The following is a 57,671-nucleotide window of genomic DNA, read 5'->3' on the forward strand; positions in this document are numbered from 1 at the left end:
TCCAGCTAGCTTCATCCCACTCGATGTTACGATGTTTCTGTTTGCATCAAAGTAGAAGTTTCCTGATCTAGTGTAGAAGTTAGAGCCAGCAGCATCTTGGACAACAAAATAGCCGTCTCCTGAAATTGCTAAGTCAAGCGTTCTTCCAGTTGTTTGCATGCTTCCTTGTGTATGAATAGTATCAACAGAAGCAACCTGAGATCCAAGACCAACTTGCTTTGCGTTAATTCCTCCTGCAGTTGCTGTTGGAGCTGTAGCACCAGCAGATGTCTGGCTTATAAGATCACTGAAAGTTGTTCTTCCTTTTTTAAAGCCATAAGTGTTAACGTTGGAAATATTGTTTCCGATAACATCAAGCTTAGTCTGGAAGTTTTTCATACCGCTGATTCCTGAATATAGTGAACGTAACATTTATAATTTTCCCCTTTCGTATTGAGCTGCTTCTATCTATCCACAGCTAGGCTTCCTTTACGGTCCAGCCTTTTCTCCCTAGTAATTGTATTTTTTTTATTCATTCATAATTATTGTGCCATTTATATTAGTAAATATTTGTTCCGTTGCTTCTTTACGATCCATTGCCGTAATCACTGTATTATTTTTTGCACTGACAATTAGAGCCGCATCTTGGAGCAAGACGAGTGATTCTTTAACTCCCATTTTTTTTGCTTGGTTTACTTTTTGTTCTATCTGCTTCCACTTCTCTTCATCAATCACAATGCCTCGCTGCTCAAGTCGTTGCGATGCGTGCTTTGAGATTGACAGTTTATCAAGTGTCTGGATTGAACTTTGTAAGTGCGATGAAAATGAAGCGTTACTGCTGTTAGATTTGATATTCCTTATGCCATTATTGATTACGGCTTGTGATTTTAAAGAAGGATATATAGGTCTATCCATCCAATCACTTCCTATTCGATTTTCGTAATTTTCCCTGCAGTTATTTGACTTTGCTGCTCATCGTCCAATGTTAACTGGATTTGACCATTTTTTAATGATACTGACTTAACGATACTGCTAACTTCTTCATTGTCTGCATTCAGATAGGAGACTGTTTTGCCAATTAAGCGGCTAGCAGAAACCAAACTATTGTCATCAGATTCACTGTATACATTTGAAATGTTACCAGGGTTGACAACAGTGCCATCCTCAAGCGTAAATTCAACATCTGTTCCTTTATATGCAATAGAGGCAACTTTTCCTGTTCCAGTTGTAATGGTTGATTCACCATTCTCACCTGTATCTGCTTTTGTCCACGCAACTTCCTTGCCGACAAACTGTCCGTAAGAAATTAAATTCGATTGTGTTTGCAAGGAGATGAAATTACTCATCGTCGTGTTCATGTTTGTCATTTGCTCCAAGCTCGAAAAAGTCGCCATTTGAGCAATAAAATCTTTATCTTCCATCGGGTTAGATGGGTCCTGGTTTTGCAATTGTGTGATAAGGATTTTTAAGAACTCATCTTTGCCAAGGCTTGAATTGCCCGTTTTTGTTGTTTGGTTTTGGTATGTCGATAAATATAAGGAAGAATCATCGATAGTATTTGCCAAAGTCTAACTCCCCTTTCTTACTGTTCTGCTTGCAGAAGCTCTTCTAAGAAGCTTTTATCATCCTGCTCCTGTTCGTTTCTGTTTTCCTCTTTTTCAGCAGGCCTGTGTTGCTGATGGTTTTCCTGCTGTTGCTGGTCTTTCGTTTCTTTTTCCTGAGAAGTTGGCACAAAGTTAATTTCAATCTTATCAACATTAATATTTTGTGAGCTTAAGCCCTGCTTTAAACTGTTCAAATGCGCATCAAGAGCATCCTTTGCCTGGGCGGTTGTAGTCATGATCTTGGCAACTAGATTTCCATCGGTTTGCAGTATCTCAATTCGTAGCGAGCCAAGATTTTCTGGTGCAAGCCTTAAAATCATCTTTTGGGTGTTCCCTATTTTCGTGAAAGAACTGCTTTTCAGGATATTCTCAAGCTGGTCCTCCAACTCACTTCCAGAAACGGATTTTCCTGAGGACTGCATTAACGTTAATGCTTCTGGTTTCCCAAAGGAACTGTTGGTTTGAAGCTGGCCTAGATAGGAAGGCATCTTCCATTCTGATTTACTAGTCGTGTCTTTTTCCTTTGTTTCTGTGTTTGTATCTTGTGAACTGGTGATCGCTTTACTTTCAGTCTTCTGCAATGATCCAACAAGCAACGGGTTCAACAACCTTTTAGGCAATGTATCCGGATTATCTTGCTTCTTAGAAAGTGCTTCGACCTTTTGAGCAATGGAATCAATCAATGTTTTTAAGCTGCCTGTTTGTCCATCCTCTTCAATTACAGAAGCTTTTTCACCTTGTGCTCCCGCCATATCAGTAGCTGCCTCTTTTTGTAACATAGCTGCAGCTTGTAGTGACGCAGAGGTACTTTGAGACTGACCATCTACCGCTTGCATGATGGTTGTTAATAGCTTGGACAAGCTTTGCATAACATCAGTAAGCTGCTTACTGGATTTAAAATCCGGATTTTGGCCTGCAACCTGCTCAATTGCTTTCAGCTGATTTAAAAGCTCTGGAAGATTCGTTTTGGAAAACATTTCATCTGAGACATTTGAAAAATCCATCTTATTCATTAATTCCATCAGCTGGTTTACTACAAGACTGAAGGCAGTTTCCAAAGAATCAGAATCGTCTTTTCCTTCTTCTCCATTAGCAGCTAATAGCTGCTGAATTGCTGTCAAGCTTTCTGCAAGCTTATCTGAAGCTATCGTTTCACCTGTCAACAGATCTGCCAAGCCTTGCAAACTAGCATCTTCTTTTTGCGTGGTTTCAGAAGTTTCTTGCTGTGATTTGCCGTTCATTATCCCGTTGATCATCGATAAAAACTTGCTTTTATCTGCCGCTTTGAAAGAAAGCTGATTTGATGTAGTTCCTGTTGTACTAACTCCCACACTATTAAGCAGCATGTACCCACCTCCTTTAATATGAAGAATTACTCACTTGATGCTGTATCTGTGCTGGTATCATTTGTGCTTTCGCTTGCTGAATTAGTTGCAGCAAGCAGCTCTGTATATTTACTTGCAACAGAAGGCTCCATCTTTTCTAATATCGTCGCAAGTATGGCAGGTTTTAGTGATGCCAATATTTTCAATGCTTCATCCTGTGACATTGCAGAGAGAATTGCCGCAGATTTTTTTGCAGACATAGTCTCATATGTTTTGACAATGTCATCAAAAGCCTTTTGTGTTTTTTCTTGTGTATTTTTGAGTTCATCAAGCTGATTTTGAAGTTTAATCTTATCAAGCTTCAATGATTTGCTTTCCGCTTCACTTGCTTTAAGCTGTGACTCTAATGATTCTATATTCGCGGTTTGTTCCTTGAGCTGTTTTTCTAAATCCGCGATATTTTCTTTGTTGTCTGCAATTTCCTGGTCAGTAGACGCCTTTTCAGAGCTAAGGAATGGAATTTGGTTCATCAATTCCTTTCCTTTTGATACGACGTCCGCACCAGAGTAAATCATCAGGATTAATGCAACGACAACAGCAAACATCAATGGTATAACTATTACCAGCAAAAACCGCTGAAAAAAATTGAATGGTTTCTTTTTGTCATCGACCATATTATCCATTAGCTACCTAACCTTCCTGGCTGCATATATTGCTGAATGGAGATATCATCCATTTGCTTTGCTTCTAGTGCCTTTTCTGTATTGATAAAATGCAGGATATCTTTTTCTTTAATTTTGACGAACTTTTTCACTTCCAAGTTTTTATCAACAAGCTTTTGCTGATAAAAGTTCATGGAATTCCGTGCATTTACGACCATCTGCTGACTGTGCTCAATCATCTTTGCCAGGTTGTTGATAAAATGCTGATGGTGTCGGATTGCTTGAACAGAAAGACCGCCTACTAGCTTGTTAGATTGGTACTCTTCCAATTCTTCCTTGCGTTTCAGCAGCTCATACAATTTCTCTGCTGCCTCTTCAAAGCGCTTGACAGCCAAATTGTAGTCAGCGCTGGCCTCATCCTTTTCTCTCTCTTTAATTGTCAGGATTTTTTCAAACTTAAACTTGTAGCTCATCGGTTATCTCCAACTCCAGATAATGATATTAATGCGTTGACACTTTCTTCTAAGGAGATTTTCTCGTCTGTTGATTGCTTTATATACGATAATATTTCAGGATATAAACGGATCGCTGTATCAATTTCTATCGATGAACCTTTTTTATATGCTCCGATGTTGATCAAATCTTCTGAATTAATATAAGTGCTGAGTAAACCACGTAATTTCTCCGCTGCATGGACATGACCTTTAGGTACAATATGGTTCATAACACGACTCACACTTTTCAATACATTTACAGCTGGATATTGTCCCTTATTAGCAAGATCCCTGTCTAGCACAAAGTGACCATCCAAAATCCCTCGAACAGTATCGGCAATCGGCTCATTCATGTCATCTCCGTCAACTAGGACTGTATAAAATGCCGTGATACTTCCATGTTCATTTGTACCTGTTCTTTCTAACAGCTTTGGTAAGATAGCGAAAACAGAAGGAGTGTACCCTTTTGTTGTCGGCGGCTCACCGATGGCAAGTCCAACTTCCCTTTGTGCCATCGCTACCCTTGTTACAGAGTCCATCATCAGCATGACGTTTAATCCTTTGTCACGGAAGTATTCAGCAATTGCTGTTGCTGTGTATGCTCCCTTTATCCTCATAAGCGCAGGCTGATCACTTGTTGCGACAACAACGATCGACCGCTTTAAGCCCTCGGGACCCAAATCCCGTTCAATGAATTCTCTTACCTCTCTACCACGCTCTCCAATTAAGGCAATAACATTGAGATCGGCCTTTGTGTTTCTTGCAATCATACCAAGCAGTGTACTTTTTCCGACACCACTTCCGGCGAAAATCCCAAGGCGCTGTCCTGTACCGACTGTAAGAAGGCCGTCAATCAGACGCACCCCAACTTCCATCGATTCTGAAATCGGCGGTCTTTTTAATGGGTTCGGCGGGTCTTGATCAATTGGAACACTCTTTAATCCTTTTGGTAATGATGTGCCATCAAGCGGCATTCCAAGTGCATCGACGACTGTGCCAATCATGGCAGCTCCAGCTTTAACTTCTAGAGGTTCTGATGTACCTTCTACTAAGCAGCCTGGTGATATATCGTTCACCGTCGTATATGGCATAAGAATGATGCCATCTTCTTTAAAGCCAACAACCTCTGCCTTAATAACACGCTTATTTTTTGTACCAATATATATGTTGCACACATCACCTATGGAGCTTTCAGGACCTTGCGACTCTATCATAAGACCAACTACTTTTTTAACCCTGCCATAACGTTTGTAAGGATCGATGGAATCGATCGATGATAGAAGTTCTGCCGCTCTCATCCTCATTCACTCTCCAATAGGTCTAATAGTTTTTGTTTAATCATGTGCAGCTGTGTGTCAACACTTGCTTCAATGCGTCCATTAGCTGTCTCGATTATACAGCCGTTTTCTGCTGCTGCTTCATCAGGAAAAATAAACAAATTCGGCTTGATTGGAAATAACGATAATAGTTCTTCTTTTTCGGAAAGAAGGTATTGATAATGGACCGGATTAACATGCAATTGAATTTCCTTTTGGTCTCTTGTTTCCTTCAAAACCTTTTTAACAAGCTGCATGAAATATTCTTCTTTTTCTGAAATACTTGTCTGAACAATCTTTTCAGCTACCTTCATGCTTAGTTCCAGAATTTCTGTCTCAGCACTATTCAAGTATTTTTCATAATCTATTCTGCTTGCTTGAACAATTGCTTTCGCTTCATCAATATGCTCTGCATACTCAGTAAATCCTGCCGTTCGTCCTTCTTCAACACCAGCTTGGTAACCTTCTCGATTTGCTTCTTCCATCAAAAGTTTTTTTTCTGATTGCCAATTGTTTTTTTCCTGCTGCAGCAGTTCTCTTAATGCTGCTGCTTCTTTTTCTGCTTTCTCGCGGATGGCAGCTGCGTCTGCAGTCGCCTGTTCCACTATTTTTGCATATTCAGGATCAGCATGAAAATCTGTTCCTTGAAAGTTATTTACATATTTAATGGAGATAATCTTTTCATTTGCTTGTTCATTTGCCCAACTTGATTTAATAAGCCTAGACAATAATATCATCTCCTCCACCGCGTGCAACGACAATCTCACCAGAGTCTTCTAAACGTCTGATAATAGCAACAATTCTTGATTGTGCTTCTTCAACATCTTTCAGGCGGACAGGTCCCATGAACTCCATTTCATCCTTGAAGGATTCAACCATTCTTGCAGACATGTTACTGAATACAATTTCCTTCACTTCGTCACCAGAAACCTTCAATGAAAGCATAAGATCTTCATTTTCACAGTCACGGATAATACGTTGAATTGCTCTGTTATCCAATGTAACGATATCTTCGAATACGAACATTCTTTTCTTGATTTCTTCTGCCAACTCAGGATCCTGTATTTCAAGGGCGTCAAGGATTGTTCTTTCTGTTGAGCGGTCAACACCGTTCAACACTTCAACAACTGCCTCAATACCACCTGTTTGTGTATAATCCTGTGTGACAGTGCTAGATAGCTTTCTTTCTAAAATTTGTTCCACTTCATTAATAATTTCAGGAGACGTACTGTCCATAACAGCAATTCTCTTCGCAATATCTGCCTGCATTTCCTGTGGCAGCTCAGACAATATCTGGCCTGCCTGGGTTGGGTCTAAATAAGAAAGTATTAATGAGATTGTTTGTGGATGTTCATTTTGGATAAAGTTAAGGATTTGGCTCGGGTCAGCCTTTCTTGCAAAATCAAACGGTCTAACTTGCAAGGAAGAAGTTAATCGATTCAAGATGACAGATGCTTGATCTGTTCCTAACGCTTTTTCCAAAACTGTTTTAGCATATCCGATACCGCCTTGAGAAATATAATCCTGTGCTAATGCTATGTTATGGAACTCTTCTAGTACTTCTTCTTTAGAAGAGTTCTCCACCTTTTTAACACCAGATATCTCTAAGGAAAGTTTCTCTATTTCTTCTTCACTTAAATGCTTATAAACAGAAGCTGCTACATCTGGTCCTAATGATATAAGCAGAACAGCAGCTTTTTGTTTTCCTGTAAGCTCCGTAGCTTCTTTTCGTGCCATCGGTATCCTCCTTGCCTTATTCCTCTGTTATCCAAGTACGAAGAAGTTTCGCAAAGTCTTCTGGCTTATCTTTTGCCATTTTCTCTAATTGTTTTCTGCGAAGTGTTCCCTCTGATTCCACTTCATCATTTACGTCAGGAATGGATACAGGTGAAATGATTTCTTCTTCCGGCTCTGCTGCTTTCTTCTTACGTCCTCTTACAAACAAGAAGATTAATAGTCCAATTACAGCAAGTAATACTCCACCAACTGCATATACCCACCAAGGAATAGCTGTGCTAATTGTTTCTGATGAAGCAGTTGTTTTTCCGTTAAATTGTTGAACAGATACGGCGATTTTACTTTGTAAGTCTGCATCTGAAAGAGTTCCTGTTTCTGTCTTATCAATAGAAGTTCTTACAATCGTTCCTAGCATATTTGTTATATCGTCAACACTATCCTGTGAAAGTGAAGATGGATCATCTGCTGTAGGAGGCTCTACCATAACTTGAATGCCAAGGTCACGGATTTTATATGGGCTCTCTACAATTTGCTTTTTAATTCTATTAACCTCGTAATTGATCGTGTTATCAATTTTTTCAGAATCACCAGAACCTGATGTAGTTGTTTCAGTGTTTGTAGTAGTTGTATCTGCCTGATCTTCTGCTTCTGGCGTACCTTCTGCTGCCGCACTACCTCCTGTATATGTTTCCGAGATATTTTGTGCGCTCACTTCGATACCCTTCATATTTTCTTCATCAACTGGCGTAACCAGGTTTTCTTCTCTGTTTTCTTGGGTAAAGTCAATATCTGCAGTTACTGAAACCATGACTTTATTTTGTCCCATTAATGTGCCAAGCATTTGCTGAACTTGTCTTTGAATGTCTTTTTCAACTTGTTTTTTCACGTTATTTTGAGCAGTAAACGTATCACCTGCGTTATTAGTTGTAGAATTTAGGTCAAAATACTCAAAGTTTTGGTTTGTAATGACGATATTATCAGTAGGAAGGTTTGGAACACTTTTTGCGACAAGTGTATATAATCCTTTTATTTGACTCTCGGAGAAGTTATAGCCTGGTTTTGTGTTGAGAACAATTGAGGCTGAAGCTTCTCCGGCTTCATCTGATACAAACACACCTTCACTTGGTAATGTGATCATAACATTTGCATCGTTAATACCGTCGATGCCTTTAATCAAGTTAGAAATCTCTGTTTGCATTGCATCAAGCTTCATAACATTGAACTCATTATCTGTCATTCCGAAGCTCGCATTTTGACTGAAAAACGAATAATCGATACTGCCTGTATTCGGAATTCCTTCCGCTGCTAATTCCACTTTCAATGAGTCCACATTATTTTCCGGCACGCTTATTGTTTTTCCGCCATCTGAAATCTCTGATGTAATTCCTTTGCTATCAAGTGTTTCTTTAATTTGTCCTGTTTCTGACGGAGACAGGTTGCTGTATAAAGGAACTAAATTTTCTTTTGTTAAAAAATACGTTGCAAATGATACCATAAGAAGAAGCAAAAGAATGCCGCTTACCAAAACAGTCTTTTGCTTTTTTGAACGATTTGTCCAATATTCTTTTAAAGGATTAAAAAACTTATTCATGTTTTCTTTCATCTCTACCCCCGGTTACCGTTATTTTTAATGATAATAACCGCCCACAACTCACTAGATTTTAAATAGACATTCTCATCATTTCTTGATACGCTTCGACAGCTTTGTTTCTAAATTCTAATGTAGCCGACATCATCACACTTGCCTTCTGTGATGTAATCATTACTTGCGAAAGATCAACGTCTTCTCCTTTTGCAAGCTTGTTTGTTAGAACATCCGATTCATTCTGTGCTTTATTTACATTATTAAGTGAATCTTTTAAAAAGGAAGAAAAGCTTTTTTGAACTTCTGAACTAGTCGCTTTCGTTGTTGCAGAAGAATTAGTTAACGGCAATGTGGATGACACTGCTGGAAGATTTACTGTCGCCATTTATAATACCTACTTTCCTATCTCTAAAGTTTTCATAAGCATGCTTTTTGAGGCATTTAAGACTGTTACGTTCGCTTCATAAGACCTTGTTGCACTCATCAAATCAACCATTTCCCTTAATGGGTCCACATTCGGCATTTGTACATAACCATCGGCATTAGCATCTGGATTTTCCGGATCATACACCATTTCAAAAGGAGTTTCCGTATCATCTGCAATCTTTGTTACTTTAACGCCATTTCCTGTGGCTGAATTACCTGCTGTCGCAGCATTTAAATGTGATGCAAATGAATTGCCCTCTTGTGCTTGCAATACAACTGATTTTCTTCTGTACGGCTCCCATTCACCATTCACTAGCTTTCCTCTTGTCGTTTCTGCATTCGCCATATTAGAGGAGATAACATCCATTCGAAGCCTGTTTGCTGTTAGGGCAGAAGCAGTTGTATTCATGCTATGGAATATCGACATTTTATCTTCCTCCTTTTATGACATTTTCTAAAGAATTAAACTTCCCGCTAATTCTTTCGACTAAAGCATTGTAGTAAATCTGATTTTCAGCCAGCTCACTCATCTCTTTATCCACATCAACGCTGTTGCCATTATTATTATAAGTAACGTTCTTATCTGTCTTTATTTGCACAGAGCCAGTAGATCCTTCAAAATCGAAATGCCTGCTGTTCGTTTTGTTAGCATTCATGGCAGTTGCTAATGTATTTTTAAATGTTACTTCCTTAGCCTTATAATTGGGCGTATCGACGTTAGCGATATTTTGTGAAATAACTTTTTGTTTTGTATTAGAATAATTCAAAGCATTTTCTAGTGTTGAAATAGTATTCGAAAAAAGCTTCATCTCACACCTCTTATTATCTATGATTATCGTATTTGTAGAATTTTGCAATTTTGTGACGAATATTTTTCAGATGATGTCTTTAATTGTAATGAATGAAAAATAATCTGTCTATCATAATAAGGTCAATTTTAGTAATCCATTAGTCCTATTTTAGTTAAAAATATTAGAGAAATAATCATTTCACTAATAAGAAAGGTATATTTTTGTTATTTTTGTATGACAACAACTCATCATTAGGAACTAGTATCAATGAACTATCGCGTAACAATCATCTTGTCTATGTATCGAATATAATGTACAACGTTTGTAATGTAAATGATATTTTTTGGAAAAATGTCGAATCATGATAAGTCGAAATCTCGATAAATCAATATTCTCTTAAAAAAGCTTATTTCATTACCACTAATTCCCTGTTAATAATAAAAAAAAGAACCTTTTCCACGTAGGAAAAGGTTCTTTTTTTTATTAATTAGCTTTCAGTTTTTCTAATTCTAACAAGAACTTATCGTTCAATACTTTAATGTAAGTTCCTTTCATTCCAAGAGAACGAGATTCAATAACACCAGCACTTTCTAGCTTACGCAATGCATTAACAATTACAGATCTAGTAATACCGACTCTGTCTGCAATTTTTGAAGCAACTAGAAGTCCTTCATTTCCGTTCAATTCTTCAAAGATGTGTTCAATTGCTTCTAATTCACTATATGATAATGAACTGATCGCCATTTGCACAACAGCTTTACTTCTTGCTTCTTCTTCGATTTCTTCTGCTTTTTCACGAAGAATCTCCATACCAACAACAGTAGCACCGTATTCAGCCAAAATTAAATCATCATCATGGAATTGCTCTTGAAGTCTTGCAAGAATTAATGTTCCAAGTCTTTCTCCACCGCCAATGATCGGCACGATCGTTGTAAGTCCTTGGTTGAATAAATCTTTGTTTTCAATTGGGAATGCTGTATATTCGCTTTCCACATCCAAATTACTTGAAGTCACTTGAATATTAAAAAGATTATTTGTGTACTCTTCTGGGAATTGACGGTCTTCCAGCATTTTAATCATACGGTCATTTTCAATTTGCTGGTTAATAGCAAAACCTAGTAATTTCCCTCTTCTGCTTACTACAAAGATATTTGCTTCAATAACTTCACTTAGTGTCTCAGACATTTCTTTAAAGTTAACTGGCTTTCCAGCAGCTCTTTGCAGCATCGCATTAATTTTTCGAGTTTTTGACAATAAATCCATTTTCTTTTCCTCCTATTAACTAAAACCAAAACTGTCACTTATTCTTTTTTTAAGGCTGCAGCATTTGATTGCTTCTATCCTTTTAGGAGTATGTAGCAATCAAATGCACACATTCTTAAAGAATAAATTGACTTAAATCTTTATTTCGTGCAATCGCACCAAGTTTTTCTTCCACATATTGCGGAGTTATGGATACTTTATCCATCGTAATTTCAGGTGCTTCAAATGATAGATCCTCGAGCAGTTTCTCAAGAATCGTATGAAGTCTTCTCGCTCCGATGTTATCCGTGTTTTGATTCACTTCATAAGCCACTTCTGCTATCTTACGTATAGCATCGTCAGAAAATTCAATTTCTATACCTTCAGTTTGCAGTAATGCTTGATATTGCTTAATTAACGCATTATCAGGCTCCACAAGGATACGGTAAAAGTCATCAACTGTTAGCTTACCAAGTTCAACACGGATTGGGAACCTACCTTGAAGCTCAGGAATCAAATCGGACGGCTTAGAAATGTGGAATGCACCTGCTGCAATGAATAAAATATGATCTGTTTTAACAGATCCGTATTTTGTCACGATTGTCGATCCTTCTACTACTGGAAGGATGTCACGCTGAACACCTTCTCTTGATACATCAGCAGAGGATCCACCATTGCTTTTGCTTGCAATTTTATCGATTTCGTCGATAAAGATGATTCCCATTTGCTCTGCACGTACGACTGCTTCTTGTGTTACTTCGTCCATATCGATCAGCTTTTGTGCTTCTTCATTAGTCAAAACAATTCTAGCTTCACGTACAGTCAATTTTCTTTTTTTCTTTTTCTTAGGCATAAAGCTGCTTAACGCATCCTGCATGTTCATACCCATTTGCTCCATTCCGGAGCCTTGTAGCATATCGAACATAGATGGCTGTTGCTCATCTACCTCAACTGTTATTGTTTCATTCTCAAGCTCACCAAGCGCCAATTTTTCTTTTAGCACTTTTCTTTTTTCATATCGGCTTGATTCTTCCACAGTCGGCTCCTCTGTTTGAGTTTCCGAATTCCCACCGCCAAACAGCATTTCAAGCGGGTTACTGTAGTTTTTTTGTTTTTTAGCTGAAGAAGGCATCATAAGGTCCACAAGGCGGTTATTCGCTGCTGTTTCCGCTCTTTCTTTCACCTGAACCATCTTCTCTTCTTTTACAATTCGTACAGATGTTTCCACTAAATCTCTTACCATGGATTCAACATCTCTGCCGACATAACCGACTTCAGTGAACTTGGTCGCTTCCACTTTGACAAATGGGGCGCTGACAATTTTTGCGATTCGTCTTGCGATTTCTGTTTTACCTACACCAGTAGGTCCCATCATCAAGATATTTTTTGGGCTAATTTCATCCCTTAGCTTTTCATCAAGCAACCCGCGGCGAAAACGGTTTCTTAACGCTATCGCAACAGCTTTCTTTGCATCCTTTTGTCCAACAATATATTGATCAAGACGTTCTACAATTTGACGAGGTGTTAAGCTTGCGTTCTTATTCATCAAGTAATCCTCTCCTTATAATTCTTCTACAATAATATTATTGTTCGTATATACACAAATATCGCCAGCGATTTCAAGAGCTGCCTTTGCTATTTCATAAGCAGAAAGATGTTCGCCTGAGTATTGTTTAAGAGCCCTTCCAGCTGATAATGCATAGTTTCCGCCAGAGCCAATCGCTAAAATTCCGTCATCTGGCTCTATAACTTCACCTGTTCCAGATACAAGCAGCAAATCTGTTTCATTCATAATGATGAGCATTGCTTCAAGCTTGCGTAAAATCTTGTCACTTCTCCAAAGCTTCGCAAGCTCCACTGCCGCTCTTTGCAGATTTCCGTTATACTCTTCCAATTTCCCTTCGAACAGCTCAAATAAAGTAAAGGCATCAGCAACAGAGCCTGCAAAACCGGCTATCACTTTTCCATTAAAAAGTTTTCTTACCTTTTTTGCAGTATGTTTCATTACGACAGCATTGCCGAAAGTGACTTGACCATCACCTGACATGGCGCATTTCCCTTTATGTTGAACAGCAAAAATAGTAGTTGCATGAAACTGTGGTAGTCCAGACATCTTTACTTCCTCCTTTATCCATTTACAGCTATGCCCTTGGATGGAAGGACATATATGTTTTTTTTAAGTAGTCGCTTGTGACATGTGTATAAATTTGGGTGGATGATAAAAAAGCATGACCCAATAATTCTTGTACAGTCCGCATATCGGCACCGTTTGCCAAGAGATGTGTAGCAAATGAATGGCGAAGTTTATGCGGATGGATTTTCTCTTTGGAAGCAGACGATTCCATCATTCTGTTAAGGATATCGCGCACACCGTTTTCGGTGAGCGGTCCCCCCTTATAATTGACAAACAAAAAGGGATGATTCGTCTTGTTTTTATCCATCAGCTTACTTCTGCTGTTCTTTATGTAAGATTCAAGGGCGGTATGGGCAAAGCTGCCAAATGGAACATACCGCTCCTTTTTACCTTTCCCCTTTACCAGCAATGTCGAAATGCTGAAATCGATGTCTTTCATTTCGATTTTTGTGCATTCACCAACCCGGATGCCTGTTGCATACAAAAGCTCCAGGATGGCGACATTTCTTTTTCCCAGTACACTTGTCGTATCACACGAACGAAAAATATGCTGCAATTCCTCTTCATAAAAGAAATCCGGCAGTCTGCTTTCCAGCTTTGGGATACTGACAACTGCAAAGGGATTGCTTTCCACTATATTCTCTCTAGCTAAAAATCGGTAAAAGCTCCGAAGACTAGATATTTTACGGGCAATAGATTTTCTTGCAAGCTCCTCATTGAACAGCTCTGTCAAAAAAATCCGCACATCCTGTGCGCTTACTTCCTTCACATGTTCAAGCAATTGCTTGGACATAAATAGGAAAAATTGCTGTATATCCTTTTTATAGACATCAATCGTATACGGTGAGCAGTTTTTTTCAATCTTCAAGTATTCAATAAACAGGTTCAAGAAAGCGTTTTGTTCCTTATTCATTGCTTCACCTCACAACGGCTTCACTATATTAACATACTTTGTAGCGACAAGCAATTAATTTACACATTCTTCATAAAGTTCTGAATTGTTTCTAACGCTCTGTTAGCGTGCTGTTCATACCTTTCCTTTTTCCCTTTTATTCTAGTTGGTAGCTCAGGGAAAAGTCCAAAGTTAGCATTCATCGGCTGGAAAGTTTTCGCATTCGTCTTCGTGATATAATTTGCCATACTGCCAATAGCTGTTTCAACTGGGAATTGGATCAACGGTTCACCAGTAACAAGCTTCGCTGCATTAATACCTGCAACAAGACCGCTTGCTGCCGATTCCACATAGCCTTCAACGCCAGTCATTTGTCCAGCGAAGAAAAGGTTAGGGCGGTTTCTGAACTGATATGTTGCGTTAAGAACTTTCGGTGAGTTGATGAAAGTGTTTCTGTGCATAACGCCGTAACGAACAATTTCCGCATTTTCAAGACCTGGTATTAAGCGAAGCACTTCTTTTTGTGGTCCCCATTTTAAATGTGTCTGAAAACCTACAAGATTGTATAACGTTCCTGCGGCGTCATCTTGGCGAAGCTGAACAACTGCATATGGGCGCTTCCCTGTTTTTGGATCTTCAAGACCAACAGGCTTCATTGGTCCAAACAGCATTGTCTTTCTACCCCTTGAAGCCATTACTTCAATAGGCATGCAGCCTTCAAAGAAAATTTCTTTTTCGAATTCCTTTAATGGTACTGTTTCAGCACTTATTAATGCTTCATAGAAGCGGTCAAATTCCTCTTCTGTCATCGGGCAGTTTAAATACGCTGCTTCTCCCTTGTCATAGCGAGATTTCAAATATACCTTATCTAAGTCTATGCTGTCTTTTTCAATGATAGGAGCCGCTGCATCATAAAAATACAAATAATCTTCTCCTGTAAGTTCCTTTAAGCTCTCTGAAAGTGCTGCACTAGTTAGCGGTCCTGTCGCAATTACAGTTACCCCTTCTGGAATAGATGTAACCTCTTCATTAATAACCGTAACATTTGGGTGGTTTTTGACCATTTCTGTCACTCTACCTGCAAATTCATGTCTATCAACAGCAAGAGCTCCGCCTGCAGGAACTGCACAAAGGTCCGCAGAATCAATAATAACGGAGTCTAAGCGTCTCATTTCTTCTTTCAGAACTCCAACAGCATTTGTCAGCGCATTTCCTCGTAATGAGTTGCTGCATACTAGCTCTGCAAATTTATCTGTATGATGTGCGGGAGTTTGTTTGACAGGTCTCATCTCATAAAGATTAACCTTAATTCCTCTTTTGGCAATTTGCCAAGCTGCTTCACTTCCAGCAAGTCCGGCACCAATAACATTAACAACCTTTTGTGTATCTTGCATCGTAAATCCTCCAACTTAATATTATCTATTAGATTCTCAGTGAACGAGAAAATTCTTATCGTGCATATGTATGTTCAAACACTAGCCCATTCTTTTAGTAGTAAGCAAATGTCCATACAATTATAAGCTAAAAATATATCCTATAGCATTTTACACTACGTTGGACATCTTGGAAAGTTTCAACTTATGGACAATTGTCCTAAAACTTTTTAAAACAGTTATTCATACACACGGAAAGAGTGAGCATATAGCGCTCACTCTTTGTTAGCTTTGAGGTTCTTCCTTATAGTCGCATTCGACACATTGGACTTGGACACCTTTTTTCAGCTTTTTCTCTACAAGCATATTATCACATTTTGGACATGGACGCTGTATAGGTTTATCCCAAGAAATGAAATCGCACTCTGGGAAACGGTCACATCCATAAAAAATCCGACGCTTTTTGCTTTTTCTTTCAATAATATTTCCTTCAGAACATTTCGGACATTTAACGCCAATTTCTTTGACTATCGCCTTTGTATTACGGCAATCAGGGAAATTGCTGCATGCCATAAACTTGCCGTATCTGCCCATTTTAAAGACCATCGGATTGCCGCATTCCTCACAATCTTCACCTGCAGGCTCATCTTTTATTTCGACAGATTGCATTTCTTTTTCAGCTTTATCGAGGCTTTGCTCAAATATTTTATAAAAACTATCAATAACCTTGACCCAGTTTATTTGCCCTGCCTCAATATTATCAAGGTTTTGCTCCATATGTGCTGTAAAGTCAACATCGAGAATTTCCGGGAAGAACTCAAGTATCAGCTCAAGTACTATTTCACCAAGCTCTGTCGGTATAAACCGTTTATTATCAAGCGCAACATATCCCCGTTTTTGAATCGTATCCAGCGTAGGTGCGAAAGTGGAAGGTCGCCCTATGCCAAGCTCTTCTAATGTTTTTACTAATCTTGCCTCTGTATACCTTGGCGGCGGCTGTGTGAAGTGCTGCTTTGGATCAATATCCTTATTGATGACTTCATCGCCCTCTTTTAAATCAGGGAGCTGTTTGTTTTGCTCTTCTACCGCATCATCTGTACTTTCCACATACACTTTCATAAACCCAGGGAATTTAATTTTGGAACCTGTCGCACGGAACTTAACATCGCCGTTACGAAGATCAACACTCATAGTATCCATAACTGCCGGCGCCATTTGGCTCGCAATGAATCTTTCCCAAATCAGCTTATACAAACGAAGCTGATCTCTAGAGAGATGTTCTTTTAAAGAACCTGGCTCTCTGTGTGTACTTGTCGGTCTGACCGCTTCATGGGCATCTTGCGCATTTGCGTTTTTCTTTTCTTTACGGTTTTGCTCTTTTGTATATTCTGTCCCATAGTTCGAAGTAATGTATTCATGTGCTTCTGTTTGGGCAACTTCCGAAATTCGGGTTGAGTCTGTTCTCATATAGGTAATTAAGCCGACTGTGCCTTCTTTTTTACCTAAATCAATTCCTTCATATAGCTGTTGGGCAAGCATCATTGTCTTTTTCGCTCTGAAATTCAGCTTTCTTGCTGCCTCCTGCTGTAGGGATGAAGTTGTAAAAGGAACGGCAGGATTCCGTTTACGCTCCTTCTTTGTCACCTTCTCAACAGTAAACTTGTTGCCATTAAGCTGGTTTTTAACATTTTGTACTTCCGCTTCAGAATGAAGCTCCAATTTTTTATCTTTCAAACCGTAAAACGCTGCTTCAAAGCTAGTTTTTCCCTTTGCGAAGCTTCCTTCTATCGACCAATATTCTTCAGGTATAAATGCTTTTATTTCATGTTCCCTGTCAATAATTAACCGGACTGCCACAGATTGTACTCTACCAGCACTCAAGCCTTTTTTGACTTTTTTCCATAATAACGGGCTGATATTATAGCCTACCAAACGATCGAGCACCCGTCTTGCTTGCTGTGAATCGACTAAATCCATGTTTATCGGCCTTGGATGCTTGAATGACTCCTTAATAGCATCCTTTGTAATTTCATTAAAAACGACACGGCAATCTGAATCCACATCAACCTGGAGGCTGTTTGCCAAATGCCAGGCAATTGCTTCCCCTTCACGATCTGGATCGGCTGCGAGGTATATTTTCTTCGCCTTTTTAGCTGCTGTTTTTAATTCTTTTAATACAGGACCTTTTCCACGTATCGTTATGTACTTCGGTTCGTACTCTTTTTCTACGTCAACACCCATTTGGCTTCTTGGCAAGTCTCTGATATGTCCCATTGATGCTTTAACTTTATATTTTTTACCTAAATAGCGTTCAATTGTTTTCGCCTTTGCTGGCGACTCTACTATTACTAGAAACTCTGACATCCAACGTCCTCCTTAGAGGGATTATAAATATTCATTATTATTGTATACTATGTTCGCTTTTGTCAAACATTACGAAATAAGTAAACGGTTACACCGTTATTATATGAATGGAAATCCTTGAAAATTATTGTATATCTGTTGCAAACAGTATAACAGATTGTAAAAAATAGCAATACCTTTTTAAAAAATAATGAAAAATAGATTCAATCCATTTTCCATTATACTAGTATTACTCATATTATTTTAGGTTGTAAATTCCCATTCTTCCAATATATCTGCTGCATTTGTTACTAGCTTTGCCCCATGCTTAATCAAATCATTCGTTCCTTCTGAATATTTGCTGAAAATGCTGCCAGGAATAGCAAACACGTCCCTACCTTCTTGTAAGGCGAGATTTGCTGTTATTAGCGAGCCGCTTTTTCTTTTTGCCTCTACTACAAGCGTACCTTTTGTTATACCACTGATAATTCTGTTGCGCATAGGAAACTGCCATTTTTGGGGTCTTGTAAAGGGAGGATATTCAGACAACAAAAGCTGTGTTTTCATCATTTTCTCTGCTAACGGCAAATTATGCTTAGGGTAAATATGCTTAAAGCCGCCAGCAAGAATTCCAATTGTTTTGCCGTTAAATTCGAGTGCCGTTTCATGTGCGAGAGCATCCACACCAGCAGCAAGCCCGCTTACAATGACGACCTCCTCATTGACAAGCTCTTGCATTATTGCCTTTACCGCACGCCTGCTGTATACTGTGGCATCACGGGAGCCTACTATTGCCAACTGCCTGGGCTGTTGTAATAAAGATAGATCTCCTTTTGCATAAAGCACCCAGGGCGGCTGATATATTTCCTTTAATAAACTTGGATAAGAGGGATCAAAATAGGTGATGATGTGAATTCCTTGCTGGGTATATTGCTGAATTTGCTGATGGAGGGTATGGGAGTAAAAGTCTTCGATGGTTTCTTTTTCGAGGAATTTTGTGTTTGGGAGGCAGCTATCGTGGAGGAAGTGCAGTCCTTGATCTGATTTCAATATGGTAAAGATTCTTTTCCATGTCATTTTCCGGCAATGATGTAGCACAATTAATGTTTCTCTTAAATCATGTACCAGCACACTCAACCCTTTCTTGTATAAATTCAATAACTATTAAAAATGCATTTCCGAAACTACCTTTTATTATAATAAATTTCCCTCTTTAATTCCAAAGATTTGCTATATAATAGAAGAAACTCGTCATTTTTTTTATGCACAAAAAGGCTAGCCTCCAGCATAAAGCTAAGGCTAGCCTTTTACATGATTAAATTAGACTCTGCTTTCTTCCACCTTATGCGTTTTGCATTTGTCGAAAAGATCCGTTTCCTTCAACACTTCAATCAATGTCGCACCCATCTCAGCAGGTGTTGGGGCTACCTTGATTCCGCACTCATTCATTGTCTTGATCTTTTCATCTGCAGTACCCTTACCACCTGAAATGATTGCACCTGCATGACCCATTCTTTTTCCTGGAGGTGCAGTTCTTCCACCGATAAAGCCAACAACAGGTTTAGTCATATTGGCTTTGACCCACTCAGCAGCTTCTTCTTCTGCTGTTCCGCCTATTTCACCAATCATAATAACCGCATATGTGTCTTCATCCTCATTGAACTTCTTCAACACGTCAATAAAGTCTGTTCCATTAACAGGGTCTCCACCAATTCCTACTGCCGTAGACTGGCCTATTCCTGCCTGTGTAAGCTGATGAACCGCTTCGTATGTCAAAGTACCTGAACGGGAAACAACGCCAACATGACCCTTTGTATGGATATATCCAGGCATAATTCCAATCTTGCACTCATCTGGAGTGATGACACCCGGACAGTTCGGGCCTATTAATCTTGTTTTTCTACCTTCCATATAGCGTCTAACCTTTACCATATCTAAAACAGGGATATGCTCTGTTATACAAATCGTCAACTCTAGCTCTGCATCAACAGCTTCCATGATTGCATCTGCTGCAAACGGGGCAGGCACATAGTTGACAGATACTGTTGCATTTGTTGCTGCAACAGCTTCTTTCATTGTGTTAAAAACAGGAACACCCTCTACTGCTGTTCCGCCTTTTCCAGGCGTTACACCAGCGACAATTTTCGTGCCATATTCGAGCATTTGCTTCGTATGAAAAAGAGCCGTTGCTCCTGTAATACCTTGAACAATGACTTTCGTTTCTTTATTGATGAATATGCTCATTGATTTCTCCCCCTTTTTGTACATATGACACGATCTTTTCGGCACCATCTGCCATGGAACTAGCAGAAATGATATTGATGCCTGATTCGCTCAAAATCTTTTGGCCAAGCTCCACATTCGTTCCTTCCAGCCTAACAACAAGCGGCACCTGCAGGCTCACCTGTTTTGCTGCTTCAACGATACCCTCAGCGATGATATCGCATTTCATAATTCCACCGAATATATTAACAAAAATGCCCTTAACTTTTTCATCGGACAAAATGATTTTAAATGCTTCTGTAACTTTTTCAGCCGTAGCGCCGCCGCCAACATCAAGGAAGTTTGCCGGCTCTCCGCCATAATGCTTCACGATATCCATTGTAGCCATCGCCAAACCAGCTCCGTTTACCATACAGCCGATATTTCCATTTAAAGCGATATAGCTCAAGTCAAATTTCGAAGCTTCGAGCTCCTTCTCATCCTCTTCATCCAAGTCACGGTATGCAAGAATGTCCTTATGTCTGTAAAGTGCATTAGAGTCAAAGTTCAGCTTTGCATCAAGTGCCATCACATCACCTTCTTCTGTCAAAACAAGAGGGTTAATTTCTGCAATAGAACAATCCTTCTCACAAAACACGCGATAAAGTCCTGTCATGAATGAAACAGCTTTATTTACTTGAGGACCAGGAATATTGATTGCAAATGCAACACGTCTTGCTTGGAAAGGAGTAAGACCTGTTAATGGGTCAATTACTTCTTTAATGATTTTCTCAGGCTGTGTTTCAGCTATTTCTTCGATTTCTGTACCGCCTTCTTCAGACGCCATTAATACAATACGAGAAGTAGAACGGTCGACTACAAAGCCAATATAATATTCTTTTTTGATACGGCAGCCTTCTTCAATCAGCAAACGCTTAACAACCTTACCTTCAGGTCCAGTCTGATGTGTTACAAGCGTGCTCCCCAAAATCTGTTCTGCGTATTGCTTAACTTCTTCAAGAGATTTCGCAACCTTAACACCACCGGCTTTTCCTCTGCCTCCAGCATGAATTTGCGCCTTAACAACCCATGCATCACTGTTAAGATGCTCTGCTGCAAATAGGGCCTCTTCAACGGTAAATGCAACACTTCCTTTAGGGACAGCTACACCATTTAATGCTAGAATTTCTTTCCCTTGATATTCGTGAATATTCATTCTCCCACATCCCTTTGCAAATTCTTTTTCGCTTCTTACCAGATCATTTGTGCATACCTTTACTTATGTACGAGTAAGAAAAAAAATAGCTTTTTTCCATCTCGACAAAAAAATATTTTTTCCAATTTAAAAGGACCCCTTCCTTTTAAAAGTATCTTTAACACTGTATTAATATTCTATATCAATACAATATTTTCTTACTTTTTGGAAAAAACACTCTATTGTTTACGCTTTCATTTTATATAAAAGCAACACTTTTGTCTATTAAAAAGGCACTAATTTACAATAAAAAAATTATCCCCTTTCCAAAAGGGGACTTTACTACTAGTTATCAGACTCCGCTCCATATGTTTTATCAAGCTTATAGATGAAAGCAAAAACCTCAGCCACTGCCTGATACAAGTCTTCAGGGACTTGCTCCTGTATATTTAGCTTGCCAAGCAGTTCTACTAGTGATGGGTCTTCCTGAATTGGCACACCGCTTTCCTGTGCCTTTTTAATAATATTATCAGCAATCAGCCCCTTTCCCTTTGCTGCTACAACTGGCGCAGCGTGCTGTTGCTGTTTATAGCTGAGGGCAACAGCTTGCCGCCTTTCCTTGTCATTTGCCTTCATACCTTGTAATCTACCCCTTTATAATAGGCAGGCATTAATTTGTGCAGGCCTAAATCTAATTTTTCCATCTTGTCTTCCTGAAAAAATTTAAACTCCAGTGACGACAAGGTGTATTGAACGTCCTTCATTTTTTCCTGCAAGCCTTTAATCATGGTTTTCATAAGCGGCTCTATTTCATGATTTTTATTAAAGACTGTAATATTTACTATTCTGTGCTGTATTTGCATATCTATTGCTGTCTCTTTTAAATGAGCCAAATCAAGATAAAACAGAATGCGGCAATAATCTGAATCTATCTTTCCGTCCTTCGTTTTCCTTCCACTGTATTGCATAGTAGCATCCATGGAGTGATTTTGGAAATGAAGGGGGAATTGCAGCATTAACTGCATGATCGGACCTGTTTCCTGGCTTAATAGCTGCATGCCTGTTACCTTGTCTGTAAGAGCAGACGCCAATTCCTTTACATGCACAGGAGCATCCGTTTTCAAAAGATCCAGCAGAAGCGGCTTAAGCTGATTCCATTCAACAGCACCCTTGCCTCCATCTGTTTTTGAATGCAGCAAATCATGTTCGTAAGTATAGCCAATGGTATGAAGTAATTTTTGCAGCTGGTCCTTTATTAAGCTTGCATCGGGTAAATCAACATTTTCGCCTGTTGCAAGCTCCTTAAGAACAGCTTGTAATGCGGGAGAAACAGCTGGACTAGCGGACAGTTCATTCCATAATTTTTCCGCAAGACTGTTCATTGAACTGCCTTCTCTAACAGACATTAGGCTCGCAAACACTTCTTTCGTAAAGGGCAGCTCTCTCTGAATCATTTCCTTTATTGTGTCCAATGCTTTAGGACTGTCTGACTCTTTCATCCATTTGCCTGCTAGAGAGAGAATCTCCCCAGACAACGGCAGATTCTCCTTTAAGAGCATTGTTGTGAGCTGCTTCATTTCTTTTGTATTAGGCAAAGACCATTGTTCAAGCAATGTGTCTGTATTAGCATCATTATTGACAGGACTTATGGGAGACAACACTTTTAAAGCCAGCTTCCCGTCACCTTCTTGAACTTGAAACCAATAGTTCTTATCGGTGTTTAATGCAGTCGATAATTCAGCAAGGACCTTTTGGCTTCCAACTTGAATTTCAGCCATATTGTTCGTAAAGTACTTATTCACATGTCCCATTATCACTTGACCTTGGCGCAGCTCTAGTGGTCTTGATGTGACTGCTTGCTCTAATCCTGTATAAAGTCCTTGTCCAATACGTATGCCATTCATTTTTAAATGCCCCTATTCTCCATAGCCATTTCCTTTATCGGGGAAAAGCTTTTACGGTGATGTATCGTATAGCCATCCGACTCTAACGCAAGTAGATGCTCTTTTGTGCCATATCCCATATTATTCGCGAAACAATAGGCAGGAAATTCTTTATCAAGCTTTTTCATCATCTCGTCTCTTGTTACCTTTGCGATTATACTCGCTGCTGCAATGGAAATACTTTTACTGTCTCCTTTTATTATCGATTTGCTTGGATACGGAACATTTAGCTTCATAGCATCAATCAGTAAAAAGTCCGGCTGCTGAGCGAGATTTTGTACAGCTGCAAGCATTCCTTTTTTTGTCGCCTCATAAATGTTAATACGATCAATTTCCGCCGGTTCGATAATACCAACACCGATTGAAATTGCTTCCTTTTGAATAATTTCATAGTACTGCTCTCTTTTTGCTTCAGACAGCTTTTTTGAATCATCTATTCCTGGCAGATAGAAGTTTTCAGGAAGTATGACTGCAGCGGTCACAACTGGTCCTGCTAGGGGTCCCCTACCCACTTCATCAATGCCAGCAATATATGTATACCCTTGTTCTCTTATTTCTGTTTCATATATACAAAGCTCTATAAAACGGTTGTGAAGCTGCACTTCCTTTTCCTTTTGCTTTTCCCATGAAGTTATCAGCTTTTGCACTCCAACTCGTTTGTCTTCCTTTAATTGCTCCCAATAAGGGTCTTGTTTGTCTGTTATCTTTTCCAGTATCCCCTTAATTTCCTTTAATGTTGCCAATGCCACTTTAAGTAACTCCCTTTCTCCCTCTTTATATCGACTCTTGCAAGAATTAATTTAACAACTCCTTAAAACAACGGTCCATTAAAAAAAAGAGAAGCGCCCAACAAAACGATGGTCAATTCTCTTTTCTTTGCTAAGACAAGTTGTCTTATCTATTAATCTTCTTGCACATCGAAATCACTTGGTTGTTCGAATGTTAATCTGCCAAACTTTTCATTTCTAATTTCTCTAATAACCAATTCTGTAACCTTGTCATAATCGACAACCGCTCCACCTGTAAGGCAGCCGCGCACTTCACCGATTCTGTCAAACAGCTCAACAATGTCTTCTGATATTTCTTGAAGCTGAAAACGCTCCTTCAGCCTTTCAGGATATTCCTTTTCTAAAAATCGCAATCCATAAATAGCAATATCCTGCAAGTTAAGAATTGTATCTTTAATAGCACCAGTTAACGCAAGCTTTAATCCAACACTCTGATCCTCAAACTTCGGCCAGAGAATCCCTGGGGTATCAAGAAGCTCTAATTCCTTCCCTACCTTAATCCACTGCTGTGCCTTTGTTACACCGGGAGTATTGCCTGTTTTAGCAATATTCTTTTTGGCAAGCCTGTTAATTAATGTAGATTTTCCTGCATTTGGAATTCCGACAATCATCGCTCTGATTGCACGAGGTCTTATGCCTTTTGCCTTCATTCTATCAAACTTCTCTGCAAGCACTACATTAGCCAATGCCGTAATTTCCTTCATTCCGACACCAGCCTGCGAATTTATCGCAAGTGCTTGTATGCCTTGCTTTTTAAAATGAGCAATCCATTGTTTTGTTCTTTCGCCATCAGCCATGTCTGCCTTGTTCAGTAAAACAATTCTTGGCTTATGCTGGATGATCTCATCAATCATCGGATTTCTGGAAGACTGAGGAATTCTTGCATCCACTAATTCAAAAATGATGTCAACAAGCTTTAATTTCTCTGTTACTTGTCGTCTTGCTTTGGCCATATGGCCAGGAAACCATTGTATTGTCAAAATATCCACCTCTAATTACTGCTGCTTTTTTTGTCAGCATAAAGCTTTTCTTAGTTCACTAATTTAATGTCTGATATTGGCCAGTAAATCATGCTCGTATTGCCAAGAACCTTCTCATAAGGGATTGTCCCGATATGACGGCTGTCCTTGCTGTCACGGCGGTTATCACCCATAACGAATAACTCTCCTTCTGGAACAGTACTTTGACCAATTTTGTCTTCCAGCTTAAAGGATTCTGTTAAGGGACCATCTGTAACCTGTTTTTTGTATTCATCCAAATACGGCTCTTTATAAGCCTTGCCATTCACGTATAGTACGTCATCCTTGTACTCTATTGTATCACCAGGCAAACCGATTACTCTTTTAATATAATCCTTTCCTTCTGGTGCATGGAATACGATAATATCAAAGCGTTTAGGATCACTTACTTTGTAATTTACTTTATTTACAATCATTCGGTCTGAATTATGTAATGTAGGCATCATCGATTCCCCGTCCACTACAATCGGAGCAAATAAAAAGGAGCGAATCACAACGGCCAATATAACTGCGATTACTAACGCCTTACCCCATTCCCATATCTCGTTTTTCTTTTTCTTTGCCATCTTATTCACCAATCCTCATTTTTTGTTAGCTCTCTTTTTAAGTAGCTCTTTATCAGATACTTTTTAAATACAGTAAAAGGTACTTGCCTCTATTTCAGGACAAATCCTCTCCCTTTATTGTAGCGAAATAAAAAGTCGAAGTAAAATGCCATGTCGCTATACTTCAGCAAAATATGTGGATAGTCAAATGACTTTTATATAATAAATAAATAATCGGCAATAAAAAAGAGCTTGTTGCAAAGAACAGGCTCTTTTTTGATAGCTTTATCGAATTTCTTTAATACGAGCTTTTTTACCACGTAGGTTACGTAGGTAGTAAAGTTTAGCACGACGGACTTTACCGCGGCGAATAACTTCAAGCTTCGCAATTTTTGGTGTATGAACTGGGAAAGCACGCTCAACGCCTACTCCGTAAGAAACTTTACGTACTGTAAAAGTTTCGCTGATTCCACCACCACGACGCTTAATCACAACACCTTCATAAACCTGAATACGCTCGCGAGTACCCTCGACAACTTTAACGTGTACACGTACAGTGTCACCAGGACGGAACGCAGGAAGATCTGAACGAAGTTGTTCTTTTGTGATATCTTCTATTAATTTTTGCATCGTTTTCAACTCCTTCCAACAGACGCTCTTGCAGCTAATTAATTGCAGCGGAACATCGTTATAAGACTTTTATAGCAGAAAAGGTTTCTGCTTAAGTCACAAGTGTTATCTTAACATAAAACGTTTAAGACATCAATATCTATTATTTGTTTTTCTGCAAATCATTTAATAGTTTTTGCTGTTTATCTGTTAACGGGTAGTTTTCGAGAAGATCCGGACGTCTTTCAAGCGTCCTTTTCAGCGACTCCTTTTCTCTCCACTCGTCAATATGCGCGTGATTTCCTGACGTTAGTGTGGCAGGCACCTTCATCCCTCTGAAATCAGCAGGACGGGTATAATGCGGGTGCTCAAGCAGTCCTGTGCTGAAGGAATCATTCACATGGGACGCCTCGCTTCCTAACACCCCTGGAAGGAGTCTGACAACACTATCAATCACTACCATCGCTCCGAGCTCGCCGCCTGTTAGCACATAATCACCAATTGATATCTCGTCTGTTGCTAAATGCTCGCGAATTCGCTCATCATAGCCTTCATAATGACCGCAAATGAAAATTAAATGCTCTTCCTTTGCAAGCTCTTCCGCTTTTTTTTGGGTATAACGCTCACCTTGAGGACACATAAGGATTACTTTCGGCTTAGTCCCGCTTTTTGTTTGCAAATCGTCGACCGCATCAAAAATCGGCTGCGGTTTGAGGACCATCCCCGCACCTCCGCCATACGGATAATCATCAACAGACTGGTGCTTATTATCAGAGTATTCCCGGAAGTTTGTGACACCGTAGGATACTTTCTCTGCCTCTTTTGCTTTTTTCAGGATAGAGCTGTTAAACACACCCTCAAACATTTCTGGAAACAGCGTTAATACATCTACTCTCATTACGATAACAGCCCCTCCATTGGCTCAATGACAACTAGCTTTTCTTTCACATCCACTTTCATGACAACCTCTTCAATATAAGGAATCAAGACTTCCGTTTTTTTAGTAGTCTTAATCACCCATACATCGTTCGCACCAGGTGTTAGGATCTCTGAAATGACACCTATCTCGTCACCTTCAACTGTTTCCACCTTACAGCCAATGATTTCATGGAAATAGTACTCATTCTCTGGTAACTCTCCTAAAAAGCTCTCAGGTACCTTTAATGTGCCACCCTTCATAAACTCTACTTCATTAACATTATCATAGCCTTCAAATGTCAACAGATGAAAGTTTTTATGCGGACGTTGTGTTTTTACTTTTAGCTCGCTTGGCTCCTTTTTTCCTTCTCCAAAGAAATAAATGGAGTTTCCGACTTTATATCTTTCTTCAGGAAAATCTGTGCGTGAAATGACGCGAAGCTCTCCGCGTATTCCATGTGTATTGACAACCTTGCCTACATTAAACCATTTTTCCATATTAATCACCTCTACCGTATATCTACGACTTTTCCGTCTTTCAGAAGAATTGTTTTGTGGAGCAAGCGCTCATCCCAAACATCTCCTATATTTATATCAACTATCCCAGTAAGCTCTTGACTTTTCAGTTCACTGCCCAATGGTAGTATATGTAATTGTGCTAATTGAAACTCTAGTGTTTTCTTTTTTTGCTCTCTTTGAGCAAGTTCCTTGCTTATATGCTGTTTAACAGCATTTACGGAATGGTTGCCTTTGAGCAGTTTTTTTTCCTCAAATTTAAGTTGTTCGCATTCTTTTTCAAGCTGAAGCAGTTCTTGCGAGATTTTCTTCTCTGATGCTTGTTTCGTTTTTTCGGTCAATATTTGTTTGACTGTGACAGTGTGGAGAATCTGCATTTTTTTCCTCCTATCAATGCAATACTATTTAATTGCTGAAAAAAGCGGCAAGCGGCATTCCACGCTCTAAAACAAGTTTCCTTTTACTTAAAGAATTTCCTTGAAGATATAAACAAATAAAGGAGAAGGGTTCCCCCTCCTCCTTTTTATTCGCCAATCTCTAAGACCAGCTTTTTGTGCTGCTGTGACCCAGCAGCGTAAACAATCGTCCGGATTGCTTTCGCAACCCGCCCTTGCTTCCCAATTACCTTTCCCATGTCATTCTTGTTGACAGAAAGCAAGTAAATGATTCGATCATCGTCTTCAGTAACTTGTATCGCAACATCATCCGGAAAATCTACAAGGGGCTTAACAATCGTTTCAATTAACTCCTTCATCTTCAAACGAATTACTTACCGTTTTTGATGTTGTGGAATTTCTCCATGATACCTTCGTTAGAGAAAAGGTTACGAACTGTATCAGATGGCTTAGCACCATTTTGTAACCATTGTAGAGCTTTCTCTTCGTTGATATCCACGATAGCAGGGTTTGCTACTGGATTGTAAGTTCCTACTGTTTCAATGAAACGTCCATCACGTGGTGAACGAGAATCTGCTACTACAATACGATAGAAAGGAGTCTTTTTAGCTCCCATACGTTTTAAACGAATTTTTACTGCCATTTTAAAAATGCACCTCCGAATAGTTTCACACAAGATAGTATAATATCAATAGTTGAACAGTTTGTAAAGTGTTTTTTCTTGTCAGACTAAACATTCTGTTCAAATTAATAAAAAACCGCTTGTTAACACCCTTAAAAAGGGTTAAATGGTAATTTAAACTTGCCTTTTTTCTTGCCTTTTTGGGTCATACCCGTCATTTGTTTCATCATTTTTTTCATATCCTCAAACTGTTTCAACAGCCTATTTACTTCAGGAACCGTTCTGCCGCTCCCTTTAGCAATACGCTTGCGTCTGCTTGAGTTGATAATCTCAGGGTGTTCTTTTTCTGCCTTTGTCATGGAGCGAATAATTGCTTCCACATGGCCGATTTGCTTTTCATCAACTTGAAGGTTATCCAAGCCCTTGATTTTGTTAGCTCCCGGCATCATTTTCAGCAGCTCATCAAGCGGCCCCATGTTGCGTACCTGTCCAAGCTGTTCTAAGAAGTCATCTAAAGTAAAGGAAGCTGTTTTCATTTTCATTTCCAGCTCTTTTGCCTTTTCTTCATCGACATTCATTTGTGCTTTTTCGATAAGGCTTAACACATCACCCATTCCAAGAATACGTGATGCCATACGCTCTGGATGGAATGCCTCAAGTGCATCCATCTTTTCACCTAAACCGACAAACTTAATCGGAGTTTGTGTAACAGAACGAATAGATAATGCCGCCCCGCCTCGAGTGTCACCATCCAGCTTCGTTAATACGACACCTGTCAGACCAAGCTGCTCGTTAAAGCTGCTTGCCACATTGACTGCATCCTGACCTGTCATCGCATCCACAACAAGGAATATTTCATCTGGATTAGAAAGCTCTTTAATTTGCTTCAACTCGTCCATCAATGCTTCATCAACATGCAGTCGACCTGCCGTATCAATTAAAACATAATCATGATGATCTTCCTTCGCTTTTGCAATCGCCTGTTTCGCAATCTCAACAGGACTGACTTGATCTCCAAGTGAAAAAACAGGAAAATCGAGCTGTTTACCCAGTGTTTCCAGCTGTTTAATAGCAGCAGGACGATATATGTCTGCCGCAACTAGCAACGGCTTTCTATTATGCTTTTTACGCAGCAGATTAGCCAATTTTCCAGTTGTCGTCGTCTTACCGGCACCTTGCAAACCAACCATCATAATGACAGTCGGCGGACGGTTGGATACAGCAATTTTACTTTGTTCTCCACCCATCAGCTCCGTAAGCTCTTCTTTAACAACCTTAATGACCTGTTGACCTGGGGTTAAACTTTTCATAACCTCTTGTCCAACAGCACGCTCACTGACTTTTTTAACAAACTCCTTGACTACCTTAAAGTTAACATCCGCCTCAAGCAATGCAAGTCGGACTTCACGCATCATTTCCTTAACATCCGCTTCATTTACTTTCCCTTTTCCGCGGATCTTCTGGATCGTATTCTGCAGTCGGTCAGCTAAACCTTCAAATGCCATTGCGCCGCCTCCTTAATCTAATTTCTCCAGCTCGCAAACTGCTTCCAGCAATGCTGAAACCGAAGGAGTATCATCCTTTAATAACTCTTTTATATGTATAAAAAGAGTATTACGCTCTTGAAACTTTTGAAGTAAGAGTAATTTATTTTCATATTCCTCCAGCATCGCTTCTGTCCGTTTAATATTATCATAAACAGCTTGACGACTAACGTCATACTCATCCGCAATTTCACCAAGAGAATAATCATCTAAATAATAAAGAGACATGTAACTTCGTTGCTTCGGTGTCAACAACGACTGATAGAAATCAAACAGATAATTCATTCGTGTTGTTTTTTCAAGCATCGAACAATACCTCCATGTTAAGTCAAACACCTTTACACCCTTATTGTACACACCAACAAAAAAGATGTCAACAGAAAAGCGGAAGGCGCCTGCTTATCGGCGACAAGCATAAGACAAGTTGGCCGAGAAGGGGTGCCCTTTCCCCTTCTTGGACAGCTTGGCTTATGACCTCGAGCCGATGGCGCCTGCAGCTGGACACCAGAAAAGCGGAGATGGCCTGTTTAGCGCCGTATGGACTGGAGCTCTTCGTATGAGATAAAGGAAACACGGCGAACGGAAGTGAGCCGATGTTGACTTATCGCAAGGAGAAGAGGGAAGTCCACTAGGCGCTAGGCCATCGCAGCTGGACAATGAAAAGCGGAAGGCGACTGCTTATCGGCGACAAGCATAAGACAAGGTGGCCGAGAAGGGGTGCCCTTTCCCCTTCTTGGACAGCTTGGCTTATGACCTCGAGCCGATGGCGCCTGCAGCTGGACAATGAAAAGCGGAAGGCGACCGTTTAGCGGCGGAGAAACTGGAGGGCCTTGACTGAGATAAAGGAAACACAGCGAACCTAGTGAGGCGATGTTGACTTATCGCAAGGAGAAGAGGGAAGTCCACTAGGCGCTAGGCCATCGCAGCTGGACAACAGAAAAGCGGAAGGCGACTGCTTATCGGCGACAAGCATAAGACGAGCTGGCCGAGAAGGGGCGCCCTTTCCCCTTCTTGGACAGCTTGGCTTATGACCTCGAGCCGATGGCGCCTGCAGCTGGACAGAAAAGCGGAAGGCGACTGCTTATCGGCGACAAGCATAAGACAAGGTGGCCGAGAAGGGGTGCCCTTTCCCCTTCTTGGACAGCTTGGCTTATGACCTCGAGCCGATGGCGCCTGCAGCTGGACAGAAAAGCGGAAGGCGACTGCTTATCGGCGACAAGCATAAGACAAGGTGGCCGAGAAGGGGCGCCCTTTCCCCTTACAAACAGATGCCCAATTTTCTTCATATGGACTATAGCAAGTTCATCTAAGATTAAGGTACCAAAGACATCTCAAACCACACAAAAAAGCCCGCTTAAGCCTTAAGAATACTTCTCTAAGCTGTAAGCAGGACTTGTTTTTAAGCGGGTATGCCCGCTTCCTTATTGTATTTTGACGATCTGTTAAGAATCATAACACCTGCTGTAATTAACAGGATTGGAATAATGATAGAAAGAAGGGAAATTACTCCGATGATAATGAAGAGTACACCGCTTGTACGAGGCATTCTGTTCATCATAATTATGCTAAATAAAGTTGCTGCGCAAGCAATTACAGAATAGATAACAGGAATTAGCAAAACATTTTTTAAATACGCCATTGCCTCATCTGTAATTTCCTCTGCAGTAGCTGACTCATTAGTTAGTCCAATACTTTCTTGCAAAGTAGGATCTGAATTGACAGTTTCTATCATTGCATCTCTTAATGCACCAAAGCTATCTATTTGTGTATAAAGCAAAATGGATATTAAAAATCCGATTAACAATAACACAAAGGACACAATGCCTAAAATTCTTGGCGCTCGTAAATTAAGACTCATTTTAAAAAAATCACCTCAAGTTTTAAGTATGTAAACTCTTTCACAAAAAAGATTACAATCCTATAATAACATACTTTCTCTAGTACATTCTCCTTATTTTTTGTTATTTATGACAATAAATTACAAAAAAGATCTCCTTATCAACTGTGTGACAAAAAGATCTTTCCCCTCTAAATATGGAATAAAATAATTAAGCTTGCGGTAATTCCCATTAGCAGGGCTCCGACGATTTTCATTCTTATCCCGGAGAGGCTGCGCAAAAATAGATTTTCCTCTTCTAATGTTATCGGATAGGATCCTTCATCAAGCAGGCCTTTTTCTCCAAGCATATTGCCAAGATGCCAAACAGAGCTGCGTTGAACGATGCGGCCTTTAATAGACAGAAACGCTCCGAACAACATGATAGTTATGAGAATCAGCTGTATGAACATTAAGTTCCTCCTTGCCTTCTTGTCATCCTTATACATGCTTATTATCTGCCTAGCCGTTTTTTTTTATAACATAAAAAAAGCTGTGCAGGAATCTCGTTAGCGAGTTTCCTGCAGCAGCCTTTTGCTTATTCTTCCTCAGCTTCAACCAAGTTGGAAAATAAGCCGTATACGTATTTTTCTGCGTCAAAGTTTTGTAAGTCGTCCATTTTTTCACCAAGTCCGACTAATTTAACTGGTATTTGTAGCTCCTTGCGGATTGCGAGCACAATTCCACCTTTTGCTGTCCCATCAAGCTTAGTTAGTACAATACCGCTCACGTTAGTCGCTTCTTTAAACGTCTTCGCTTGAATAAGGGCATTTTGTCCTGTCGTTGCATCAAGCACTAACAGCACTTCATGTGGTGCACCCGGAACTTCTCTTTCAATTACGCGTTTTACTTTTTCTAACTCATTCATTAGGTTGACTTTATTTTGAAGTCTTCCAGCAGTGTCACATAAAAGAATATCGGCATTTCTTGACTTTGCGGCTTGGACAGCATCATACATGACCGCTGCAGGGTCAGAGCCAGCAGCTTGTTTAATAACATCTACTCCTGCTCTGTCTCCCCATACTTCAAGCTGCTCGATTGCACCAGCACGGAATGTATCACCTGCTGCTAAAACAACCTTTTTGCCTTCTGCTTTAAAGCGATGTGCTAGCTTACCAATTGTCGTTGTTTTTCCAACACCATTAACCCCAACAAAAAGGATAACAGTCAACCCGTCTTGTTGAACATTAATAGAAGAGGTTTCTTCCTCGCCGCCTTGATAGATTGCTACAAGCTTTTCTGATATAACTGCTTGTACTTCTCTTGGATCTTGGATATTTCTTTTTTTGACTTCGCTTTTCAGCTCATCAATCAATTCCATCACTGTCTCGAAGCCAACGTCAGCTCCAATTAAAATTTCTTCTAATTCTTCAAAAAAGTCCTCATCCACTTTACGGTATCTGGACACTAAATCATTCACTTTATCAGAAAAATTGCTTCTTGTTTTCGCAAGTCCATCTTTAAATTTTTCTGTGACAGAATTGGTTTGCTGGGACATTTTGTCTTTAAGCTTTTTGAAGAAACTCATTTGATTCCCACTTTCTCATTTATTGATTAATTATGTTGCAACAAGCTCACTTGTTTCACTTAACCGAACAGAAACAAGTCTGGATACTCCAGATTCTTGCATTGTTACGCCGTACAGCACGTCAGCCTCTTCCATTGTTCCTTTGCGATGTGTAATGACAATGAATTGCGTCTCATCGCTGTATGCTTTTAAATAGGAGCTGAATCTGAAAACATTCGCTTCATCAAGTGCCGCCTCTACCTCATCAAGAATACAGAAAGGAACTGGCCGCACCTTTAAGATTGCAAACAACAAAGCAATGGCAGTCAAGGCTCTTTCTCCACCTGATAACAGGCTTAAGTTTTGCAGTTTTTTCCCTGGTGGCTGTGCTACAATATCGACACCTGTGTTCAGTAAATCATCTGGGTTAGTTAAGCGTAGTGCTGCGTGACCGCCGCCAAACAGGCGCTGAAACACACCTTCAAAATGGGACTGAATTCCCTCGAAGGTTTGCTGGAACCGTTTTTTCATCTCGTCATCCATTTCGTCGATTACGAGGTAAAGAGTATCCTTTGCTTCCTCCAGGTCTGTCTTTTGCTCAAGAAGGAAATCATATCTTTCCGATATCCTTTCGTATTCCTCAATGGCACCAAGATTGACTGTTCCAAGCTCTTCCATTGCCAACTTTATCAGCTTCACTTTTTTGCGAGCGTCCTCTAAATCCAATGTTAAAGGATATTCCTCCTTCGCACCCTCAAATGACATCATGTACTCTTCCCTCAAGTTCGACAGGCGTGTATCTAGCTCCACATCAATCCTGTTAAGCTTTACCTCTTCATCCTTTAAGGCTTGTACGATACCACGGTGGATACGGCGGGTTTCTTTCACATCAAGATCCATCTCGTCAAGCTGCATCTGCAGTTGGAGACGTTCGGCACGACGCTCCCCAATTAGTTGAATAGCAGCCGTCTTTTCTTGCTGTTTTTTAACAGCAGCATCCTCAAGCTGCTCTTCACCGGAATGGCTATTTGTCATCTCAGAGGTTAACAGCTCTAAATCTTCTTTCACAAGCTTCCATTTAGCTTCAGATATTTCTAATTCAGAAGTTACATTACTTAGCTTTTCTGCAGCATGTGCTAATTGCTCTTTCTTAGCGGCAAATGCAACACGCTTTTCTCCAATTAGTTCTGCAACCTGTTCTCTTGAATGACTCTGCTGGTTTTTCTGTTCTGTCAATTGAGCAATTTCCTGCTCAAGCGCCTGAATCTTACGGACAAAGTCTTCAAGCTTTTCCAGCAGTATTTGCTGCCTGTCTTTTAAAGACTGCTGTTCATCGAGATAATCAGCCTTATTTCGGTCATATTGTGACAGCTTTTCATTCATTGCTCTTTCGTCAAACTCAATCTCTTTTAGTTCATCTTTACTTGTTTGCAAGGAGTAACGGATATCCTCTTGCTTTAGTCTTAACTCTTCTAATGCTGCCGTTTCCGTTTGGGAGGTAGTTTTGCCTTTTTTCAACTGGTCTTCTAATTTAAGTGACGACTTCTCCATCTCAAAGATTTTTGCCTTTAAGTCCTCAAGCTCGCCTTTTCTTGTTAGAATGCTTGTTGATTTTTGTTTAACAGCTCCACCAGTCATCGAACCGCCAGGATTCACTATTTCTCCTTCAAGCGTTACAAACCTTGAGCGGTATTGTAGCGTTCTTGCCATTTCATTGGCACCTTTCAGGTCTTTTGTGATAACGACATTTCCAAGTAAGCTTCCCATAATTTCTTGATACTTTGCATCAAAAGAGATTAAGTCTGCAGCTACTCCTATAAAAGAAGGATGCTCTTGAATGGAACGGGCTTGAGAATCAGACAATCTCTTGCCTTTAATAATGCTCATTGGCAAGAATGTCGCTCTGCCGTAGCCGTTCTTTTTCAAATAGGAAATTGCCTGGCGTGCATGCTGCTCTGTTTCAACAACTAGATTCTGCATGCTCCCTCCAAGGGCAATTTCAATACTAACGTTATATTCCTTTGGCACATTCATCAATTCAGCGACAGCGCCATGTATGCCGTCAAGCCCTTTGCTTCTTGCCTTCAATACTTCTTTAACACCTTGGAAAAAGCCAGCATAGTCGTCCTCAAGTTCTTCAAGCATCTCTTTTCTTGATTTTGCCTGCTGAATGAATTGATAGGACTGGTATAACGATTTTTCAATTTTTTGCACTTTAGCATGCATTTCATCAACTGATTGCTGTTTTTGCTTGTAGTCATTTGCCGAGTGTGCAAGCTCTTTTTCCAATCCTGCTAAAACTGCAGAAACGCGTGCTTTGTCTGAATTTATCCGCATTCTCTCTGAAGTATACTTTTCATTATCTTCATCAAGAAGGGACGTTTTTCTGTTTTGACTTTCGAGCTGCTGGGTAATGTAGCTGCTTTCGTTTTTTGCGGCAGCCTGCTCATTTAAAAGCTCAATATAATCACTTTTTAGTGATTCGATTTTTTCTTCCAGATTGACGCTAAAAAGCTGCATTTTCTTTTCATTAGCCTTTAGCTCTTCTTCGATCTGTTTTGCCTCAAGACTTAACTGATTAACTGATTGAAGATGCTCCGCTTTTTGCAGCTTTAAAGCTACCACTTTTTCTTCAAGCTCTTCCTTGCTTTTTTCAAGCTGACCTCTGTTTTGTACTGCGTTTTTTTTGCGTTCTTTCAGTACTTCTTTTCTTCCTTCAAGCTTTTCAAGCTCTTCACTAACAAGCAAAAGAACCTGTTGGAGGTCGTTGATGGATTCATCCAATGCAGCCACATCGTTCTTCCATTCCTCCATTTTAGCTTCCTTGCTTTGCAGTGTGGAGAGGAGATTAAGTTCCTTTTCCTTATAGCTTTCAAGCTGGGCGGAAACTGCCTCATATTTCTGATGAGCTTCCTCTATATCATGAACCATCAGGGCAACTTCAATTTGTTCAAGATTTTCCTTATGATCAAGATATTCCTTAGCCATAGAGCTTTGAATTTTCAGTGGTTCTACCTGTCCTTCGAGTTCATGGAGGATATCATTGACTCTGTTCAAGTTTTCCTGTGTTTCAATAAGCTTGCCTTCTGCCTTCTTTTTGCGTGTTTTGTATTTAAGCACACCTGCTGCTTCCTCAAAGATGGCACGGCGTTCCTCTGCTTTACTGTTGAGGATTTCCTCGACTTTTCCTTGGCTGATGATAGAAAATGCTTCTCTGCCAAGCCCAGAATCCATAAACAATTCAACGATATCCTTTAACCTGCATGATTGCTTATTAATAAGATATTCGCTTTCCCCTGAGCGATACACCCGTCTGGTTACGCTCACCTCATTGTAATCAAGCGGAAGGAACTGGTCCTCATTTTCAAGCGTTAATGTCACTTCCGCGAAGTTGACCGCTTTTCTCGAATCACTTCCAGAAAAAATGACATCCTCCATTTTACTGCCTCTGAGGCTTTTGGCAGATTGTTCTCCCAACACCCAGCGTATCGCGTCTGTAATATTGCTTTTTCCGCTTCCATTCGGTCCCACTACTGCGGTGACTCCTGGGACAAAATCTACTGCAATTCGATCAGCAAATGATTTAAAACCGATTACATCTAACCGTTTTAAAAACACCTACCTCACCTCCTAACCCCTTTACTATTTCGCATCATCTCTAGCTGTCGTTTGGTTATAAGAAAGCAGAAGAATCAACAGTGATTTCGCTTTCTCCAACGGATGCTTTCTTATTTTTCGTCTGGCTTAGCATCTTTTGTTTTCAGCATAGTAAGCGACATCTGTGCTGCATGCTGTTCTGCTTCTTTTTTGGAACGTCCTGTACCAGTCCCTAATTCCATTTCATTCAAGAACACTTGAGAAACGAATTCTCTGTTATGGGCTGGTCCCTTTTCCTGCAGAATTCTATAGGAAATTGTTCCAACTGCATCCCTTTGGACAAATTCCTGAAGCTGACTCTTGAAATCCATCACATGAGAAAAAGCACCGGAATTTATTTTCGGAAACACAACTTTTTCTAGGAAGGAAACTACCTTTTCCAGTCCTTGATCAAGGTAAAGAGCTCCGATAAATGCCTCAAAAACATCTGCGAGAAGAGCTGGACGAGCTCGTCCTCCTGTCATTTCCTCACCCTTTCCGAGCAAGACAAATTTGCCGAATGATTGATCATTCGCAAAAGATACTAGTGATGGTTCACAAACAATCGCTGCTCGAAGCTTTGTCAGCTCGCCTTCGCTCATCATCGGGAATTTCTTGAAAAGAAATTGAGAAACAGTAAGCTCTAATACAGCATCTCCAAGAAATTCAAGTCTTTCATTATCTTCATGAGGCTTTCTACGATGCTCATTCACATATGATGAATGAGTGAATGCTTGTTTCAGTAATTTTTCATTTTCAAACTGGATGCTTAAATTTTCTTGCAATTCTTTTAATTTTTTATCATTTGGACGTATTTGTCTCTTGTCTTTTCCGTTGCCTCGCATTTTGCCTCCACCTTAGCACTAAGTTTACATATCATAATAAGTTTAAGTAAAACAGATAAAAAACGCAAAGAAACTTGGAAAGTTTTTTTCTCTCCAAGCCGTTTCTTTTCAGATAGGCTGCCGTCTTTATTACTGTTTATGGTTTTAAATCCTTACTATTTTAAACTAACTTGCAGCGATTTACCAGTCTTTTTCTCATAAGGCAGGACCGTTTTTACATTAAACACAGTTGTATATCTAATCATGCAAACAATGAAAAAAGCACCGCACATCCCTGTTTTTTTGCAATCTAAAAGCTCCGCTGTTAACGGAGCTTTTATTGGTTGGATTAACGATTACCTATGTAATTAACAGCATCTCCTACTGTTACAATCTTTTCAGCATCGTCGTCAGAAATCTCCATATCAAACTCATCTTCAAGTTCCATAACAAGTTCAACTACATCAAGAGAATCTGCTCCTAGGTCGTCTTTGAAAGAAGCTTCAGGTTTAACTTCAGACTCTTCCACACCAAGACGATCAACAACGATTTTCGTTACGCGTTCTAATACATCAGACATTAATGTCACCTCCCCTCAAATGATTATAGAGCATTTTGAACAAATAATAAATGCTCTTTTTATTACAAATGAAAAATATGCCGAATAACTTATTAAAATAAGTATTTCTTGAAGTATCAATTTTTATTTATACGGCATATTTTTCGTTTTATTACATGTACATTCCACCATCAATATGGATTGTTTGCCCTGTAATATAGTTGCTCTCATCAGATGCTAAATAGACAACAGCATTAGCAATATCATCAGGCTCCCCAAATTTTGCAAGCGGAATTTGGGAAAGCATGGCGTTTTTCACATCTTCCGGTAATTTATCTGTCATATCTGTCGTAATGAATCCAGGAGCGACAGCATTTACTGTAATATTTCTTGCCGCAAGCTCTTTAGCAGTTGTTTTCGTTAATCCGATTACTCCTGCTTTTGCTGCTACATAGTTTGCTTGACCTGGATTACCTGTCACACCAACGATTGAAGTAATGTTGATGATTCTTCCTTTTCTTTGCTTCATCATTTGTCTAGTTACTGCCTTTGTGCAATGGAACACGCCTTTTAAGTTCGTGTTGATAACATCATCCCACTCTGCTTCTTTCATGCGCATCAACAAGTTATCTCTTGTGATACCTGCATTGTTTACAAGGATATCTAAACTTCCAAAATGATCTATTGTTTCCTTAATCATATTAGCTACAGATTCACCGTTTGATACATCACATTGAATCGCAATTGCATCTTTGCCAAGCTGTTTGATTTCCTCGACAACTTCATTTGCCAATGCAGCACTTCCCGCATAATTGACAGCTACGTTAGCGCCCTCTTTTGCAAGCTTTAAAGCAATCGCACGGCCAATTCCTCTTGAACCGCCTGTAACTAATGCTGTTTTGCCATCTAATTTCATATTATTCGTCTCCTTTTAACGCTGCAGCAACACTATTGCTCGTTTCCTCATCGTATACAGAATAGATTCGCACATTACGATCAATTTTCTTCACCAAACCTGCCAATACTTTTCCAGGTCCGATTTCAATAAATGTATCAACACCTAATTCAATCATCTTTTGGACAGAATCTTCCCAAAGTACAGATGAATATAGCTGTTCAATCAATTTATTCTTGATATCACCTGAATCTGATACTGGTGTTGCCGTTACGTTTGCGATAACAGGTATTTCTGCATTATTCATAGAAAGTTCATCTAAAACAGCTGAAAACTTATCTGCCGCTGGCTTCATAAGCTCTGAATGGAACGGACCGCTTACTTCTAACGGAATTGCTCGTTTCGCTCCAGCAGCCTTCGCTTGCTCAGAAGCAAGCTCAACGCCTTTAACAGTCCCAGAAATGACAATTTGCCCAGGGCAATTCAAGTTAGCAAGCTGAACGGAGTTTCCTTCATTCGATACAGCATTTGTAACTTCTGCAAGCTTGCTGCGCTCTAAGCCCAGTACTGCTGCCATTGCACCTTGACCGAAAGGTACAGCTTCCTGCATATATTCCCCTCTTTTACGGACAGCATATACAGCATCTTCAAAAGAAAGAACATTAGCAGCGACTAAAGCAGAATATTCACCTAAGCTATGTCCTGCTACAAAATCCGCCTTAATGCCATGCTGTTTAAAATGCTCAAGCAGTGCTGTACTTGCTGAAAGCAGCGCAGGCTGTGTGTTTTCTGTTAAAGTCAACTCTTCTTTCGGACCCTCGAAAATAACAGATGACAATGAAAACCCTAATCTTTCATCAGCCTTTTGGAAAATTTCTTTAGCTGGCTCAAAATTTGCAGCAAGATCCTTGCCCATTCCAACCGCCTGCGAGCCTTGACCTGGAAATACAAAAGCTATTTTACTCATAAATCATCTTTCCTTTCCATATGAATGCCTTAAAAAGCATTAACCTTCATTTTCAATTGTTGTCTTAATCGTGCCGATCACTTCAGACTTAACGACATCTCTTGTCTGTCTGATTGCATTATAGATAGCATTACTGTCAGAGGAACCGTGCGCTTTAATGACAGGCGCGTTTAAACCAAACAATGCTGCACCGCCGTACTCTGAGTAATCCAGTTTATTTTTTAGCCCTTTAAGCTGAGGCTTCATCATCCCAGCACCAAGCTTTGTTTTTAAACTGCTCGTCATAACTTCTTTCAGCATTTTAAACATGGACAGGGCTGTTCCTTCAATTGTCTTAAGCACCATGTTTCCAGTAAATCCGTCCGTTACAACAACATCACAGACACCGTCAAGCAAGTCTCTTGCTTCCACATTCCCGATAAAGTTAACGGGGGCGTTTTTCAGCTCCTCGAAGGTTTTCTTCGTCAGCTCATTCCCCTTTTTCTCTTCTGTTCCAATGTTAAGCAATCCGACTCGAGGATTTTCTATTCCAAGTGCCTTTTCCATGTATATGCTTCCCATTATGCCGTATTGCACTAAATGCTCAGGTTTGGCATCTACATTCGCACCAACATCAAGAAGCAAAAAGCCAGCTCCGCTAATTGTTGGCAATGTCGGCGCTAACGCTGGCCTTTCAATGCCGTTAATTCTGCCGACAACAAAAAGTCCTGTTGCCATCAATGCTCCCGTATTCCCTGCAGATATAAAGGCATCTGCTCTTTTTTCTTTTACTTCATTCGCACATAAGACCATGCTGGCATCTTTCTTTCTGCGCACAGCTCGTGCAGGTTCATCTGTTGCAAGGATTTGTTCTTCTGTATGTAAAACTGATATTCTTGTCTTGTCTGTTAAATAAGAATTAATTTGCTTTTCGTTACCGACAAGCAGTATTTCGATATCAGGGAATGCTTGTACAGCTTTTATGGCACCTGCGACAATTTCCTTTGGTGCGTTATCTCCGCCCATTGCATCTAAGGCAATTCTCATAATAATTACTCCCAATTATTTATTTTTCGACCGATACATTTCAAAATGTCCTTTAAATACAAGCTCTGATTGCACAAAGCTGCTAACTTCCACTGTCGTTCTGCCGCTTTTCTCCTCAATATTCATCACTTTTGCTTTCGCTATAATACGTTCACCTAATTTAACTGATGAAGTAAAGTGAATATTCGCTTTAGCGGTAAGAGCCAAATCGTCATCTATTAGAGCGACAGCCAAGGAATTCGCCTGTGCAAACAAATGGTGTCCCCGCGCAATTCCATTTCGTTTAAAAACATGCTCTGGCATTATTTGCAGCATGGATATGGCAGAGCTGTCTAACTCGACATCTATAATTTCACCAATGACTTCTTCTATAGGCAAGGATTTCACTTCATCTTCTAGTGTTTTCTTCGCAACCGTTTTTATCCGCTCCCGTAATTCGGGAATGGATAATTCCAAACGATCGAGCCTTATTGTTTGGACACTGACTGAAAATTTCTCTGCCAATTCCTCATCTGTTATAAATGGTGTTTCCTTAATTGTTTGTACTAATAATGATTGCCGTTCTTTTTTGCTTCTTCTCATATGCAACACCGTCCGCACTATTAAGACTAGGTACTAATAGTAGTATATAATAAATAAAAGGGAGAATGCAAGCTGTAAGTTTGCATTCTCCCTTCTCCATTTATTGATTAATCCAGCTTTTCACCAGACATTACGCCGGTATCTTCAAGTAATCCTCGTAAATGGCGATACTCGTCAGACTCCCAAAATGCCTTTGATTCCACAAGGACAACCGCGTCCGTTCGGGCCGTTTCCAAGATGCGATAATCATGAACCATATCGGCCATTTTAAATTCTGGCACACCACTTTGCTTTCTTCCAAAAAAGTCACCAGGACCTCTCAGCTCTAAATCCTTCTCACTCAAAACAAACCCATCGTTTGTTTCTGTCATGATTTTCATCCGTTCTTTCCCAACCTCTGTTTTCGGATCTGCTATAAGCACACAATACGATTGGGCGTCGCCTCTGCCGACTCGTCCCCTTAGCTGGTGAAGCTGTGATAATCCGAATCTTTCAGCATCATAAATAAGCATAAACGTAGAATTCGGTACATTCACCCCAACCTCGACTACTGTTGTGCTGACAAGAATTTGCGTCGAATTCTCACTAAACTCCTTCATGATAGCATCCTTTTCATCTGCCGGCAGTTTACCGTGCATGAGTCCAACTTTATACCGACCTTGAAAGAATGTCGCCAATGTTGCATGAACATCCATCGCATTTTGGACGTCCAATTTTTCCGATTCCTCAATCAGCGGACAAATAACGTATGCTTGTCTTCCTTGAGATAGTTCTTTTTCCATAAACTGAAGAATACGTGTTAGCATATCATGCTTAACCCAATATGTTTCAATTGTTTTTCGCCCTGCCGGCATTTCATCAATAATACTTACATCCATTTCACCGAAGGCAGTTATGGCAAGTGTCCTTGGAATTGGTGTTGCTGTCATGAACAGAACATCAGGACTTTCACCCTTTTCTCTAAGAACTCTGCGCTGTCCGACACCGAAGCGATGCTGCTCGTCTGTTATAACTAGCCCTAGTGATTGGAATTCCACCTCATCCTGTATAAGGGCATGTGTACCGATTAAGATTTGGATATGCCCTTCCTTCAGCTCACTTAACAGCTCTCTCCTTCTTTTCCCTTTTACCGAGCTTGTCAACAATGCACAACGGATACCTATTTTAGTAAACATGGCAGTAAGTGATTCTGCATGCTGCTCTGCGAGTATTTCTGTCGGCACCATCAATGCCCCCTGATGTCCTGCAAGAATTGTTGCATATAGTACTATTGCCGCAACGACTGTTTTTCCTGAACCAACATCCCCTTGCAGGAGCCTGTTCATACGATAGGGACTTTTCATATCCTTCAGTATCTCATTGACAACCCTTTTCTGTGCGTTTGTCAAAGGAAATGGCAAGCCGTTTATGAACTCCAACAGCTTCTCAAGATGATATTCCTGCACCATTCCTTTGGAGTTTTCCCTTTCATGCTTACGAAGTGCCTGCATTTTTAATTGAAAAAGCAGGAACTCCTCATAGACAAACCGTCTTCTCGCAAGCTTCAGCTCCTCACGGTTAGGCGGAAAATGAATGATTCCTAAGGCTTCATTCCTTTTCATAAGCTTATATTTTGCCAGTAATGAATCTGGAAACACTTCCTCGATATCCTGGCCAAATTGTGTTAGTGCTGCTGAAATGTATTTTCGTAATGCTTTAACTGTTATGCTTCCTCTTACCGTATAAACAGGCTCGAAGTCCTGTCCTTTCTGATTGCTGCCAACTTGTAGATGTGTTGCCGTAATTGTTTGTCTGTGCTGATCCCATTTACCTGTTACTGTTACTAACTCACCAAGTGCCAGCTTGCTTTTCAAGTAATGCTGATTGAAAAACACGGCACTGATCAGAATATTGCCAATCAGCACTTTCACCGTCAGCCTCGATTTTTTGCGCCCGTGAAAGACAAGGGAAGGTTCACTATGAACCTTCCCTTCTACTGTTACCTTTTCTTCATGCTTCATATCTTCTGGGTTGCGGACACGAAAGTCCTCATAACGGTATGGGAAATATTCAAGCAAATCATATATAGTGTTAATTCGCATTTCTTCAAGCTGTTTTTTCGTCTCCGGTCCTATACCTTTCAGATGATCCAATGGAAGATTTAATTTATTCACTTTCCTGCTGCAGCATTCCCAAAGATTTCTGCTTCCAGTCTCCGGCCAGTTGGTGTTGCTGCCAACCCTCCTTGCGCTGTTTCTCTTAATGCAGATGGCATGCTTAATCCGATTCTGTACATTGCATCAATTACCTCGTCGCACGGTATGCGGCTAGTAATGCCTGCAAGTGCCATATCTGCAGCAACCATCGCGTTTGCTGCGCCCATCGCATTTCTTTTTACACATGGAACCTCAACAAGTCCCGCCACAGGGTCACATACTAATCCAAGCATATTCTTTAACGTTATCGCCATTGCATTGGCACTTTGCTCAGGTGTGCCTCCAGCCATTTCCACAATCGCTGCCGCTGCCATTCCTGCTGCTGAGCCTACTTCTGCTTGGCAGCCTCCTGCAGCACCAGAAATAGAGGCATTGTTTGCAACAACAAAACCAAATGCACCTGACGTAAACAAGAAGTTAAGCATCTGCTCTCTTGTTGGATTTAGTTTATTTTTTACTGCAAATAACGTTCCCGGCACAACTCCAGCAGATCCTGCAGTCGGTGTGGCACAAATCATGCCCATCGCTGCATTAACCTCATTTGTGGCAACTGCTTTGCTGACTGCGTCTAAAATCACTTCGCCTGTCAGGAAATTCCCCTTCTTAATATATGCCTGAAGAAGCACAGCGTCGCCGCCAGTCAATCCTGAATGGGACACAACTCCATTAAGTCCTCGTTCAACCGCTTGCTCCATGACAGTTAAATTAGTATCCATCTGTGCGATGATTTGTGCCCGTGTTTTACCTGTCACTTCTACTTCTTGCTCAATCATTATTTCGGAAATAGGCTTATTTTGACTGTTTGCCATTTCCACAAGTTCCGCTACATTTCGAAACATTGTTTTTCCCCCTAACCTTAATCAACTATTCTCGTAACCTTCTCCATTCCGTCAAGGGCTTCGATTTCTTTTAATATTTTTTCTTCTATATTCTGATCGACCTCAATCGTCATAAGTGCGAGTTTTCCTTTTTCTTTTCTGCTAACTTCCATATGCCCGATATTAATTTCATATTTGGCAAGTACATTGGACACTTTTGCAATAGCACCAAAACGGTCATTATGGACAACAAGAATAGCTGGATGATGTCCTGAAAGCTTGAGCTGAAATCCGTTAAGTTCGGTGATTTCGATTTTTCCGCCGCCGATCGAGATGCCGACAAGCTCTAGTTCACCATCCTCATCACCAACGCGAACTTTAGCTGTGTTCGGGTGTTCAGGAATCGCTTCCTCCAAATGGAACACTACCTTTATGCCTCTTTGCTCAGCCAATTCAAGGGATGTTTTGATTCTCTCATCAAATGTATCAAAATCAAGGATTCCTCCGATAATAGCTACATCTGTTCCATGCCCTTTGTATGTTTCAGCAAAAGACCCGTACAGGTGGACATCGACCCATTTGGGCTGCCTTTCAAACAAGCTTCGTGCAACCCTGCCAATTCGTGCAGCACCTGCTGTATGCGAGCTCGATGGACCAATCATAACTGGCCCGATAATATCAAAAACGCTTTTATATTTCATATAAATAACTCTCCCTTAAAAACGACTCTGTCCTGCAAATCTAACTAACGTAATCTATATTATAAAAAGCGTAAAAAGCTAAATTCTTTTAATATAATAACATAGCTTATGCTTATCCGCTGATATTTTCAACTTTTTTAATTGTTACCATTAAATAGAAGAAAACCACTGCCTGTGACAGTGGTTTTTTTTATTTATTCAACAGAGAAAATAAAGGAATAAAGCGGCTGTTTGCCGTCATGCACTTCTACTTCCACGTCTTCATAATTTTCTTCTACAAAGGAAACAACTGCTTCTAGCTCTTCTTCAAGCGCTTCTTCCCCTTTGATAATTGTCAATATTTCGGTATCTTCGTCAATCATTGTGCCGAGTAATTCTTTAGCAGATTGTGCTTTATCCTTGCTTTTAGCAACAATCTTACCATCAGCAATGCCCATGAAATCACCTGTTTCGATTTGAAGACCGTCAATGCTTGTATCTCTCACAGCATATGTTATTTGACCTGTTTTAACATGCTCCAATGCAGCAATCATGCCCTTTTTGTTTGTCTCCAAATCACCTGATGGATTGAAGGCAAGCAATGCAGACATGCCTTGCGGAACTGTTTTAGACGGTATCACGACAACTTCTGCATCTAGTACTTGAGCAGCCTGCTCTGCAGCCATGATAATGTTTTTGTTGTTAGGCAAGATGAACACTTTTTTCGCGTTTATCTTGTTAACAGCATTAACAATATCCTCTGTGCTCGGATTCATCGTTTGTCCGCCTTCGATGACACTATGTGCACCGATGCTGCGGAACATATCAGCGATTCCACTTCCCATTGATACAGTAACGATACCGTACTCCTTTTGCTCTTCAACAGCTGGTAGAGGCGCATCAAATGATTCTTTTGAGCCTTCAATCAAACTGCTGTGTTGTTCACGCATATTTTCAATTTTCATCTTGATAAGGTTTCCATAATTTTGCCCAAATGTCAGCACTTCTCCAGGCTGATTGGAGTGGATATGTATTTTTACAACCTCATCATCTGCAATTACAAGCAAAGAATCGCCATATTGACTTAAATCCTGTCTGAATTGTTCCTCAGAAAATGGCTTGCCTCCAAGCTTATCTTCCTCAAGACGAACCATAAATTCTGTACAGTAGCCAAACTCAATATCTTCTGTATTCATAAACCCGTGAACATTTTTATGATGTTCTGCATTAACAAGATCATTCATTGTTACTGTTTGCTGTGTTGTCTCTGGCAGCGCTTCTCCAGTCAGCACAGATAAGAAACCTTCATATACAAATACAAGCCCTTGACCGCCGCTGTCAACAACTCCTACTTCCTTCAAAACAGGAAGCAAATCCGGCGTTCTATTTAAGGATGCTTTCGCTTCTTTAACGACATCTGCCATTACTACAGTGATATCAGTGTTATTCTCTGCTGATTGGACTGCTTTTTTTGCCGCATCTTTTGCAACAGTCAAAATCGTACCTTCCACAGGCTTCATCACTGCTTTATAAGCAGTCTCAACACCAAACTGAAGGGCATTGGCGAACTCTTGTGCAGTAATGCTGTCCTTTTGTTCAATGGATTTGGAAAAACCGCGGAACAGCTGGGACAGAATAACGCCAGAATTCCCTCTTGCTCCCATTAGCAGTCCCTTTGAGAGGGAAAGCCCTACTTTTCCGATATGTGACTGAATATTATTTTGAACTTCCTTCGCACCAGATGACATGGACAAATTCATATTTGTTCCAGTATCGCCATCCGGGACCGGGAATACATTTAACGCATCTACATAATTAGCATTAGAGGATAAATGGTTTGCTCCTTGGATTACCATTTCGGCAAATCGCTTTCCTTCTAAAACTGTAATCGACACTGAATTTCCTCCTCACTACGGGTTCGTGACACGAACTCCCTGAACGTAAATATTAACCGAGTCAACGGCAAGTCCAACTGTTTTATTGAGTGTATACTTCACTTTGGATTGAACATTGTGCGCAACCTCGGAAATTTTCGTTCCGTAACTTACAATTATATACATATCAATATGCACTTCGTCATCTACTTTTCGAACCATTACTCCGCGAGTGAAATTCTCTTTACGCAAAATATCTGTTAATCCATCTTTTATTTGATTTTTAGACGCCATCCCAACGATGCCATAGCAATCAATTGCAGCTCCTCCTGCGATTGTTGCGATCACTTCTGTTGAAATATCAATTTGTCCGAAATTTGTTTTTAGTTCAATGGACATGAGTGTTCCCCCTTTGGAATTGCTCCTTGACTAATCACATTTTACTATAACCTTCTACTTTTTGAAAGCTATTGTTGAAAACCTTTTATATATTAGCGTTAATCGCTACCAAGCTTGTGTTTCACACAATGATGTTTGCTTTTTCATCTATTATAAACCGTTCTCTATCTAAGTAATTTATTAATATTGTTTCACTAGAATTCCATAATATACACGGTCATTTACAAGCAAAAGCCCAAGGGAAAAAGTGGTGAAAAAACATGATGTCAAGGAATTTTTCTTGAAAGCTTCGATTACAGCTATTGCAATCATGAGCGTAGTGTGATAAATTATTAAAGTATCTTTGTGAGGACTATTTAGGATATTTCTCAAGATTAATACTATCTATGAATATAAAGCTCGTTATTGATGAGTTTTGGTTATAAGGAGGGTAATATACATGCCACGTAAATGTGTTGTAACTGGAAAGAAAACAACTACAGGTAATGCTCGTTCCCATGCGATGAATGCTAACAAGCGTACTTGGGGAGCAAACCTTCAAAAGGTTCGTATTTTAGTAGACGGTAAGCCTAAACGTGTTTGGGTATCTGCTAGAGCTCTTAGATCTGGTAAAGTTGAACGCGTATAATGCGAATTTTGGAAGTTTAACTTCCAAAAAATAAAAAAGGACAAATTGCTGTCCTTTTTTATTTTTGTCTAAATTTAATGAAGTCAGCCAAGTTTTGTACAGACAACCGTTGGAAGGTTGTCTGTACAAAAAAAGGAATAAACCTGAATGTCTATTCTTTTTTGAATGTTCCTAACATCGCACGGACAAGCCCGCCTAAAAACTTAGGCAATTTAATGGTATAAAATCTCATGAAAAGTCCCTCCTTCAACATTAGCAAAAAACTTCAATCTCTCTAAACTCATTACATATGCTATTCAAAAAATCCAAATGAGTACTTATTTTTTCCATCATTAATCATGACTCCTTATCACCATTAATATGCCGCTCACGAATGAAAAAGTACCATATTCCTCAATAATTTCATTGCTTATGCACAATGTACTGCTGACAGGGAGATCCCTATCAATTAAAGGATATTTAAAGCCTTCTAATGTTAGACCACTAATTTTTGTTCCATACGGAAAAAAGGAAACATACGGCATAGCTTCTTCCTTCTTTAATTTATAACTGCCGGCTGTGGCAATTGTCACCGTGTTTTTTTCATCGATAATTTCCACCTTCACTTGAGGACTTTCTGTCACATATTTAAGCAACAGCTGCAAGTTCGCAAAGGTATGATCCATTCTTCCTCCTGTTGCTCCAAAGAGCCTGATCTTTTCCGCACCTTTACTAATCGCCCAATTAACGGCGAGCTCCATATCTGTTTCATCCTTCTCTGGTTTAAAAAGCTGTACTTCGTCTGAATAGCTGTTAATCTGTTCTCTTTCTGTATCATTCACAGAATCGAAGTCACCAAACGAAGCCAAAATTGGAATATTGCGTTTCATTAAATACAGTGCTCCTCTGTCAACACCTATCCATTTACTGTCTTCTTCTACAAACTTATCTAATGATGGAATATATGCTGTTGGCCCTGCCGCCATTATATTAATAATCATGCTGTTGTCCTCTCCTTTTTTATCAAAAAAAGAGCATTGGAATTGCTTCCAAGCTCTTTATTAACCTGATTAATATTTAGGCTTCCTGTCTTTTATCTCTTGCAGGAAGTCCTTATAGTGGTCATAACGGTATTCTTGTATTTCTTGCGCCTCAACCTTTGCCTTAACAGCACATTTCGGCTCAGACAGATGCAAACAGCCTCTGAACTTGCAATCCTGGCTCGCCTTTTCAATCTCCGGGAAGCAATAATTCAAATCCTCGAGTTCCATTTCGTCCTCAAACTCTAAGGAGCTAAAACCCGGCGTATCTGCTACAAGCGCGTCTCCAACCGATATAAGCTCCACATGGCGGGTTGTATGCTTACCTCTGCCCAAATGGGATGAAATTTCATCTGTTTTCAAGCTTAAATCAGGACGGATAGCATTTAATAGCGATGACTTACCAACACCGGACTGGCCAGCAAAAACAGATATTTTTCCATTTAGTTCTGGGAGCAGCGTTTCAATGCCTTGCTCTGTTTCTGATGAAGTAAGAACAACCTTATAGCCAATTTGCTCATAATAATCCGCAAATTCTCTCATTCTGCTTGCCTTTTCATCAGTTGTTAAATCCATCTTTGTGATACAGATGAGCGGATCGATACGGTTGAATTCAACCAATGTCAGAAACCGGTCTAATAATGCTGTACTGAACTCTGGCTCAACACTGGAAAACACAAGAATTGCCTGTTCTACATTGGCAATTGGAGGTCTGATTAGTTCATTTTTGCGCTCCTTAACCTCCAATATATAACCATCTGTTTCATTCTCTGCCTGAAATACCACTTCATCACCGACAAGCGGGGTAATTTTATTTTTACGGAAAACACCCCTGCCTCGGCACTGTGTGATTTCTCCATCGCTTATCACATAATAAAAACCGCTTAATGCTTTAATGATTTTGCCTTCTGGCATAGATTATAACGCTCCTTAACCTGGATATGGCACTTCTTCGTCAATGATGACACTTTGATCGCGCAGCACGCGATAATATCCTTTTTCCCCTTCAGGGATTTTCAGTGTAATTGTCTTCTTCGTTGTTTCAGTTATCGAAAGGGTCTCAATTGGCTCTGTCATATTGTTTTCCAAATCACCAATATATATTTTCACTTCTTGTGCTTGCGGCTGTCCGTCTTCCGTCATTTCAGTCGGTTCAAATGGAATAGTTAGTTCTAGTGTCACTTCTTTAGGTGGCACTTCTTCCTTACCCTTTGAAAGCACAACAGAAACCTGTGCGCCAACTCGCACATTTGTACCCGCGCTTGGTGACTGGGAGATAACTTTTCCTTCATCAACAGTATCACTGTATTCTTCCGTAAAAGTTACAGATAAGTCTTGTTCATCAATATAATCATTGACTTCTTTTTTTGTATAACCAGCAAGATCAGTTAGCTTAATGAGCTGAGCACCTTTACTGATTGTAAATTCTAATTCAGCATCTTCAGGAACTACTTCATCGCCTTGGTCAAAATTCTGTTTAAGGATTGTTCCTGATTCCTGCGATTCATCGAATTCCTCTACTTTGCTGATGTTTTTAAATCCTTGCTTTTCGAGCAGGTTCACGACATCTTCATATGACTTTCCAATATAATCATCAAGCTCGTATTTTTCTTTCCCTAAGCTTTCATATAAAGTAATTGATGCACCTTTTTTGGCATTGTTCCCGGCTTTTGGTGCTGTACGAATGATTGTGCCTGCATCCACATCTTCATCATTCATTGTCTTTGTTTCCCCAATTTTAAAACCGGCTGCCTCAAGCTCGGAGATTGCTTCTTCTGTGGTTGAACCAGTTACATCAGGAACAGCCACTTCATCAGGAATGTACATCGCCGGAAAAACGGTGACGGAAAGAATAGCGAGAATAACTAAGACTAAAAAGGTAGAAACTAAAGCAATTGTCAGCTTTTTACCTTTCTTTTTCGGCTTTTTTTGCTTTTTGTCTTTGCCTGCTTTCTCTTTCGGCTCCTCTTTAACCTGTTTTTCTTCCTTCGCTTTTGCATGCACAATTGTTTCATCAAGATTAGGGTAAGTACGGTCATCAGTGATTATCGGGATTGCCTTTGTTGCTTCATCGTCAATCGGAACATGAAATTTCGGTTCATTTAACCGTTCCGGCTCTAATGCTGTCCGTAAATCCTCTTCCATTTCCTCCATGCTGCTATAGCGGTGAAAAGGATCCTTGGCAGTTGCTTTTAAAACGATATTTTCAACACTTTGTGGAACATCGTCATTCCATCTTTTAACACTCGGCGTTTCAGATTGTAGATGCTTCAAGGCAATCGACACTGCCGACTCTCCTGAAAATGGCAACCTTCCTGTCAGAAGCTCGAACATAACTATTCCAAGTGAATATATGTCCGATTTTTTATTTGCCATCCCGCCTCGCGCCTGTTCTGGCGATAAATAATGCACCGAGCCAAGAACAGAATTAGTTTGAGTGATACTTGTGGCACTTAAGGCCATCGCAATGCCAAAATCTGTAATTTTAACATGACCATGGTTATCAATTAATATATTATGGGGCTTAATGTCCCTGTGGACAATGTTGTTTTGATGGGCATGAGAAATACCGGATGTCAACTGTCTCATGATATCGATGGCAGTTTCAATCTTTACAGGAGAATGTTTTTGTATGTATTGTTTTAAGGTGTCTCCTGCCACATATTCCATGACAATATAATAGATGTCTCTCTCTTCTCCAACATCATAAATATTGACAATATTAGGGTGAGCCAGACTTGTCGCAGAATGTGCCTCCCTGTGGAAACGACGGATAAATTCTTCATCATTGACAAAATCAAGGCGCAGCATCTTAACCGCAACATCCCGGTCGAGAATCATATCATGGGCAAGATAAACATTGGCCATTCCCCCGCCACCGATCATATCCATAATCTTATAGCGACCACTTATCCTTTTGCCTATCATCATTTTGCTTCACCTGCTTTATCACCGTCAAAAAATTCTAAAATTATAACTGTTATATTATCTTCGCCGCCATTTTTGTTGGCTGTTTCAATCAAATAGCTTGCTTTTCTTTCCAAAGTTTCTGGTGCCTGAAGAACCTCTTCTAATTCTCCATCTCCCACTTTATTGGACAAGCCGTCAGAACAAATCAGAATGACATCTCCTTGCTCAAATACAATAGTAATCAAGTCGATATTAAGCTGTTCATCTGTACCAAGTGCACGCAATACAACATTTTTTCGCGGATGATGCTCTGCATCTTCTTTTGTGATTTGCCCCATTCTCACTAGTTCGTTTACAAGTGAGTGGTCCTCTGTCAGTTGTTTAAAGCCGTCCTCATTATAAAGATAACAGCGGCTGTCACCGACATGAGCAATCGTTGAAAAACTGTCTGTACTTATAACAGCAATAATGGTTGTTCCCATTCCTTCACATTCAGGGTTTTCTTTTGCATGACGCAAAACAATCCTGTTGACCTCAAGGATATTGGATTTTAACCAGCTTTCTGCCGCATCTGCTGTCGTTACATTTTCAGCATTCTCCCAAAATTCGGCAAGTTTCTCAACAGTAAGACGGCTGGCAACATCACCGGCACGGTGGCCGCCCATACCATCTGCTACGATGGCAAGGCGCTGTCCGGCTTTATTAAAACAAATTGCTCCACTATCTTCATTATGCTGTCTGACTTTCCCTTTATCTGTCATGAAAATTTGACTCAAAAGTTATCACCTCGTCTCTTCTTGTCTCTCCTTCGCGCGAAGCTGGCCGCAAGCAGCATCAATGTCAGAACCTTGTTCTCTGCGGATCGTTACATTAACACCGCGGTCTTTTAACGTTTGTTCAAATAGGAAGATTTGATCTCTAGGTGTACGTACATAATCGCGTTCTGGAACATAGTTAACAGGTATAAGGTTTACGTGACATTTAACCCCTTTTACAAGTTTAGCCAATTCTTCCGCATGTTCTACCTGATCATTGACATTTCCGAATAAACCATATTCAAAACTTACTCTTCGTCCTGTTTTGTTGATGTAATAACGGATGGCATCCATCAGTTCAGGCAGCTTATATGCGCGGTTAATCGGCATTAATCTGCTTCTTATCTCCGTGTTTGGCGCATGTAGAGATACGGCAAAGTTTATTTGCATGTTTTGGTCTGCAAATTCATAAATCTTTGGAATAATACCGCTCGTTGAAACAGTAATATGTCTAGCTCCAATGTTAAGCGCCTTATCATGATTAATAATTTTCAAGAAGCTAAGCATACTGTTGAAATTATCAAATGGCTCACCAATTCCCATAATTACAACAGAGCTAACACGCTCATCCAATTTATCAAGGGCTTGTTGTACTTTTACTACCTGTGCCACAATTTCTCCTGCTTCTAGGTTTCTTTTAAGTCCACCAAGGGTAGAAGCACAGAAAGTACAGCCGATACGGCAGCCAACTTGCGTCGTTACACATACAGAATTGCCATAATCATGTCTCATTAAAACCGTTTCAATCGAATATCCATCATGAAGTTCGAAAAGGAACTTAATTGTTCCATCATTTGATGTTTGTTCGATAATCGTTTTTAATGTTGTGATTGTGAAGTTTTCTTCTAAAAGCGTACGCAGATTTTTAGACAGATTGGACATATCTTCAAATGTTGTTACCCTTTTTTTGTAAAGCCACTCAAAAATCTGTTCTCCTCTAAACGCTTTTTCATTGTTATCTTTTAACCATTCTTTTAACTCGTCCAATTGCAAAGAGTAGATGGATGGGATTGTTGGTTCTGCTTCTTGTTTTCTTCTAGTTGATTTAACTTGTTCCATTTATTGCACCTTCTTTCTTAATGCCGCAATATAAAAGCCATCAGAGCCAAAATATTGTGGTAATACCTGGAGCTCATGCCCGTTTGCATACTTCTGTACAGACTCAGGCAATCGCTCCACTAAAGTTGTATCTTTTTCAAACTGATCATTATTCTTTAAAAATTGTTCTATTACTGCTTCATTTTCCTTTGCATCAACCGTACATGTGCTGTAAACGAATGTTCCGCCTTTTTTCAACAAAGGCGATAATGATTCGAGCAGCTGCAGCTGAATTGTGTGAAGACGACTTACATCCTCTTCTTTCTTCGCATACTTAATATCAGGCTTCCTTCTCATTACCCCAAATCCAGAGCAAGGAGCGTCAAGCAGAATTCGATCGAAGGACTCAGGCTCTAACACTTCTGGAAGACGGCGACTATCCATCGCTTTTGTGCTGATATTATCAAGCTGTAATCTATTCGCATTTTGCTGGATAAGCTTCACTTTATGCTCATGCAAATCAACAGATAACACATTGCCTCCATTCGTTAATTTCTCGGCAATATGTGTTGATTTTCCTCCTGGTGCAGCACAGGCATCCAAGACTGTTTCTTTACCGTCAATTTTCAGGGCATATGCAACAATCATTGAGCTTTCATCTTGTATTGTCAGTAAGCCTTCTTTGAAAGAATCAGAATTAGCAAGATTCCCTTTTAGGCCTTGAATGCCTTCAGGAATAATATCACTTGCTGTGACTTGATAACCTTCCTGCTCTAGTCTTTGTAAACACTCAGCAACAGTGGTTCTTGTTGTATTAACCCTTGCTGTTTGAACGGGAGCTGTTAAATTAATTTCACACATTTTTTTTGTTTCTTCATAACCAAGCTGGTCAATCCAGCGCTTCACAAGCCATAGTGGATGGCTCAATTCAACAGACAGTCTTTCTGCCGGATCTTTGATACTTTCAAATGAAGGCAGTTTATTCCGCTGAATGTTGCGTAATACACCATTAACAAGGCCTGCTATCCCTTTATGGCCACGCCTTTTAGCAATTTCGACTGCCTCATTAATAGCAGCATGGTCTGGAATTCGATCTAAGAAAACAAGTTGATAAAGTGTCATTTGCAACAGTGAAATGACCCAGCTTTCGATTTTTTTCCTGTTAGTCAAGAAACCATCTAAATAAAAGTCCAATGTCATTTTTCGCTGCAGTGTTCCATAAACGATTTCTGTCAGAAGGCCGATATCCTTCTGGGGGATTTCATTTTTTTTAATGCTGCTGTTTAACAGCAGATTACTGTATGCCTGGTTGCTGTTTATGCTTTCTAAAATTTCTAGCGCTGCTTCCCGGACATTTTGCTTCTTAGTTTTCATTTGCAACTCCTAATATATCATTAACAGCCATTTTCGAGCCTGCTCCTCTAAGGAAAACATCAGCTGTCATTTTTTTCTTACCTGATGGCTGAAGCTCGGTAATCTTAATGAATGAGCCGCTTCCCGTTGCAACAACTGGGCCGTCCTCCTCCACGCTAATTATTGTACCTGGAGCTGCTTCAGCTTGTCTGTTCACCTTTTTTGCTTTCCATACTTTCATCGGTTTGCTTTCATATTCTGTAAAGGCTACTGGCCATGGATTCATCCCGCGAATTTGGTTATAAATTTGCTCACCTGATGCCGACCAGTCGATTTTTTCGTCTGCTCTTTTTATATTTGGTGCAAAAGTAGCCTCCTCATCAACTTGAGGGATTGGTGTTAACTCACCAGCAATCAGCTTTGGCAATGTTTGCGACAGAAGCTCACTGCCTATTTCGCTTAATTTATCGTGCAATGTACCAACAGTATCCTCTTCCTCTATCACTACCTCAGCAACTGTCAGAATATCTCCTGCATCAAGTTTTTCCGCCATATACATAATTGTAATGCCTGTTTTTTCTTTGCCTTGAATGATGCTGTAATGAATTGGTGCACCGCCTCTTAGCTCAGGCAGCAGGGAGGCATGAACATTTATACAGCCAAGCCTTGGTGCATCAAGAAGTTCCTTTGGCAGAATTTGACCAAATGCAGCAGTTACGATTAAATCTGGCTGCAAGGCGATAATTTGACCCAATTCCTCTGATTGGCGAATTTTCTCTGGCTGATACACTGGAATACCGTGCTTTAATGCTTCTACTTTAACAGGTGGAGGTGTGAGCACCTTTTTTCTTCCGACAGGGCGGTCTGGCTGTGTCACAACGGCAATAACTTCGTAGCCATCCTCTAATATTCGCTGCAAGACTGGAACAGAAAAATCAGGTGTTCCCATAAATACTATTTTCGTCATTGGCTCTCCACCTCTTCAAGTTCGTCTTCTTCTAAATAACGAGTTACTTTTGATGTAAACAAAACCCCGTCCAAATGATCCATCTCGTGAAGGATTGCTCTTGCCATAAAATCCTCTGCTTCGATTGTAAACATTTTCCCTCTGCGGTTTTGTGCTTGAACTTTAACTGTATATGGTCTGCTTACTTCCCCGAAAAGTCCTGGAAAACTCAAGCACCCTTCTGGGCCTGTCTGCTCTCCCGCGTTTGATAATAAAACAGGATTAATAAGCTCAATTGTCCCAGAGCCATCATCAATATCAACAACCGCAATCCGTTTGCTAATACCGATTTGTGGTGCTGCAAGCCCAACTCCGTCAAATTCTATCATTGTATCATACATATCATCTAATAATTTCGCTAATTTCTTATCAAAAACTGTCACTTCTTCGCATGGTTGTTCTAAAACCGGATCTGGTGACAGTACTATTTTTCTTACAGACACTGCATTTCCTCCAAACATTGTTAACAATAACTAATAATATTTTATATAAACTTCCTCTTTAAAGAAGATTTTCAATGGAAACTCACGCTACATTAGTATATAAGGATTAACATCAATCGAAATTTGTAAACCATTTGAACTAATTTCACCTTGATAATGGTCTAAAATTGACTTTAGTACTTCTTTTAAGTTTGGTTCCTGTTTGTATTTTATCAGACACTGGTACCGATATCTATTTTTTATTCTGGAAATAGGGGAAGCAACTGGTCCTAAAACCACCGTTTTTGGAGAAAGCTTATGCCTTACAACCTTTGTGATTTGCTCTGTTACAGCAACTGTCTTCATCAGTTCCTCATGGCTGACGGTTATGAGAGTTATAAAATAGTAAGGAGGATAGGAGTGGTTTCTTCTTATCATCATCT

At 40.0% G+C, this 57,671-nt stretch carries 61 protein-coding genes (2 of these 61 running past the window's edge); 1 reads left to right on the top strand and 60 read right to left on the bottom strand.

Features of this window, described 5'->3' with window-relative positions:
- The 50 genes from flgG to CEQ21_RS25700 all read right to left on the bottom strand — a co-directional run.
- Positions 1-411, bottom strand: the 5' portion of a protein-coding gene (flgG, locus tag CEQ21_RS25455; protein ID WP_185766951.1) for a flagellar basal body rod protein FlgG. 372 nt of this gene lie to the left of the window's left edge; the window shows 411 of its 783 coding nt (coding positions 1-411); the start codon lies at positions 409-411; the stop codon falls past the left edge of the window.
- Positions 412-507: 96 nt separating this feature from the next.
- The gene (locus CEQ21_RS25460) at positions 508-894 is read right to left on the bottom strand and encodes a TIGR02530 family flagellar biosynthesis protein (protein ID WP_144452430.1); all 387 of its coding nucleotides are present in this window, start codon (positions 892-894) and stop codon (positions 508-510) included.
- Positions 895-905: 11 nt separating this feature from the next.
- Entirely contained in the window at positions 906-1,544 is a 639-nt protein-coding gene (gene flgD, locus CEQ21_RS25465; RefSeq protein ID WP_185766952.1) for a flagellar hook assembly protein FlgD, read from the bottom strand.
- Between the two features lie 17 nt (positions 1,545-1,561).
- Positions 1,562-2,929, bottom strand: coding sequence for a flagellar hook-length control protein FliK (locus CEQ21_RS25470; protein WP_185766953.1), 1,368 nt, complete (start codon positions 2,927-2,929; stop codon positions 1,562-1,564).
- A gap of 26 nt (positions 2,930-2,955) precedes the next feature.
- Positions 2,956-3,591, bottom strand: coding sequence for a MotE family protein (locus CEQ21_RS25475; protein ID WP_185766954.1), 636 nt, complete (start codon positions 3,589-3,591; stop codon positions 2,956-2,958).
- Positions 3,591-4,043 (bottom strand): flagellar export protein FliJ, encoded by a 453-nt coding sequence (fliJ, locus tag CEQ21_RS25480; RefSeq protein ID WP_185766955.1) that lies wholly within the window; start codon positions 4,041-4,043, stop codon positions 3,591-3,593. Before fliJ ends, CEQ21_RS25475 begins: the two co-directional genes overlap by 1 nt.
- Complete coding sequence (gene fliI, locus CEQ21_RS25485; protein WP_127734590.1) at positions 4,040-5,362, bottom strand: flagellar protein export ATPase FliI; 1,323 nt, start codon at positions 5,360-5,362, stop codon at positions 4,040-4,042. The genes fliJ and fliI overlap by 4 nt, the downstream gene beginning before the upstream one ends.
- 2 nt (positions 5,363-5,364) lie before the next feature.
- Positions 5,365-6,108: a flagellar assembly protein FliH gene (gene fliH, locus CEQ21_RS25490; RefSeq protein WP_185766956.1), complete on the bottom strand. Its 744-nt coding sequence runs from the start codon at positions 6,106-6,108 to the stop codon at positions 5,365-5,367.
- Entirely contained in the window at positions 6,101-7,117 is a 1,017-nt protein-coding gene (fliG, locus tag CEQ21_RS25495; protein ID WP_127734594.1) for a flagellar motor switch protein FliG, read from the bottom strand. Before fliG ends, fliH begins: the two co-directional genes overlap by 8 nt.
- A gap of 16 nt (positions 7,118-7,133) precedes the next feature.
- Positions 7,134-8,720, bottom strand: coding sequence for a flagellar basal-body MS-ring/collar protein FliF (gene fliF / locus CEQ21_RS25500; protein WP_185766957.1), 1,587 nt, complete (start codon positions 8,718-8,720; stop codon positions 7,134-7,136).
- Positions 8,721-8,778: 58 nt separating this feature from the next.
- A complete protein-coding gene (gene fliE / locus CEQ21_RS25505) occupies positions 8,779-9,087 on the bottom strand; it encodes a flagellar hook-basal body complex protein FliE (RefSeq protein WP_185766958.1) in 309 nt (102 codons plus the stop codon).
- Positions 9,088-9,096: 9 nt separating this feature from the next.
- Entirely contained in the window at positions 9,097-9,555 is a 459-nt protein-coding gene (gene flgC, locus CEQ21_RS25510; RefSeq protein ID WP_185766959.1) for a flagellar basal body rod protein FlgC, read from the bottom strand.
- Position 9,556: 1 nt separating this feature from the next.
- Positions 9,557-9,937 carry a flagellar basal body rod protein FlgB gene (flgB, locus tag CEQ21_RS25515; protein WP_185766960.1) on the bottom strand — a complete coding sequence of 127 codons (381 nt, stop codon included), beginning with the start codon at positions 9,935-9,937 and terminating at the stop codon, positions 9,557-9,559.
- 465 nt (positions 9,938-10,402) lie between these two features.
- A complete protein-coding gene (gene codY / locus CEQ21_RS25520) occupies positions 10,403-11,182 on the bottom strand; it encodes a GTP-sensing pleiotropic transcriptional regulator CodY (RefSeq protein ID WP_185766961.1) in 780 nt (259 codons plus the stop codon).
- A gap of 115 nt (positions 11,183-11,297) precedes the next feature.
- Positions 11,298-12,707 carry an HslU--HslV peptidase ATPase subunit gene (gene hslU / locus CEQ21_RS25525; protein WP_185767423.1) on the bottom strand — a complete coding sequence of 470 codons (1,410 nt, stop codon included), beginning with the start codon at positions 12,705-12,707 and terminating at the stop codon, positions 11,298-11,300.
- A 15-nt stretch (positions 12,708-12,722) separates the two neighbouring features.
- A complete protein-coding gene (gene hslV / locus CEQ21_RS25530) occupies positions 12,723-13,274 on the bottom strand; it encodes an ATP-dependent protease subunit HslV (RefSeq protein WP_127734607.1) in 552 nt (183 codons plus the stop codon).
- A gap of 28 nt (positions 13,275-13,302) precedes the next feature.
- On the bottom strand, positions 13,303-14,208 hold the full coding sequence (gene xerC, locus CEQ21_RS25535; protein ID WP_185766962.1) for a tyrosine recombinase XerC: 906 nt from the start codon (positions 14,206-14,208) through the stop codon (positions 13,303-13,305).
- A 59-nt stretch (positions 14,209-14,267) separates the two neighbouring features.
- Entirely contained in the window at positions 14,268-15,581 is a 1,314-nt protein-coding gene (trmFO, locus tag CEQ21_RS25540) for an FADH(2)-oxidizing methylenetetrahydrofolate--tRNA-(uracil(54)-C(5))-methyltransferase TrmFO (RefSeq protein ID WP_185766963.1), read from the bottom strand.
- 264 nt (positions 15,582-15,845) lie between these two features.
- Positions 15,846-17,924 (bottom strand): type I DNA topoisomerase, encoded by a 2,079-nt coding sequence (gene topA, locus CEQ21_RS25545; RefSeq protein WP_185766964.1) that lies wholly within the window; start codon positions 17,922-17,924, stop codon positions 15,846-15,848.
- 243 nt (positions 17,925-18,167) lie between these two features.
- Complete coding sequence (gene dprA / locus CEQ21_RS25550) at positions 18,168-19,031, bottom strand: DNA-processing protein DprA (protein ID WP_235907439.1); 864 nt, start codon at positions 19,029-19,031, stop codon at positions 18,168-18,170.
- 192 nt (positions 19,032-19,223) lie between these two features.
- Positions 19,224-20,147: a succinate--CoA ligase subunit alpha gene (gene sucD / locus CEQ21_RS25555; RefSeq protein ID WP_185766965.1), complete on the bottom strand. Its 924-nt coding sequence runs from the start codon at positions 20,145-20,147 to the stop codon at positions 19,224-19,226.
- Positions 20,128-21,321: an ADP-forming succinate--CoA ligase subunit beta gene (gene sucC / locus CEQ21_RS25560; RefSeq protein WP_127734617.1), complete on the bottom strand. Its 1,194-nt coding sequence runs from the start codon at positions 21,319-21,321 to the stop codon at positions 20,128-20,130. Before sucC ends, sucD begins: the two co-directional genes overlap by 20 nt.
- 324 nt (positions 21,322-21,645) lie before the next feature.
- Positions 21,646-21,936: an EscU/YscU/HrcU family type III secretion system export apparatus switch protein gene (locus tag CEQ21_RS25565; protein ID WP_185766966.1), complete on the bottom strand. Its 291-nt coding sequence runs from the start codon at positions 21,934-21,936 to the stop codon at positions 21,646-21,648.
- Positions 21,933-23,204 carry a hypothetical protein gene (locus tag CEQ21_RS25570; protein ID WP_185766967.1) on the bottom strand — a complete coding sequence of 424 codons (1,272 nt, stop codon included), beginning with the start codon at positions 23,202-23,204 and terminating at the stop codon, positions 21,933-21,935. Before CEQ21_RS25570 ends, CEQ21_RS25565 begins: the two co-directional genes overlap by 4 nt.
- Before the next feature lie 2 nt (positions 23,205-23,206).
- On the bottom strand, positions 23,207-23,992 hold the full coding sequence (locus tag CEQ21_RS25575) for a ribonuclease HII (RefSeq protein WP_185766968.1): 786 nt from the start codon (positions 23,990-23,992) through the stop codon (positions 23,207-23,209).
- Between the two features lie 152 nt (positions 23,993-24,144).
- Positions 24,145-25,011 carry a ribosome biogenesis GTPase YlqF gene (gene ylqF / locus CEQ21_RS25580; protein ID WP_185766969.1) on the bottom strand — a complete coding sequence of 289 codons (867 nt, stop codon included), beginning with the start codon at positions 25,009-25,011 and terminating at the stop codon, positions 24,145-24,147.
- Between the two features lie 50 nt (positions 25,012-25,061).
- On the bottom strand, positions 25,062-25,616 hold the full coding sequence (gene lepB, locus CEQ21_RS25585) for a signal peptidase I (RefSeq protein WP_185766970.1): 555 nt from the start codon (positions 25,614-25,616) through the stop codon (positions 25,062-25,064).
- 264 nt (positions 25,617-25,880) lie between these two features.
- On the bottom strand, positions 25,881-26,225 hold the full coding sequence (rplS, locus tag CEQ21_RS25590; RefSeq protein WP_185766971.1) for a 50S ribosomal protein L19: 345 nt from the start codon (positions 26,223-26,225) through the stop codon (positions 25,881-25,883).
- Positions 26,226-26,367: 142 nt separating this feature from the next.
- Positions 26,368-27,102 (bottom strand): tRNA (guanosine(37)-N1)-methyltransferase TrmD, encoded by a 735-nt coding sequence (gene trmD, locus CEQ21_RS25595; protein WP_127734631.1) that lies wholly within the window; start codon positions 27,100-27,102, stop codon positions 26,368-26,370.
- Positions 27,102-27,620 (bottom strand): ribosome maturation factor RimM, encoded by a 519-nt coding sequence (gene rimM, locus CEQ21_RS25600; protein ID WP_185766972.1) that lies wholly within the window; start codon positions 27,618-27,620, stop codon positions 27,102-27,104. The genes trmD and rimM overlap by 1 nt, the downstream gene beginning before the upstream one ends.
- 11 nt (positions 27,621-27,631) lie before the next feature.
- Complete coding sequence (locus CEQ21_RS25605; protein ID WP_185766973.1) at positions 27,632-28,015, bottom strand: YlqD family protein; 384 nt, start codon at positions 28,013-28,015, stop codon at positions 27,632-27,634.
- Between the two features lie 146 nt (positions 28,016-28,161).
- Positions 28,162-28,392 (bottom strand): KH domain-containing protein, encoded by a 231-nt coding sequence (locus CEQ21_RS25610; protein WP_185767425.1) that lies wholly within the window; start codon positions 28,390-28,392, stop codon positions 28,162-28,164.
- An 11-nt stretch (positions 28,393-28,403) separates the two neighbouring features.
- Positions 28,404-28,676: a 30S ribosomal protein S16 gene (gene rpsP, locus CEQ21_RS25615; protein WP_127734638.1), complete on the bottom strand. Its 273-nt coding sequence runs from the start codon at positions 28,674-28,676 to the stop codon at positions 28,404-28,406.
- Positions 28,677-28,807: 131 nt separating this feature from the next.
- Complete coding sequence (gene ffh / locus CEQ21_RS25620) at positions 28,808-30,160, bottom strand: signal recognition particle protein (RefSeq protein ID WP_185766974.1); 1,353 nt, start codon at positions 30,158-30,160, stop codon at positions 28,808-28,810.
- 12 nt (positions 30,161-30,172) lie between these two features.
- On the bottom strand, positions 30,173-30,505 hold the full coding sequence (locus tag CEQ21_RS25625; protein ID WP_127734642.1) for a putative DNA-binding protein: 333 nt from the start codon (positions 30,503-30,505) through the stop codon (positions 30,173-30,175).
- A gap of 1,093 nt (positions 30,506-31,598) precedes the next feature.
- Positions 31,599-32,057: a DUF4064 domain-containing protein gene (locus tag CEQ21_RS25630; RefSeq protein ID WP_185766975.1), complete on the bottom strand. Its 459-nt coding sequence runs from the start codon at positions 32,055-32,057 to the stop codon at positions 31,599-31,601.
- A gap of 170 nt (positions 32,058-32,227) precedes the next feature.
- Positions 32,228-32,488 carry a hypothetical protein gene (locus tag CEQ21_RS25635; RefSeq protein WP_185766976.1) on the bottom strand — a complete coding sequence of 87 codons (261 nt, stop codon included), beginning with the start codon at positions 32,486-32,488 and terminating at the stop codon, positions 32,228-32,230.
- 125 nt (positions 32,489-32,613) lie between these two features.
- Positions 32,614-33,603, bottom strand: coding sequence for a signal recognition particle-docking protein FtsY (gene ftsY, locus CEQ21_RS25640; RefSeq protein WP_185766977.1), 990 nt, complete (start codon positions 33,601-33,603; stop codon positions 32,614-32,616).
- A gap of 30 nt (positions 33,604-33,633) precedes the next feature.
- Positions 33,634-37,200 carry a chromosome segregation protein SMC gene (smc, locus tag CEQ21_RS25645; RefSeq protein WP_185766978.1) on the bottom strand — a complete coding sequence of 1,189 codons (3,567 nt, stop codon included), beginning with the start codon at positions 37,198-37,200 and terminating at the stop codon, positions 33,634-33,636.
- A gap of 110 nt (positions 37,201-37,310) precedes the next feature.
- Positions 37,311-38,063: a ribonuclease III gene (gene rnc / locus CEQ21_RS25650; RefSeq protein WP_185766979.1), complete on the bottom strand. Its 753-nt coding sequence runs from the start codon at positions 38,061-38,063 to the stop codon at positions 37,311-37,313.
- A gap of 328 nt (positions 38,064-38,391) precedes the next feature.
- Entirely contained in the window at positions 38,392-38,622 is a 231-nt protein-coding gene (locus CEQ21_RS25655) for an acyl carrier protein (RefSeq protein WP_185766980.1), read from the bottom strand.
- 151 nt (positions 38,623-38,773) lie between these two features.
- The gene (gene fabG / locus CEQ21_RS25660; protein ID WP_185766981.1) at positions 38,774-39,517 is read right to left on the bottom strand and encodes a 3-oxoacyl-[acyl-carrier-protein] reductase; all 744 of its coding nucleotides are present in this window, start codon (positions 39,515-39,517) and stop codon (positions 38,774-38,776) included.
- Position 39,518: 1 nt separating this feature from the next.
- Positions 39,519-40,463: an ACP S-malonyltransferase gene (gene fabD, locus CEQ21_RS25665; protein ID WP_185766982.1), complete on the bottom strand. Its 945-nt coding sequence runs from the start codon at positions 40,461-40,463 to the stop codon at positions 39,519-39,521.
- A gap of 39 nt (positions 40,464-40,502) precedes the next feature.
- Positions 40,503-41,489 carry a phosphate acyltransferase PlsX gene (gene plsX, locus CEQ21_RS25670; protein ID WP_185766983.1) on the bottom strand — a complete coding sequence of 329 codons (987 nt, stop codon included), beginning with the start codon at positions 41,487-41,489 and terminating at the stop codon, positions 40,503-40,505.
- A 15-nt stretch (positions 41,490-41,504) separates the two neighbouring features.
- Positions 41,505-42,071, bottom strand: coding sequence for a transcription factor FapR (gene fapR / locus CEQ21_RS25675; protein ID WP_185766984.1), 567 nt, complete (start codon positions 42,069-42,071; stop codon positions 41,505-41,507).
- A gap of 107 nt (positions 42,072-42,178) precedes the next feature.
- On the bottom strand, positions 42,179-44,224 hold the full coding sequence (gene recG / locus CEQ21_RS25680) for an ATP-dependent DNA helicase RecG (RefSeq protein WP_185766985.1): 2,046 nt from the start codon (positions 44,222-44,224) through the stop codon (positions 42,179-42,181).
- Positions 44,221-45,105 (bottom strand): L-serine ammonia-lyase, iron-sulfur-dependent, subunit alpha, encoded by an 885-nt coding sequence (gene sdaAA, locus CEQ21_RS25685; protein ID WP_185766986.1) that lies wholly within the window; start codon positions 45,103-45,105, stop codon positions 44,221-44,223. Before sdaAA ends, recG begins: the two co-directional genes overlap by 4 nt.
- A gap of 17 nt (positions 45,106-45,122) precedes the next feature.
- Positions 45,123-45,785, bottom strand: coding sequence for an L-serine ammonia-lyase, iron-sulfur-dependent subunit beta (gene sdaAB / locus CEQ21_RS25690; protein ID WP_185766987.1), 663 nt, complete (start codon positions 45,783-45,785; stop codon positions 45,123-45,125).
- Between the two features lie 194 nt (positions 45,786-45,979).
- The gene (locus CEQ21_RS25695; protein ID WP_185766988.1) at positions 45,980-47,659 is read right to left on the bottom strand and encodes a DAK2 domain-containing protein; all 1,680 of its coding nucleotides are present in this window, start codon (positions 47,657-47,659) and stop codon (positions 45,980-45,982) included.
- A gap of 15 nt (positions 47,660-47,674) precedes the next feature.
- Positions 47,675-48,037 carry an Asp23/Gls24 family envelope stress response protein gene (locus CEQ21_RS25700; protein ID WP_127734673.1) on the bottom strand — a complete coding sequence of 121 codons (363 nt, stop codon included), beginning with the start codon at positions 48,035-48,037 and terminating at the stop codon, positions 47,675-47,677.
- Between the two features lie 439 nt (positions 48,038-48,476).
- Here CEQ21_RS25700 and rpmB point away from each other — a divergent pair, with 439 nt between their 5' ends.
- On the top strand, positions 48,477-48,665 hold the full coding sequence (rpmB, locus tag CEQ21_RS25705) for a 50S ribosomal protein L28 (RefSeq protein ID WP_007087786.1): 189 nt from the start codon (positions 48,477-48,479) through the stop codon (positions 48,663-48,665).
- A gap of 151 nt (positions 48,666-48,816) precedes the next feature.
- On the opposite strand, the gene spoVM is transcribed toward rpmB, so the two are convergent.
- The 10 genes from spoVM to priA form a co-directional block, all read right to left on the bottom strand.
- A complete protein-coding gene (spoVM, locus tag CEQ21_RS25710) occupies positions 48,817-48,897 on the bottom strand; it encodes a stage V sporulation protein SpoVM (RefSeq protein WP_032088878.1) in 81 nt (26 codons plus the stop codon).
- A 100-nt stretch (positions 48,898-48,997) separates the two neighbouring features.
- The gene (locus tag CEQ21_RS25715) at positions 48,998-49,645 is read right to left on the bottom strand and encodes a thiamine diphosphokinase (RefSeq protein ID WP_185766989.1); all 648 of its coding nucleotides are present in this window, start codon (positions 49,643-49,645) and stop codon (positions 48,998-49,000) included.
- Between the two features lie 69 nt (positions 49,646-49,714).
- A complete protein-coding gene (gene rsgA, locus CEQ21_RS25720) occupies positions 49,715-50,599 on the bottom strand; it encodes a ribosome small subunit-dependent GTPase A (RefSeq protein ID WP_185766990.1) in 885 nt (294 codons plus the stop codon).
- Between the two features lie 15 nt (positions 50,600-50,614).
- Positions 50,615-52,615 (bottom strand): Stk1 family PASTA domain-containing Ser/Thr kinase, encoded by a 2,001-nt coding sequence (pknB, locus tag CEQ21_RS25725; protein WP_185766991.1) that lies wholly within the window; start codon positions 52,613-52,615, stop codon positions 50,615-50,617.
- Positions 52,612-53,370 carry a Stp1/IreP family PP2C-type Ser/Thr phosphatase gene (locus CEQ21_RS25730; protein ID WP_328593494.1) on the bottom strand — a complete coding sequence of 253 codons (759 nt, stop codon included), beginning with the start codon at positions 53,368-53,370 and terminating at the stop codon, positions 52,612-52,614. Before CEQ21_RS25730 ends, pknB begins: the two co-directional genes overlap by 4 nt.
- A gap of 6 nt (positions 53,371-53,376) precedes the next feature.
- Entirely contained in the window at positions 53,377-54,468 is a 1,092-nt protein-coding gene (gene rlmN / locus CEQ21_RS25735; protein WP_185766992.1) for a dual-specificity RNA methyltransferase RlmN, read from the bottom strand.
- A complete protein-coding gene (rsmB, locus tag CEQ21_RS25740) occupies positions 54,469-55,821 on the bottom strand; it encodes a 16S rRNA (cytosine(967)-C(5))-methyltransferase RsmB (RefSeq protein WP_185766993.1) in 1,353 nt (450 codons plus the stop codon).
- Positions 55,811-56,767, bottom strand: coding sequence for a methionyl-tRNA formyltransferase (fmt, locus tag CEQ21_RS25745; protein ID WP_185766994.1), 957 nt, complete (start codon positions 56,765-56,767; stop codon positions 55,811-55,813). Before fmt ends, rsmB begins: the two co-directional genes overlap by 11 nt.
- On the bottom strand, positions 56,764-57,249 hold the full coding sequence (def, locus tag CEQ21_RS25750; RefSeq protein ID WP_185766995.1) for a peptide deformylase: 486 nt from the start codon (positions 57,247-57,249) through the stop codon (positions 56,764-56,766). The genes fmt and def overlap by 4 nt, the downstream gene beginning before the upstream one ends.
- Before the next feature lie 87 nt (positions 57,250-57,336).
- Positions 57,337-57,671: the end of a primosomal protein N' gene (gene priA, locus CEQ21_RS25755; protein ID WP_185766996.1), read on the bottom strand. 2,080 nt of this gene lie beyond the right edge of the window; only the last 335 of its 2,415 coding nucleotides appear in the window; its start codon lies beyond the right edge, outside the window; it ends in the stop codon at positions 57,337-57,339.

The organism is Niallia circulans (genome assembly GCF_007273535.1).
GTDB classification, from domain to species: domain Bacteria; phylum Bacillota; class Bacilli; order Bacillales; family Cytobacillaceae; genus Niallia; species Niallia circulans_B.

Bases quoted from the DNA above. Each gene is read 5' to 3' on its own strand.
- rsgA (WP_185766990.1), bottom strand. From the start codon at position 50,599: ATGCCAGAAGGCAAAATCATTAAAGCATTAAGCGGTTTTTATTATGTG.
- plsX (WP_185766983.1), bottom strand. From the start codon at position 41,489: ATGAGAATTGCCTTAGATGCAATGGGCGGAGATAACGCACCAAAGGAA.
- CEQ21_RS25630 (WP_185766975.1), bottom strand. From the start codon at position 32,057: ATGAGTCTTAATTTACGAGCGCCAAGAATTTTAGGCATTGTGTCCTTT.
- fliF (WP_185766957.1), bottom strand. From the start codon at position 8,720: ATGAAAGAAAACATGAATAAGTTTTTTAATCCTTTAAAAGAATATTGG.
- topA (WP_185766964.1), bottom strand. From the start codon at position 17,924: ATGTCAGAGTTTCTAGTAATAGTAGAGTCGCCAGCAAAGGCGAAAACA.
- fliJ (WP_185766955.1), bottom strand. From the start codon at position 4,043: ATGAGCTACAAGTTTAAGTTTGAAAAAATCCTGACAATTAAAGAGAGA.
- codY (WP_185766961.1), bottom strand. From the start codon at position 11,182: ATGGATTTATTGTCAAAAACTCGAAAAATTAATGCGATGCTGCAAAGA.
- ftsY (WP_185766977.1), bottom strand. From the start codon at position 33,603: ATGAGTTTCTTCAAAAAGCTTAAAGACAAAATGTCCCAGCAAACCAAT.
- rnc (WP_185766979.1), bottom strand. From the start codon at position 38,063: ATGCGAGGCAACGGAAAAGACAAGAGACAAATACGTCCAAATGATAAA.
- pknB (WP_185766991.1), bottom strand. From the start codon at position 52,615: ATGATGATAGGCAAAAGGATAAGTGGTCGCTATAAGATTATGGATATG.
- CEQ21_RS25605 (WP_185766973.1), bottom strand. From the start codon at position 28,015: ATGCAGATTCTCCACACTGTCACAGTCAAACAAATATTGACCGAAAAA.
- CEQ21_RS25565 (WP_185766966.1), bottom strand. From the start codon at position 21,936: ATGAAGGCAAATGACAAGGAAAGGCGGCAAGCTGTTGCCCTCAGCTAT.
- CEQ21_RS25475 (WP_185766954.1), bottom strand. From the start codon at position 3,591: ATGGATAATATGGTCGATGACAAAAAGAAACCATTCAATTTTTTTCAG.
- hslV (WP_127734607.1), bottom strand. From the start codon at position 13,274: ATGTCTGGACTACCACAGTTTCATGCAACTACTATTTTTGCTGTTCAA.
- trmFO (WP_185766963.1), bottom strand. From the start codon at position 15,581: ATGCAAGATACACAAAAGGTTGTTAATGTTATTGGTGCCGGACTTGCT.
- fliG (WP_127734594.1), bottom strand. From the start codon at position 7,117: ATGGCACGAAAAGAAGCTACGGAGCTTACAGGAAAACAAAAAGCTGCT.
- CEQ21_RS25655 (WP_185766980.1), bottom strand. From the start codon at position 38,622: ATGTCTGATGTATTAGAACGCGTAACGAAAATCGTTGTTGATCGTCTT.
- CEQ21_RS25610 (WP_185767425.1), bottom strand. From the start codon at position 28,392: ATGAAGGAGTTAATTGAAACGATTGTTAAGCCCCTTGTAGATTTTCCG.
- rpsP (WP_127734638.1), bottom strand. From the start codon at position 28,676: ATGGCAGTAAAAATTCGTTTAAAACGTATGGGAGCTAAAAAGACTCCT.
- rlmN (WP_185766992.1), bottom strand. From the start codon at position 54,468: ATGGAACAAGTTAAATCAACTAGAAGAAAACAAGAAGCAGAACCAACA.
- fliI (WP_127734590.1), bottom strand. From the start codon at position 5,362: ATGAGAGCGGCAGAACTTCTATCATCGATCGATTCCATCGATCCTTAC.
- lepB (WP_185766970.1), bottom strand. From the start codon at position 25,616: ATGGCAAAGAAAAAGAAAAACGAGATATGGGAATGGGGTAAGGCGTTA.
- CEQ21_RS25470 (WP_185766953.1), bottom strand. From the start codon at position 2,929: ATGCTGCTTAATAGTGTGGGAGTTAGTACAACAGGAACTACATCAAAT.
- fliE (WP_185766958.1), bottom strand. From the start codon at position 9,087: ATGGCGACAGTAAATCTTCCAGCAGTGTCATCCACATTGCCGTTAACT.
- fabG (WP_185766981.1), bottom strand. From the start codon at position 39,517: ATGAAATTAGATGGCAAAACAGCATTAGTTACAGGCGGTTCAAGAGGA.
- CEQ21_RS25635 (WP_185766976.1), bottom strand. From the start codon at position 32,488: ATGTTCATACAGCTGATTCTCATAACTATCATGTTGTTCGGAGCGTTT.
- fabD (WP_185766982.1), bottom strand. From the start codon at position 40,463: ATGAGTAAAATAGCTTTTGTATTTCCAGGTCAAGGCTCGCAGGCGGTT.
- flgB (WP_185766960.1), bottom strand. From the start codon at position 9,937: ATGAAGCTTTTTTCGAATACTATTTCAACACTAGAAAATGCTTTGAAT.
- sucD (WP_185766965.1), bottom strand. From the start codon at position 20,147: ATGAGCATATTCATCAATAAAGAAACGAAAGTCATTGTTCAAGGTATT.
- rimM (WP_185766972.1), bottom strand. From the start codon at position 27,620: ATGGAAAAATGGTTTAATGTAGGCAAGGTTGTCAATACACATGGAATA.
- sdaAA (WP_185766986.1), bottom strand. From the start codon at position 45,105: ATGTTTCGAAATGTAGCGGAACTTGTGGAAATGGCAAACAGTCAAAAT.
- xerC (WP_185766962.1), bottom strand. From the start codon at position 14,208: ATGAATAAGGAACAAAACGCTTTCTTGAACCTGTTTATTGAATACTTG.
- CEQ21_RS25625 (WP_127734642.1), bottom strand. From the start codon at position 30,505: ATGCTTGAAAAAACAACACGAATGAATTATCTGTTTGATTTCTATCAG.
- trmD (WP_127734631.1), bottom strand. From the start codon at position 27,102: ATGAGAGTAGATGTATTAACGCTGTTTCCAGAAATGTTTGAGGGTGTG.
- rpmB (WP_007087786.1), top strand. From the start codon at position 48,477: ATGCCACGTAAATGTGTTGTAACTGGAAAGAAAACAACTACAGGTAAT.
- CEQ21_RS25700 (WP_127734673.1), bottom strand. From the start codon at position 48,037: ATGTCCATTGAACTAAAAACAAATTTCGGACAAATTGATATTTCAACA.
- rplS (WP_185766971.1), bottom strand. From the start codon at position 26,225: ATGCAAAAATTAATAGAAGATATCACAAAAGAACAACTTCGTTCAGAT.
- sdaAB (WP_185766987.1), bottom strand. From the start codon at position 45,785: ATGAAATATAAAAGCGTTTTTGATATTATCGGGCCAGTTATGATTGGT.
- fapR (WP_185766984.1), bottom strand. From the start codon at position 42,071: ATGAGAAGAAGCAAAAAAGAACGGCAATCATTATTAGTACAAACAATT.
- fmt (WP_185766994.1), bottom strand. From the start codon at position 56,767: ATGACGAAAATAGTATTTATGGGAACACCTGATTTTTCTGTTCCAGTC.
- rsmB (WP_185766993.1), bottom strand. From the start codon at position 55,821: ATGAAAACTAAGAAGCAAAATGTCCGGGAAGCAGCGCTAGAAATTTTA.
- sucC (WP_127734617.1), bottom strand. From the start codon at position 21,321: ATGAATATTCACGAATATCAAGGGAAAGAAATTCTAGCATTAAATGGT.
- CEQ21_RS25460 (WP_144452430.1), bottom strand. From the start codon at position 894: ATGGATAGACCTATATATCCTTCTTTAAAATCACAAGCCGTAATCAAT.
- flgC (WP_185766959.1), bottom strand. From the start codon at position 9,555: ATGTCGATATTCCATAGCATGAATACAACTGCTTCTGCCCTAACAGCA.
- spoVM (WP_032088878.1), bottom strand. From the start codon at position 48,897: ATGAGATTTTATACCATTAAATTGCCTAAGTTTTTAGGCGGGCTTGTC.
- hslU (WP_185767423.1), bottom strand. From the start codon at position 12,707: ATGAATAAGAACGCAAGCTTAACACCTCGTCAAATTGTAGAACGTCTT.
- CEQ21_RS25570 (WP_185766967.1), bottom strand. From the start codon at position 23,204: ATGAATGGCATACGTATTGGACAAGGACTTTATACAGGATTAGAGCAA.
- CEQ21_RS25715 (WP_185766989.1), bottom strand. From the start codon at position 49,645: ATGATTATTAATATAATGGCGGCAGGGCCAACAGCATATATTCCATCA.
- ffh (WP_185766974.1), bottom strand. From the start codon at position 30,160: ATGGCATTTGAAGGTTTAGCTGACCGACTGCAGAATACGATCCAGAAG.